Raw genomic sequence first — 55,649 nt, 5'->3', positions numbered from 1 at the left:
GCCCGGTTCATCCACCCGGACGCCACCGAGGAGCCCGTCTACCGCAAGTTCGGCATCGCCAACGTCGTCGAGCAGATCGGCATCGTGCGGCGCGCCGCCGCGTACGACCCGGACGCCCTGGTCATCGAGTGCATGGCGGTCATGCCGGCGCTCCAGGAGATCAACCAGTCCAAGCTGATCCGCTCCACCATCGGCGTGCTCTGCAACGTCCGTGAGGACCACCTCGCCGAGATGGGCCCCACCCTCGACGACGTGGCGCGCTCGCTCTCCCGCTCCATGCCGGAGGGCGGCATCTGCGTCACCGCGGAGAAGGACCGCTTCGACATCCTCAAGGAGGAGGCCGACGCGCGGAACTGCGAGCTCATCTACGCCGACCCGGAGACGGTCACCGACGACGAGCTGCGCGGCTTCAGCTGGTTCACCTTCAAGGAGAACGTGTCGATCGCCCTGAAGGTCGCCGAGCTCCTCGGCGTCGGCCGCGAGGTCGCCCTCCAGGGCATGTACGACGCCCCGCCGGACCCGGGTGTCCTCTCCGTCGAGCGGTACGCCACCGAGGACGGCAAGAAGCTCCGGTTCGCCAACGTCTTCGCGGCCAACGACCCCGAGTCGACGCTGATGAACATCAACCAGCTGCTCGACCTCGGCGCCATCCACCGCCCGCTCAACGTCGTCATCAACTGCCGCCCCGACCGCGTCGAGCGCAACGGCCAGATGGGCGAGATCATCCCGGACCTCCAGCCGGACAAGGTCTTCGTCATCGGCCACCCCGCGAAGTCCGCCATCGACGCCATCCCCGCCGAGTGGCGCTCGCGCGCCGTCGACCTCGGCGGCGACCGGCGCGACCCCGAGGAGTTCATGCGAGAGATGCTCGGGCAGCTCGGCGCCGACTCCTCGCTCGTCGCGATCGGCAACATCCACGGCCAGGGCGAGCTGCTCCTCGAACACCTCGCGGAGCTCCCGCCCGACGAGAGCGAGGAGCAGGCCCCCGAGGAGCCCGCGCCGTTCTACGAGCCGCACGTCGACCCGTACCAGCACTACCCGGAGGCGTACGAGACGAGGTACGCGGTCCAGCACGCCCCGGTCCAGCACGCCCCGGTCCAGCACGCCCCGGTCCAGCAGTACGAGGCGTACGTGCCCCACCAGGAGTACGCACCCCAGGAGACGTACGGGTCGTACGCGCCGCAGGAAACCTACGCGCCGCAAGAGAGCTATGCGCCGCAGCAGCCGTACATCCCCCAGCAGCCCCACGTCCCCACGCAGCCCCCCGCCCCCCGCGGCCTGTTCGAGCCGCGGGTGCCGCCCGCACCGCCCGCCGCAGACGACACCCAGCAGTGGCACAGCCCAGGAGAGCACCGTTGATTCCCTCCGTCCTCACCCCCGAGATCGCCGCGGTCGGCATCGCACTCGGGCTGCTCTTCTCCCTGGTCTGCTATCTGACGACCAACCTCTCGCCCGGCGGCATGATCACGCCGGGCTGGCTGGCCCTGACACTCGTCGAGGACCTCCAGCGCGCCGCCATGGTGGTCGGCGTGACCGTGCTGACGTACGCAGGCACGCTGCTGATGCAGAAGTTCGTGATCCTCTACGGCAAGCGTCTCTTCGCCGCGGTCGTGCTGCTCGGCGTGACGCTCCAGGCGACCGTGATGATCATCCTGTCGATCGAGTTCCCGCTCATGTACGCGAACCAGACCCTCGGCTTCATCGTGCCGGGCCTGATCGCCTACCAGCTGGTGCGCCAGCCCAAGGGCCCCACCCTCCTCGCCACGGGCTCGGTGACGCTCATGGCCTACGTCGTCCTCACCGCCGGGATCCTCCTCGGCTTCATGCCGTCCGCCTGATTCCAGGAGCCATTCATGCCGCCCAAGAAGAAGCGCCCCGTCCTGCACGCGGCGACCGTGCTCGCCCTCCTCGCGGGCAGCGCGTACCTGACCGTCGAGCTGCGCAAGGACGAAGAGGCCAAGGCGCCCAAGGTGCAGGCCGTCACCGACACCCCGGGCGGGCTGCACAGCAGCACCGGCCAGGAGTCGAGCGGCAAGCAGAAGTGGGAGCGCCTGAAGAACCCCGAGCGCTCCGTGCTTCGCACCGACGGCGGCAAGGTCCTCGCCACCTTCACGGACGGCGCCCGCACCGCGACCCTCACCGGCCCGAGCCGCACCTTCACCGAGCCCGCCAACACCAAGTCGCGGGTCGTGACCAACGACTGGGTGCGGCTGATGCCGGAGATCTGGCGGGAGGGCGCGGAGAAGGAGAAGTGGTTCAAGGACTGGTACAAGGAGTTCTCCGGCAGCGAGGAGGACGACATCTTCGCGATGGCCTTCCAGTACGTGGAGGGCGCGCCGGTCAAGAAGGACGACGAGGGCATCGCCTACGCCGGTGACGCCAACTTCGGACCGCTCAACCCGGACGGCAGCGCGGGCAACGACCTGCGCCTCGAACAGTCCGACTTCTTCGACTACCTCGGCATCCCGTACACGTTCCGCAACGGCACCACCCTCCAGCCGGAGAAGGTGCGCGCCCGCTCCATGGACTGCTCCGGCTTCATCCGCACGGTCTTCGGCTACCGCGCCCGCTACCCCCTGATGGCCACCGACGGCGCCGGCGACGGCCTGCCCCGCACCGCCAACGGCATGGCGCGCGGCAAGGTCGGCACGGACGTCATCGAGCTCAAGGGCGTCGGCGCGGCCGACCGGCCCAAGTCCATCGACGTCGTCCAGCCGGGCGACCTGGTCTTCTTCAAGCTGGACGCCCGCACCAAGCAGCGCCTGGACCACGTCGGCATCTTCCTCGGCCACGACGCCGACGGCCACAAGATCTTCGTCTCGAGCCGTGAAGAGGTCAACGGCCCGACCATCGGCGACAAGGGCGGCACGTCCCGCCTCGACGGCAACGGCTACTACGCCTCCACGCTGCGCAGCGCGAAGCGGCTCTAGCTTCGCTGGGTTGGCTATTCAACCTGCGGGTCGCTGGGGGCTGGTCGCGCAGTTCCCCGCGCCCCTTGGGGGGCGGCCCGTACCGTCCTCGGGCCCGCGCACTCTGCGCCCACCTCGCCCACCCTGCGGCGCAGCTCGCGGTCGGCCGTGACCACCAGGCACGGCCGGCCCGCCGCCCCGGCGGCCACCTCCACGATGTGGTCGTCGCCGCTGCCCGGCGCGCTCTCCACGCGCACACCCGGCACGGACTCCACACCCCGGGCCGCCCCCTCGACGACGAGGACGACCTCCACCGGCCCCGGATGCCCCGCGACGCCTTCTTCCGCGTACGCGACGAGCGCGTCCCGCAACCGCTCCGCGGCCCCGCGACGGTCCTTCCACCACCCGTCGGGCACGGATCCGACGACGTTCGCGGCATCGACGACGACCAGAGTTCTCATGCGGCAAACGTAAACTAATCGGCAAAACGCAGTGCGTCCCGTGAACGTGGAAGGGTTGGCGCCGAGCATGCCGTCGAGGTCCACCAGCACCGGTGCCCCGGAGACCGCCCGCTGGCTGCTGCGCGGCCACGACGGCCGCCTCACCGCCTATGCCCGCGCCGAGGGCGGCCTCCTGCGCTGGACGGAGGCCAGGCCCGGCGGGCCCGAGTGGAGCGGTCCCGACTTCTTCGAGGTGCCCGACCTGACATACCTCACGCTCGCGCAGGGCGTCGACGGGTACGTGCACTTCGTGGGCCGCAGGGAGCGACCCGGGGACGACGGCAAGGCCGTCGTCGACATCGTGCACTCCATCCAGTACCAGTCGGGCCGCCCGCTCATGGACTGGCGCTCGCTCGGCAACCCGCACACCAAGCTCGTCGAGCGCGCCCCGCACCTCGGGGCGCCCGCCGCCGCCGTGGACGCCGCGGGCACCGTCCACGTCTTCGTGCGGGACGCGGTGGGCAGCGTGCGGATGCGCCGCGAGGGCAAGGGCGGCAAGTGGGAGGGGTGGAAGGACTTCAAGGTCCGCGACACCCTGGACGGCATGGCCGCGGCCGCCACGTCGACGGGCCGCATCGAGGTCCACGCGCCCGCGGGCAAGGCCACGCTGCGCTGGGCGCAGGAGAAGCAGGGCGGCGAGCTGGAGCGGGCCGACGACGTACCGCTCGCCCCCGCCCCCGGCTCCGGCACGGCCCTGGAGACCGCCCCCGACCGCCTCACGTACTACGCGGCCGACGCGCTCGGCGGCGGCGTCCTCGCCCACCGCCCGGCGGACGGCGGCCCGGCACTGCCCCTCGGCGGCTCCCCGGGCCCCGGCCCCACCGCGGCCGTCCGGGCGACCATAGACGGACACGACTGCACGGTCCTCGCGCACCGCACGGCCGCCGGCCGCCCCGCAGTCGCCGCGTTCCCGACGGAGGACGAGGCCGCGGGCCTGTGGTGGGCCGAGACCGGTGAACCGTGCCTGGGCGCCCCGTCGTTGGCGCTCGACGCGCGCGGCCGCGTGGTGATGGCGGCCATCGGCCTGGACGGCACGCTGCGGCTCGCCCGCCAGAAGGCGGAGCCGGGCCTCGCGCTGGAGGCGTGGAGCAGGGTGTGAGCGGGGTGTGAGACGGGAGCGGGCGGACGACAGCGGGCCGTACGGGAAAACTCCCGTACGGCCCGCTGTCGTTGCCTTGCGTGTTACGCCGGGACGCTCGCCACGCCCTGCGCCAGGAACCGCTTCCCGGTCACGCGCTCGCTGACGCCCTCACGGTCCAGGTACGGCGTGATGCCGCCCAGGTGGAAGGGCCAGCCCGCGCCGGTGATCAGGCAGAGGTCGATGTCCTGCGCCTCGGCGACGACGCCCTCGTCGAGCATGAGCCCGATCTCCTGCGCCACCGCGTCGAGCACGCGGTCCCGCACCTGCTCCTCGGTCAGGACCTTGTCGCCCTGCTTGAGGAGAGCGGCGACCTCCGGGTCGAGCTCCGGCTTCCCGCTGTCGTACACGTAGAACCCGCGCTTGCCCGCCTTCACGACGGCCGCGAGGTTCGGCGAGACGGTGAAGCGCTCCGGGAAGGCGCGGTTCAGGGTCTCGGAGACGTGCAGACCGATGGCCGGGCCGACCAGTTCGAGCAGCACCAGCGGCGACATCGGCAGACCGAGCGGCTCGACGGCCTTCTCGGCGACGGCGACCGGGGTGCCCTCGTCGATGACGTTCTGGATCTCGCCCATGAAGCGGGTGAGGATGCGGTTCACGACGAACGCCGGGGCGTCCTTCACGAGCACCGCGGTCTTCTTCAGCTTCTTGGCGACACCGAAGGCCGTGGCCAGCGACGCGTCGTCGGTCCGCTCGCCGCGCACGATCTCCAGGAGCGGCAGGATCGCGACCGGGTTGAAGAAGTGGAAGCCGACGACCCGCTCGGGGTGCTTCAGCTTCGACGCCATCTCGGTGACCGACAGCGAGGAGGTGTTCGTGGCGAGGATCGCGTGCGCCGGGGCGACCGCCTCGACCTCGGCGAACACCTGCTGCTTGACGCCGATCTCCTCGAAGACGGCCTCGATGATGAAGTCGGCGTCGGAGAAGCCCTCGGCCTTGTCCAGGACACCGGAGACGAGCGCCTTCAGGCGGTTCGCCTTGTCCTGGTTGACGCGGCCCTTGAGAAGGAGCTTGTCGATCTCCTCCTTGACGTACGAGACGCCCTTGTCGACCCGCTCCTGGTCGATGTCGGTCAGCACGACCGGCACCTCCAGGCGGCGCAGGAAGAGCAGCGCGAGCTGCGAGGCCATCAGACCGGCGCCGACGACGCCGACCTTGGTGACCGGGCGCGCCAGGTTCTTGTCCGGGGCGCCCGCCGGGCGCTTGCCGCGCTTCTGCACGAGGTTGAACGAGTAGATGCCCGCGCGCAGTTCACCGCCCATGATGAGGTCGGCGAGCGCGACGTCCTCGGCGTCGAAGCCCTGCTGCAGGTCGCCGTCCTTGGCGGCCGCGATGATCTCCAGGGCGCGGTAGGCGGCCGGAGCGGCGCCGTGCACCTTGGAGTCGGCGATGGCACGGCCACGGGCGACGGCGGCATCCCAGCCCTCGCCGCGGTCGATCTCGGGCCGCACGACCTCGACCGAACCGTTGAGGACGGAGGCCGTCCAGATCAGCGACTGCTCCAGGAAGTCCGCGCCCTCGAAGATGGCGTCGGCGATGCCGAGCTCGAAGACCTGCTTGCCCTTGAGCTGGCGGTTCTGGTTCAGCGAGTTCTCGATGATGACCGAGACGGCCTTGTCGGCGCCGATCAGGTTCGGGAGCAGCGCGCAGCCGCCCCAGCCCGGGACCAGGCCGAGGAAGACCTCGGGCAGCGAGAAGGCGGGCAGCGCCTTGGAGACGGTGCGGTAGGAGCAGTGCAGACCGACCTCGACGCCACCGCCCATCGCGGCGCCGTTGTAGTACGCGAAGGTCGGCACGGCGAGCCCGGAGAGCCGCTTGAAGACCTCGTGGCCGCCCTTGCCGATGGCCAGCGCGTCCTCGTGGTGCTTCAGCAGCTCGACGCCCTTGAGGTCGGCGCCGACGGCGAAGATGAACGGCTTGCCGGTGATGCCGACGCCGACGATGCCGCCCTCGGACGCCTCCTTCTCGACCTGGTCGATCGCGGCGTTCAGGTTCGCCAGCGAGGCCGGGCCGAAGGTGGTCGGCTTGGTGTGGTCGAAGCCGTTGTCCAGCGTGATGAGGGCGAAGCGGCCCGCACCCTGGGGGAGGTCGAGGTGGCGTACGTGCGCCTGCGTGACGACCTCGTCGGGGAACAGCTCGGCCGCACCCTTCAGAAGCTCAGCGGTCGTGGTGCTCACTTGTCGCCTCCGGCGTCCTTGTGGTTCGGGTTCTCCCAGATGACCGTCGCGCCCATGCCGAAGCCGACGCACATGGTCGTGAGGCCGTAGCGCACCTCGGGCTGCTCCTCGAACTGCCGCGCCAGCTGCGTCATCAGGCGTACGCCGGAGGAGGCGAGCGGGTGGCCGAACGCGATGGCGCCGCCGTACTGGTTGACGCGCGCGTCGTCGTCCGCGATGCCGTAGTGCTCCAGGAAGGCGAGCACCTGCACGGCGAAGGCCTCGTTGATCTCGAAGAGACCGATGTCGGAGATGGACAGGCCCGCCTTGGCGAGGGCCTTCTCCGTGGCCGGGATCGGGCCGTAGCCCATGACCTCGGGCTCGACACCCGCGAAGGAGTACGAGACGAGCCGCATCTTGACCGGCAGGCCGTTCTCCCGCGCGAACTCCTCGGAGGCGATGAGGGAGGCGGTGGCGCCGTCGTTGAGCCCCGCGGCGTTGCCGGCCGTGACGCGGCCGTGCGTACGGAACGGCGTCTTCAGCCCGGCGAGGTTCTCCAGGGTCGTCCCCGGGCGCATCGGCTCGTCGGCGGTGGCGAGGCCCCAGCCGGTCTCACCGGCCTCGGCGTTGGTGCGGCGCACCGAGATCGGCACCAGGTCGGCCTGGATCTTGCCGTCGGCGTACGCCTTGGCGGCCTTCTCCTGCGAGCGCACCGCGTACTCGTCGGCACGCTGCTTGGTGATGCTCGGGTAGCGGTCGTGCAGGTTCTCGGCGGTCATGCCCATGAACAGGGCGGACTCGTCGACGAGCTTCTCGCTCACGAACCGCGGGTTCGGGTCGACGCCCTCGCCCATGGGGTGGCGGCCCATGTGCTCGACACCACCGGCGACGGCGATGTCGTACGCGCCGAAGGCGACGCTGCCCGCGACCGAGGTCACGGCGGTCAGGGCGCCCGCGCACATGCGGTCGATGGAGTAGCCGGGCACGGACTGCGGCAGCCCGGCGAGGATGCCGGCGGTGCGGCCGATCGTCAGGCCCTGGTCGCCGATCTGCGTGGTCGCGGCGATGGCGACCTCGTCGATCTTGGCGGGGTCGAGGTCCGGGTTGCGGCGCAGCAGCTCCCGGATGGCCTTCACGACGAGGTCATCGGCACGGGTCTCGTGGTAGATGCCCTTCGGACCCGCCTTGCCGAACGGGGTGCGGACGCCGTCCACGAAGACGACGTCCCTGACGGTACGAGGCACGATGGCTCTCCTCCAGGGTGCGGTTGCGCCACGCCTGCGGCGCGCTTCCTGAGGCCATGCTACTTGTCGGTAACTATGTGGCCAAGGGCTGTCCGGTGCCGCCGGGGCGAGGCGAAGGTCACACTGGGCCGACGCCGCCCGCGGGCGGTTCGGGCAGCCAGTCGCGGGCCGGGTCGTACTCCAGCCACCGGCTCCGCCCCGCCTCCTCCGCGCACGCGGCGGCGAGGGCCGTCAGACCCGGGTGCCCGTCCCCGGAACGCCACAGCAGCGACCACGCGTACAGCGGCGTGGGGTCGACCAGGGGGACCGACCGCAGCCCCGGGACCTCCGGCAGCGGCGCGTCGGCGGGCACCAGCGAGAAGCGGTCCGGCTCCCGTGCCACCTCGGCGAGGAAGTGGGCGAGCCCCAGATTGACGCCGGCCACCGTGTGCCGGACGCCGAACCGTTCCGCGAACCGGTGGAGGAAGTCGAGCCGGTCAAGGGCGGCGGGCGCCCACAGCATGCTGCCGCCCAACTGGTCCGGACGCAGGGCCGGTTCATCGGCAAGGGGGTGGTCCGCGCCGAGCACGGCGTCCACCGGTTCGAGGCGGACGAGGCGGTGTGCGAGACCGGCGGGCAGCGGGGGGTGGGCCCGCCCGAACGCCGCGTCGATGTCGCCGTTGAGGAGCGCGGCCGTCACCGACGGCAGATCCCGCCCGTGCCCCGGCACCAGCTCCCCGGCCCGCCCCGCGACCCGCGCCAGCGTCCGCATCGGCGCGTAGAGGTGCCCCCAGACGTCCACGCGCAGCGGCCGGGCTCTCCCCGTGACCGCCGCGACCTCCGCGACAGCGGCGTCGGCGGCCACCACGGTCCGCCGGGCCGGCGCGAGGAAACGCCGCCCGGCCTCGGTGAGACGCACTCCGCTGCCGCCACGCAGGAACAGGTCGGCGCCGAGCAGGGACTCGAGCCGCGCGATCCTCTTGGACAGCGCCTGCTGGGAGATGCCGAGCGTCCCCGCCGCCCGCCCGAAGTGCAGTTCCTCGGCGGTGCGCACGAAGGCACGTACCTGCGCGACGTCGAGATCCATGGCCCTCACCATAGGCGACAACCAACAGTTGTCGGCTGTGCTCGTCCGTTGTTGGATCTCCGGGCGGCCGCGAGGGTTGCATCCCCACCATGCAGAGACTGATTCCCACGGGGGAGGCGGCGCGCCCGGTCGCCTTCGCCGAGGCCCCACAGCCCGTACCGAAGCCCGGCGAGGCGCTGATCAAGGTCGAGGCGTTCGCGCCGAACCGGGGCGAGACCTTCCTCCTCGAAGACCCGCGGCCGGGACTGCTGCCCGGCAAGGACGTCGCCGGGCTCGTCGTACAGGCGGCGGCCGACGGCTCCGGCCCCGGCATCGGCACCCGCGTGGTCGGACACCCGGCGCAGGGCGGCTGGGCCGAGTACGCCGCCGTTCCCACGCACTCCCTCGCGGTGCTCCCGGACAGCGTCGACAGCGCACGGGCCGCGGCCCTGCCGCTCGCCGGGATCACCGCCCTGCGACTGCTGCGCACGGCCGGTTCCCCGGCGGGCCTGCGGGTGCTGCTGACCGGCGCCTCCGGCGGCGTCGGCCACTACGTCACCGAGCTGGCCGTCGCCGCCGGAGCCGACCTGACCGCGGTGACCGCCACGGCACAGCGCGGCGAGCGGCTCGCCGCGCTGGGGGCGCGGGTGGTGCACGAGGTCGAGGCGGCGCGGGGGCCGTTCGACGTCGTGCTGGAGTCCACGGGCGGGCCGGATCTGCCGGTCGCCCTGTCGAAGGTGCGGCCGGGCGGCCTGCTCGTCTGGTTCGGCCAGGCCAGTCGCGTTCCGGCGACTCTCGACTTCTTCCGGCTCCGGGAGGGCCCCGAGCGCGTCACCATCCAGCACTTCCACTACGCGGGCGCCCCGTACGGCCCCGACCTCTCGGCTCTGGTGCGCCTGGTGGAACAGGGCCGCCTGCACCCGGAGATCGGCCGCACCGCCCATTGGACGGAGACCGCCACCACCCTGGTCGACCTGCGCGAACGCCGAATACGCGGCAAGGCCGTCCTGCTGACCGGAGGAGCACCCACCGGAGGAACACGCATGACCGGAGGAACACGCATGACCGGAGAAACACGATGAGCGCCGCCGACTTCGCCGCTGCCCAGTGGACACGTGCCACCGGCGCGGGCGTCGACCCCCACGAGTACCGGCGCGTCACCGACGGCCTGGCCTCCGTCGCCGGCTGGGGGCCGTCCCTCGTCCGCACCGGACGCGGCCACCTGCGACGCGCGCAGGACGCGGCATCACCCCGCTCCGCGGGCGAGCACCTGCTGACGGCGGCCCGATGGTTCCACCTGGCCACCCTGGCGCCGTACGCGGAGGCGCACCACGCCGCCGCCGAGGCCGACCGCGCCCTGGGCCGGGCGCTCACACTGTTGGAGCCGGACGCCCGGCGGGTGAGCGGCGAGGGCTTCGACGGCTGGCTGCGCGGACCCCGTGACGCACCCGGGACCGTGGTGGTCGTCCCCGGCCTGGACTCGGCCAAGGCGGAGTTCCTCGATCTGGTGTCGGCGCTGCTGGCGAGGGGCCTGGCGGTGTTCGCGATGGACGGCCCCGGACAGGGCGCGCTCGCGGCCACCTCGGCCCTCGTGCCGGACTACGAGCGCGTCGTGGGCCGGGTCGTCGACGCCCTTGACGTGCCCCGGATCGGGCTCGTCGGCCTGAGTCTCGGCGGGTACTTCGCGGCGCGGGCCGCGGCGCTGGAACCGCGTGTGGCGGCCGTCGCCACCGTCAGCGGACCCTTCCGCCTCGACTGGGAGGAACTGCCCACGCCCGTACGGGACATCATGGCCCGGCGCACCGGAGGGGCCGACGCCGCCCGCGCGTTCGCCCACCATGTGGACCTCGCCGCCCTGGCGCCCCGCATCGCGGCCCCGCTGCTGGTCGTGGACGGCGGCCGGGACGTCATCCCCGGCGTGACGAACGGCGAGCCCCTGGCCCGCCTGGCACCCCACGGCACGTACCTGTCCGTCCCCCACGGCGACCACCTCCTCGGCAACGCCCGCCCCGACTGGCTGCCCCGCCTCGGCGACCACCTCACGCACACCTTGACGGGAGCACCGGCATGAGCCGCCCCACGAACCACCCCGCGAACCACCCCATGAACCGCTTCACAGGGAAGACCGTCCTCATCACCGGCGGCACCAGCGGCATGGGTCTGGCGACCGCGCACCGCCTCGTCGCCGAAGGCGCCCACGCCGTCGTCACCGGCCGCACCCGGGCGCGGGTGGACGCCGCCGTCCGCCGGCTCGGGCCCGACGCGACCGGGATCGTCGCCGACACCGGTGACCTGGGCGCGGTGGACGCGCTGATGGAGACCGTCCGGGACCGGCACGGCCGCCTCGACGCCCTCTTCGCGAACGCGGGCACCGGCATGTTCCTGCCGTTCGAGAACATCACCGAGCAGGACTTCGACCACGGGGTCGACGTCAACTTCAAGGGCGTGTTCTTCACCGTCCAGAAGGCGCTGCCCCTGCTGGCGGACGGAGGCGCGATCGTCATCAACGCCTCCTGGACCCTCCACCGGGGCAACAGCGTCCTGACCCTCTACTCGGCGACCAAGGCCGCCGCGCACAACCTGGCCAGGACCCTCGCCGCCGCGCTCGCCCCGCGCGGCATCCGCGTCAACTCCGTCAGCCCCGGCTACATCGACACCCCGATGTACCCCGCCGACGCGCTGACCGAGGCGGAGGCGGCGGCCGTCACAGGCCGGATCGTCGCCGGACGCTTCGGACGCCCGGAAGAGGTCGCGGCGGCGGTGGCGTTCCTCGCCTCGCCCGACGCGTCCTACGTCAACGGCCAGGACCTCGTCGTCGACGGCGGCCTCGTCGGAGCCGTCCCCGCCTGACAGCCGCAGCCGTCAGGAGAGTGCCGTGACGAGTGCCGGGGTGACCTGGGAGATCTGCCACTGGCGCGCCCCGTGCCCGGCCAGCGCCTCCGCCACGCTCTCCTGGTCGACCCGGGCCGGCGGCTCCCAGCAGACGCGCCGGACCGTGTCCGGAGTGATCAGGTTCTCCTGCGGCATGTTCAGCCGCTCGGCGATCGCCGAGACGGCCGCCCGCGCCGCGGAGAGCCGCGCCGCGGCGGCGGGGTCCCGGTCCGCCCAGGACCGCGGCGGCGGAGGCCCGCTCACCGTCTGTCCGGGCTGCGGGAGCTCGGCGTCGGGCAGCGCCTTGGCGCGGTCGACCGCGGCCTGCCACTGCTCCAGCTGACGCCGTCCCATGCGGTGTCCGAAGCCGCTCAGACCGGCGAGCGCGTGCACGTTGGGCGGCAGCCCGAGCGCAGCCTCGACGATCGCTCCGTCGCTGAGCACCTTGCCCGGGGACACGTCACGCCGCTGCGCGATCCGGTCGCGGGCGGTCCACAGCTCCCGTACGACCGCCATCTGCCGGCGGCGGCGCACCTTGTGCATGCCGGACGTGCGGCGCCAGGGGTCCTTGCGGGGCGGCGCGGGCGGCGCGGAGGCGATGGCGTCGAACTCCTCGCGGGCCCACTCCAGCTTGCCCTGCCGGTCGAGCTCCTTCTCCAGCGCGTCGCGCAGGTCGACGAGGAGCTCGACGTCCAGCGCGGCGTACCGCAGCCAGGGCTCGGGGAGCGGGCGCGTCGACCAGTCGACGGCGGAGTGGCCCTTCTCCAAGACGTAGCCGAGCACGCTCTCGACCATCGCGCCGAGCCCCACGCGCGGGAACCCGGCGAGGCGGCCCGCGAGCTCCGTGTCGAAGAGGCTCGACGGGATCATGCCTATTTCGCGCAGGCACGGCAGGTCCTGGGTGGCGGCGTGCAGGACCCACTCGGTGCCGCCGATGGCCTCGTCGAGGCCGGAGAGGTCGGGACAGGCGACGGGATCGACGAGAGCGGTGCCCGCTCCCTCGCGGCGGAGCTGGACGAGATAGGCCCGCTGGCCGTACCGGTAGCCGGACGCGCGCTCGGCGTCGACGGCGACGGGTCCTGACCCCGCGGCGAAGGCGGCGACGGTCTCGGCGAGGGACTCCTCGTCGGCGATCACCGGCGGAATGCCGTCACGCGGCTCGAGCAGGGGGATCGGCAGCCCTTCGGGTGCGAGGCCGTCGTCGTCCGGAGGGCCGCCTCCGGTGGTTCGCAGTGAGCTGTCTGCTGCGGTCTCTTGGGCGTCGGTCACCTGTCAAGGGTATCTGTGTATGGACAGCGCCCGTCGACGGAACGTTCCGTCGACGGGCGCGCGAGGGGTGTAAATCAGTCAGTGGATGATGCCGGTGCGCAGGGCGACCGCCACCATCCCGGCCCGGTCACCCGTGCCGAGCTTGCGTGCGATCCGGGCGAGGTGGCTCTTCACGGTCAGGGCGGACAGGCCCATCGAGACTCCGATGGCCTTGTTGGACTGGCCCTCCGCGACCAGACGAAGCACCTCGACCTCACGGCCCGACAGCTCTCGGTAGCCGCCGGGGTGGCTCGGGGTGCCCGGAGGGCGACGGTGCATGCGGGCGGCGGCCGAGCCGATGGGGGCCGCGCCGGGACGGGTGGGGAGTCCGACGTTCGTACGGGTGCCGGTGACGACGTAGCCCTTGACGCCGCCCGCGAGGGCGTTGCGTACGGCGCCGATGTCGTCGGCGGCGGAGAGGGCGAGGCCGTTGGGCCAGCCCGCGGCACGGGTTTCGGAGAGGAGCGTCAGGCCGGAGCCGTCGGGGAGGTGGACGTCTGCGACGCAGATGTCACGGGGGTTGCCGATGCGGGGACGAGCCTCCGCGATGGACGAGGCCTCGATGACGTCGCGTACACCGAGCGCCCACAGGTGGCGGGTGACGGTGGAACGGACGCGGGGGTCGGCCACGACGACCATGGCGGTCGGCTTGTTCGGGCGGTAGGCGACCAGGCTTGCGGGCTGCTCGAGGAGAACGGACACCAGGCCTCCTGGGTGGGGGGACGGGACCGGCTCGGGGATGAAGCCGGGACGAACCGTGCTTTCAAGGTCACAAACCTCTTCGGCACCAATCCCTGCCGCCTTTAGGGAATGATCACGATTTGGTGAGCAATAATTCGGGCAATTCGGACATGCGCTCGATCATCCGAAGATCAAACCGAACGTGCCCTCTTCCGGGTGACCCCACTCAGCACAAACCCCGCGGCACGGAGCCGCGGGGGAAGAAGTGTCCGCACGTATGGGTGTCCGCACGTACGGGTGTCCGGATGTGCGGGTGTCCGGTCGTTCAAGGGGAGAGCGGGCCCCGTCGCTGTGGCAGCGAGACCACGGACCCGTCCCCGTGCCCGGCGGGCGGCAGCCCCGCGACCTGGCAGAGCAGATCGCACCAGGCCGCCAGATGCGCCCCCGTGTCCGGCACCCCGCCGGAGCCCTCCCGTGGAGTCCACGACGCCCGGATCTCGATCTGTGAGGCAGGGGGGCGCTCGGAGAGGCCCCCGAAGTAGTGCGAGCCCGCGCGCGTCACCGTGCCGCTCGCCTCACCCGCCGCGAGCCCCCGCGCGCTCAGCGCTCCGGTCAGCCACGACCAGCACACCTCCGGCAGCAGCGGATCCGCCGCCATCTCCGGTTCGAGCTCCGCCCGTACGAGCGTGACGAGCCGGAAGGTGCCCTGCCACGCGTCGTGTCCCGACGGATCGTGGAGCAGCACGAGGCGCCCGTCGGCGAGATCCTCCTCGCCGTCCACGACCGCCGCCTCCAACGCGTACGCGTACGGCGCCAGGCGCTGCGGCGGCCGCGTCGGATCGATCTCGATCTCCGGCCGCAGCCGTTCCTCCCGCAGCGCGTCGACCGCCGTGCGGAAGGGCAACGGAGCCGAATCCGCCACCTTCCCCTCCGAACTCTCCATCTCGCCAGCGCCGTCCGACCGTTGTCCCTGAGCCGCAGCCATGCGGGGAAGGTTAAGGGGAACGGCGCCTTCGCGCAGGGAGAGACACCCGTCAGGGGGTTCCCGGTCAACGTGCGAGACTTTCCGCGTGAGTGCCAATGACAGCCGTCGCCCCGAGGGCCGGCAGAACACAGCGACGTACGACTCCCCGTTCATGAAGGCGTGCAGGCGCGAGGCCGTGCCGCACACGCCGGTCTGGTTCATGCGGCAGGCGGGGCGCTCACTTCCCGAGTACCGCAAGGTGCGCGAGGGCACGGCCATGCTGGAGTCCTGCATGCGGCCCGACCTCGTCACCGAGATCACGCTGCAGCCCGTGCGCCGCCACAACGTCGACGCGGCGATCTACTTCAGCGACATCGTCGTCCCCCTCAAGGCCATCGGCGTCGACCTCGACATCAAGCCGGGCGTCGGGCCCGTCGTGGAGAACCCCATCCGCTCGCGCGCCGACCTCGCGCAGCTGCGGGACCTCACGCCGGAGGACGTCCACTACGTCACCGAGGCGATGGGGATGCTGACGGCCGAGCTCGGCTCGACGCCGCTCATCGGCTTCGCCGGCGCGCCTTTCACCCTCGCGAGTTACCTCGTCGAGGGCGGCCCGAGCCGCAACCACGAGCACACCAAGGCGCTGATGTACGGCGACCCGCAGCTCTGGGCCGACCTGCTCGACCGCCTCGCGGAGATCACCGCCGCCTTCCTGAAGGTGCAGATCGAGGCGGGCGCCAGCGCCGTGCAGCTCTTCGACTCGTGGGTGGGCGCGCTGTCGCCCGCCGACTACCGCCGCTCGGTGATGCCCGCCTCGGCCAAGGTCTTCGACGCCGTCTCCTCGTACGGCGTGCCCCGCATCCACTTCGGCGTCGGCACCGGCGAGCTGCTCGGCCTGATGGGCGAGGCCGGGGCCGATGTCGTGGGCGCCGACTGGCGGGTGCCGCTGGACGAGGCCGCGCGCCGCGTGGGCCCCGGCAAGGCGATCCAGGGCAACCTCGACCCGGCCGTCCTCTTCTCCACGCGCGAGGCCGTCGAGACGAAGACCGACGAGGTGCTCGCCGCCGCGAAGGGCCTGGAGGGGCACATCTTCAACCTCGGGCACGGCGTCCTGCCGAGCACGGACCCCGAGGCGCTGACCCGCCTCGTGGAGTACGTGCACACGCGCACGGCTGTCTGAAAAAGTCCGAAAATGGTCCCTGCCCGCTCGGGCGGGGACCATTTTCAGCGGGGGCAGGGTTCGCGCCACTCGTCGAGGTTCAGCTTCTTGCGCATCGAGGACAGGCCGAGGCGGCGGGCCTGCCCACAGAACTTCTCGCCGGGCACGGCGTACTCGACGTGCAGCACCGCCTTCCCCGCCCGCACGAACGGTGTCAGCGAGGCGCACTCCCCGTACTGCGCGCACTCCTCGTTGACGGCGAAGTCGAAGACGTCGACGAGCTGCGGAATCTGCGGCAGGTCGTTCTTCAGGCCGACGGACAGGCCGCGCTCGTGCGCGAGGCGGGCGATCAGCCGGTTGAAGGCCAGCTGGTGGCGTGCGGTCAGCGGGAATCCGGTGCGGTTGAGATAGCCGTCGAGGAGATCCGGTTCGACGGCGTCGAACCCCTTGCGGCGGCACATGTCGAAACGCGCCGCGAGCAGCGGCCCGAGCACATCGAGACGCCGGATGTCGAGCCACCGTTCGCCTTTCCAGCCGTTGGGGCGGCCGAGCACGGACGCCGGGAAGTCCCCGCTGTCCGGGCGGAACGACTCCCAGGCACCGGCGTTGACGTAACAGATCACGCGGCGCCCCTCGCGGTGCAGCCGCGCCACGTCGGACCGGCGGTTCTCGAACCCGTCGATGTCATAGACCGGCACGTCCACACGCGGGTCGACGCGGCCGTCCAGCTGCCACTGCCAGGCGGTGCCCGGCCGCGGCCGCCAGCGCTCCGCAGGGCCGCCGCCGTCCTGCCGGGCGGCCGACGAGCAGGCGGCGAGCAGCAGGACCACGGCGGACAGCGGCAGCAGGAACCGGCGGCGCGACGTCACGGCGCGCCCTCGATCCCGCCCGGCGGCACCGGCGGCACCATCCATGGGTTGGGACCCGCGCCCGGCGCCGCGCAGTGCACCCCCGCGCCGCGTTGCACGGCGGTGCGTCCGGCCAGCCGGGCCAGCGCGGGCGGCACGCCGTAGACGAGGTGGCAGAAGTGCTCGGGGGAGTACCGGGCCGTCCAGGGCGGGGCGTCGAACGACTGCAGATACGTCGACCAGTGCCCCTCGAACGTGACGAGCAGGTCGGCGGCGCGGGCGTACCCGGGCGCCGGATGCACGCCCGGATTGAGCACCACCGTCCGCGCGCCCCTGCCCCGCGCCGAGCGAACCAGCCGCCGGCACTGCCGCAGCTCGCGCCGGCCGGGAGCCACCCGGTCGAAGAAGCAGCCGTCCACCTCGTACCAGGCGCGGTGCCGCTCCAGGTCCTCGGTGACGTCGGCCGTCGGCCGCTTCCCGTACGCCGTGTCGACGTACCCGAGGACCCGCACCCCCGCCGCGCGCAGCATCCGCGCCGCGTCGGCGAAGGCCGGGTCGGGGGCCGCGCCCGGACCGTCGGCGGCGTTCAGGACGACGCCGTACAGCCGGGGCGCCGCCGCCACGAGCGCCCGCCACGCCGCGGGGTCCGCGGCCGGGTGGACGTACAGCGGGACGAGCAGGGTCATCGCGGCTCCCCGGCGGTCCGCACCGGGTGCGGGGCGCCGTCCGACTCCCAGAGCGCGGCCAGCGACTCCCGCAGGGTGAACCGCGGCCGCCAGCCCAGCTCCCATTCCGCGGCGCCGATGTCGGCGCACTGCCAGGGCACCGCCGTGGAGCGGCCCACCTTGCCGAGGGCCTCCTCGACGCGCCCGGTGAAGCCCGCCGCGCCGGCCAGACCGTGCGCCAGGTCGCGCGCGGGCACCGCCCGGCCGCTGCCGATGTTGACCAGGCGCGGCAGCCGCCCCGGCAGGGCGAGCGCCTGCGCCACGGCCTGTGCCACATCGCGGGTGTCGACGAAGTCCCGGTGCGCGGACAGGTCGCCGACCCGCACCGTGCCGTGCGGGGTCCGGGCCACCGCGCGGCTCAGCTCGGCGGTGAGGCGGCCCGGCAGACCGGCGGGGGACGCCCCCGGCCCCACCGGGTTCGTGACCCGCAGCACGATCGCGTCGAGCCCGGAGCCGACGACGGCCAGCGTGCCGGCCAGCTTCGTCGCTCCGTACGGCGCGACCGGGCGGGCGGGGGAGTCCTCCGGGGTCCGCTCGCCGACGGCGGTCGGCCCGTACTCGGCCGCCGAGCCGAGGTGCACCAGGCGCGCGGTCGGCACCGCCGCGTGCAACGCCTCGCAGAGGACCGCGGGGCCACGGGCGTTGACCTCGGCGAGGGCCGTCGCGCTGCCGCCGACCGCGCCCGCGCAGTTGACCACCGCGTCTGGCGCGGTCCGCGCGAGCTGCTCGGCGAGTACATCGGGCGCGACGGTGGCGAGGTCGATCCGGAGGTCGTCCACGGGGGCGCGGCCGCCGCGGAGCAGCCGCGCGCCCGGCAGGGCGCGCAGCCGCTCCGTGATGTGCCCGCCCAGGTATCCGGTGGAGCCCAGGACGAGAATGCGCACGGCCCCTTCACGCTCCCTTGAGGAGGAGCGAGCGGTGCGTGGTGAACTCCGCGTTGGCGCGGTCGTAGTCGTCGGGGCGGCCGATGTCGAGCCAGTAGCCGTCGAAGTCGTAGGCGTGCGGCGGGGTCTGGGACTCGAGGAGGTCGAGGACGACCTCGTCGAAGCCGAGCGGCAGGCCCGGCGTGTAGGAGCTGAGCGTGTCGCGCGACACCCCGTACACGCCCATCGAGACGCGGTAGTCGATGCTCGGCTTCTCCGTGAAGGCGACCACGCGCTCCGAGTCGGTGGTGAGCACGCCGAAGTCGATGCGCACCTGACGCGCGTACGTGGCTATGGTCAGCGGCGCCCCGGAGCCGCTGTGGGTGGTGAGGACGTCGGCGTAGTCGAGGTCGGTGAGGATGTCGCCGTTCATCACGAGGAAGTGCTCGGGCAGCCGGTCCATCATCGTCAGGAGCGGGCCCATGGTGCCGAGCGGGCTGTCCTCCGTGGAGTAGCCGACGCGCAAACCCCAGCGGGAGCCGTTGCCGACGTAGGCGCGGATGATGTGGCCGAGGTGACCGATGGCGATGGTGCAGCTGGTGAAGCCGGCGCTCGCCAGCTGGCGCAGCACGATCTCCAGGATGGCGTGCTGGTCGCCGATCGGGACGAGCGGCTTGGGCAGCGCGGTGGTGTACGGCCGGAGCCGGACGCCCTTGCCGCCGGCGAGGATGACTGCGTGCATGGCAGAACTCCCTTGTGTGGAACGGAGGACGACGAGGTGGCGGGGCGTCAGATGTTGTAGATGTCGGTCTTGTAGCGGGCCAGGTTGGCCGGGTCGCGGAAGAAGTCGACGGTGCGGGCCAGGCCCTGTTCCAGGTCGTGTCCCGGCGTCCAGCCGGTGGCGGCGCGCAGCCGGGACGCGTCGGCGACCAGGCGCATCACCTCGGAGGCGGCGGGCCGGATGCGCCGCTCGTCCTCGCGCACGTCGAGGTCGCTCTCCATCACCTTGCCGATCAGACGCACCAGGTCGCCCACCGAGATCTCGCCGCCGGTGCCCGCGTTGAAGGTGCGGCCGACGACGGCGTCGGCGGAGGCGGTGCCGACGGCGAGGAAGGCCTGCGCGGTGTCCTTGACGAAGGTGAAGTCGCGGGTCGGCCGCAGGTCGCCGAGGGTGATCTCCCGTGAACCCGCCGCCACTTGGGCGATCACCGTCGGGATGACGGCGCGCATGGACTGGCGGGGGCCGAAGGTGTTGAACGGGCGAAGGGTGACCACGGGCGTCCCGAAGCTCGCGTGGTAGCTGTCGGCGAGCCGGTCGCCGCCCGCCTTCGAAGCGGCGTACGGGGACTGGGTGTTGATCGGGTGGTCCTCGGTGATCGGCACGGTCTGCGCGGTGCCGTACGTCTCACTGGTGGAGGTGTGCACCAGGCGCGGGGTCTGCAAGTGGCGTACGGCTTCGAGGACGTTGAGCGTGCCGGTCACGTTCGTGTCCACGTAGCTGTGCGGGGCCTGGTAGGAGTACGGGATCGCGATGAGGGCCGCCAGGTGGTACACGGTCTCGGCACCTTCGACCAGGCCGCGCACCGAGCCGGGGTCGCGGACGTCGCCGAGGACGACGTCGACCTCGGAGAGCACGTCGGGGGAGAGCGTCTCCAGCCAGCCGTACGAGGAGAAGGAGTTGTACTGCGCCATCGCGCGGACCCGGTGGCCCGCCGCGACCAGGGCCTCGGTGAGGTGCGAGCCGATGAAGCCCTCTGCTCCGGTGACGGCGACGAGTGGTGCGGATGTCATGGTTCCTCCTGGTGACGGGGACGGCGTGGAGCGGTGACGCGGGTGGGGCGGGGCGCGCGGGCGGGGGCAGGGCCCGGCGCGGGCGGCGCCTGACGGCGCGTGGGCAGGCGGCTCAGAGGTGTGCCGTCGGCCTGCCCAAGTGGTGGACGGCGACGGCCGCGAGCGCGAGGGCGGCGGCCGTACAGCCGATGAGCTGCGCGGCGGACGCGGACACGAGGCCGGTCGCGGGGAGTGCCGTGGCGGCGGCCGCGGCTGCCAGACAGGGCACGGCGGACGCCCAGCCCACCCCGAACGCCTGCAGAAGCAGCGCGGTCCACAACACTGCTCCCAGTAGCAGGAGTTGGAGCACGCCGGCGTCGACGAGGACGGCGCCCGGGGCGAGCATGGCCAGATAGGCGGCGCCGCACACGGCCAGCGCGCGGGAAGCACGCAGCCGGAAACCCCGTGGCGTGGTCGACGCGTGCAGAGCGGTCACGGCGAGTCCCCGGAAGCGGTACAGCAGCCACTCGGCGGGGCCCATGCTCAGCGTCAGTACGACCACGGCGTACGGCTCCTGCCGCCCCGACGCCAGCGTCAGCAGCCCGGCCGCGAGCCCGAACAGGCCGTACGGCAACGAACCCGCAGGGCCCGGCAGGGGACCCGGCGCCGGATCGGTGCGCAGCGCCGAGCGCAGCGCGTGCCCCGCGGCGGCCGCCGCGAGCAGGACGGTCAGCAGCGGCAGACCGGTGCGCAGGAGACCCGGGGGCTCCCACCACGGCAGCGCCGCGGCGCCCGCCGCCACGGGGAGCAGCGCGGCCGCGAGCACCTTCTCGCGGCCGAGCACCAGCAGCACCCCGGCCGCCGCCAGATAGCAGGACTGGCCCACGGCGAACAGCGCGGCGGCACCGGGCCCCGCGGCCAGCAGCCCCGCCCCGGAAGCGGCCACGACGCCCGCGGGCGCCCCGAGCAGCAGTGTCCGCCCCGCCTCGTGCCGCCCGACGGCGAGCCGCACGTACGCGCGGTGGCTCAGCGCCTGGGACCAGGCCCAGGACACCAGGGCTGCGGCGACCAGGCCGCGCAGCCCGGCGCCCGACTGCCACGCGCCCGCCACCAGCAGATACGCCGCGCCGGGCAGCGCGAAGAGCAGGCCCCGCAGCGCACAGCGCAGATGGTCGGGCCGCCACGCGTCGGGCGGCACAGGCGGCTTCGGGTGGCTGCGCGGCACCCGTTGGAAGACGGCGTCGGCCAGCGAGAACAGATCGGGGTGCCCATACGTCTCCTGTATCCGGTCGCCGGTCGTGCCCTGGGACTCCAGGAGCGCCGCGACCTCGTAGGGGTGCACGGCGGCCCCGGCGTCCTCGGCGAGCTCGGCGGCGAGCCGGTCGACGGGGTCGTCCGCTCGGGCGGGACGCAGCGAGACGCGCGGGCGCACCCGTGACCGGGCGTCGCCGGCGGCGGGGCGCGGCGGGCGGGCCAGGCGCAGGGCGAGGGTGTCGTCGGTGCTCCGGGGCTCGTGCGTGCGGGGTCCGGGTCTCAGGGGGAGGGGGCCGCTCATCCCGCCACCTCGTCCCCGGCGCCGCCGTGCGCCGCCGACCAGCCGGTGTCCTGGGCGAGTTGGGCCCTGGCGCCGCCGAGCTCCTCGTATATCGAGCGGAACGCCTCCACCGTCTGGCGGAGCGTGAACTGCTCGATCACGCGGAGCCGCGCCGCCTCGCCCATCGCCGCGCGGCGCGCCGGGTCGCGGAGCAGTTCGAGCGCGGCCCGCGCCATCGCGTCCGGCGCGCGCGGCGGCACCACGAGCCCGGTCGGCCCTACGGCCTCCCGCACCCCGCCGACGTCCGTGGACACCGTGGCCCGGCCGCAGGACATCGCCTCGATCAGCGTGAAGGGGAAGCCCTCGCTGATGCTGGACAGCATGACGACGCTGCCCGCCGCGTACGCGTCCTTGATGTGCTCGACGCGGCCCTCGAAGACCACCGCGTCGCCGTGTCCGAGCTCGGCGGCCAGCGCCTCGCAGCGTTCGCGGTAGGCCTCGCCGCCGCGCGGTGTGCCGCCGAACAGCCGCAGCCCGGCCTCCGGCAACTCCTGTCTGACCTGGGCGAAGCTGCGTATCAGCGTCTCCAGGTCCTTGATCGGGTCGACCCTGCCCGCCCAGCTCAGGGTGGGCTTGTCCGGCTCGGGTCCCGCGGGCGGGAACGCGGCGGGGTCCACGCCGTTGTAGACGGTGCGGATGAGGGCGGGGTCGGCGCCGCCGCGCTCCTCCCAGAGGCGGTTGTAGCGGTTGCCGGGGGTGATCAGGGCGGCGCTGCGGTACGTCTCCTCGGCGAGCAGCCGGAAGAAGCCGAGCAGCAGGGCCTTCACCGGCCAGCTGTACGGGCCGGTGCGGTAGCCGAGGTAGCGCTCGCGCAAGTAGACGCCGTGCTCCGTCAGGAGGAGGGGTACGCCGTGCAGTTGACGGGCTATCAGGCCAGGCAGGGCCGCGATGCCGCCACTGACGGCGTGGCAGACGCCGTGCTCGGGCGGCCGGGCGGCGAGCGGGCGCAGCGCGTGTTCGAGCAGGCCGGTCGCGGTGACGGCGTCGTGCATCGTCGGCCGCGCCCCGGCGGTGGCGAGGCCGGGCGTGTTCCACACGGACGACAGGACCCGCACCGCGCGGTCGGTGCGCAGGGCCGGGCTCAGGGCGCCGTCGCGGGCGTGCCGGGCGAGGTCGTGGAGGGCGGGCGCGAAGCCGTCCTCGGCGGCCGGGTCGAGCAGGGCGGTGAGGAACCGCTCGTAGGAGGTGAGGAGTTGGCGTACGCGGCGGCCGCGTGGGACGTTGCCGGGCGGGGCCGGACCCCACATGGGCAGGCAGACGGGCTCGTCCACGTGCGGCGGCAGGTCCCAGGCGAGGCTCTCGCCGCCGGTGCCGGTGACGGCGAGCACGCCGAAGTCCACGTCGGGCATCCCGCGGACGAGCTGGTCGCACCAGACGCTGACGCCGCCGTGGCTGTGCGGGTAGGTGCCTTCGGTCAGCAGGGTGACGCGGGGGCGTGCCGCGGCCTTGGCGGGTGGGTGTGCCGGGAGCGGCACGGGTGTGGGCAAGTGGGGCATCTTGGGGCTCCGCGGGTGGGATGCGAGCGGCGCGATGGCGCGGGGTGCGGGGGCGGGTGCGGGGGCGTGGGGCCCTGGGGCCCGGGTGCGCGGTGAGGGATGTGGGGCGGGGCATAGGCGTGTTGGTGGGCGGGGCCGCGGCGGTATGTGCGTACTCGCTGTCCCTGCGTCGTGCCTCAAGTCCAAAGGCGCCAGAGTGTGCTCGGCGCTGCGTGCGCACATACCCCCACGTCCCCTCCGGTCTCGATGGCCTCTGGCCGCCGGTGGGGCCCGTGGGGAGGGGCGGTGCGGGGGAGCGTCAGTCGTGTGTCGGCAGGGAGGGTGGGGTGATGCCGGCCGTGCCCGGTTTTACGTGGCGGGTCGTGCCGGGCGGTACCGGTGGGGTCTTTTCCGCGGGTGTGGTGCGGGTGGGGGTGACGTCCTGTGTGGCCGCTGCTGGAGCGGCTGGCAGGGTGAGTGTCACCCGGTCCTGGAGCAGGCCCGGGGTGGCCCAGCCGGAGGTGCGGCCCGCGTAGGGCGTGCCGAAGGTGGTGGTGCCGAGCAGTTGTTGTTGTTTCGTGCCGGGGGGCATGGTTGCGCGGGCTGCGGTTCCGGAGGGGGCCTGGATCGTCACGGTGTCGCCGATGCGGTACGCCGTCACGCGGCCCGACTGGACGGCCGCTTCCCAGGTCGCGCGGGAGCGCAGCTCGGCGCCGATGTCGGACATCCGCAGATTGACCACCGGTGTGTTGTCCGCGTACAGCGCGTCGTACGTGTCGAGGACGCGGTTCAGCACCGGGTACGCGATGCGGTCCTCGGCGAGGTTCGACTGGTGGATGAAGTGCGGCCGGGGATCGTTCGACAGGGCGTGGCCCAGCGCGATCGTCGACTCCACCGGCACGATGTGGTCCTGGTAACCGGTGGTGGGGTCGAGCGGGGCGGGCAGGCAGGTGGCGACGGAGGAGTTCTCGCAGGCGCCGCTGCCGCCGTCGGCCTCGCGGGTGTAGATCCAGTTGTACTCGTCGACCTGCTCGGTGGTGCGGCCCGCGTTGTAGAAGACGTTCATCGGGAAACGCGGCACGGTCAGGGCGCTGCCGACCTGGCGCTGGCCCCTGTCCCGTGAGTTGTCCGAGCCGAGCCAGCCGACGCCGTTGTCCCGCAGGGCGGGGCCGAGGTTCGGGTTGTCGTCGGGCTGCTGGGGCAGCACCTTCAGGCCCGAGTGCTCGCCGGTGACCAACTCCCCGTTCACCAGCGGGAGCCCGGCCCGCTGCCCCCAGCCGCGATTGTCGGAGATCTGCTGGGAGATGTCGGCGCGGGAGACGTACCGCGTGCTGCCGTCGGTGTTCTTCGCGCATGTCCACGGCACGGTGGCGACGTCCTGGACACAACCGAGGAAGGGGTGGTTGTACGTGTGGTTGATCCAGCGGTGCACGGACCGGTCGGCGACGAGCCGGTCGGCGAGGGGGTCCGCGCCCCCGGACTCCTCCCGGTACAGCTCGCTGCCGCCGCCGTTGAAGGCCATGTCGAGCGGAAAGTCGCGGTCCTTGGACCACTGGGCCGCGTACGCGGCGTCGTCCGCCGTCATCCGGATCGGGTCGGGCGTGCCCTGGCCGGGCGCGCAGTCCACGTCGCCCGGCGTGCAGTTCAGCTCGCTGTCCCAGCGGTCGTCGGCGCCGAAGACGTCGTCGACGTGGGCAGCGAAGTAGTTGCGGGACGAGCCGAGTTGGACGCCCTGGGTCAGCCAGTCGACGATGCCGCGGGCGAGCAGCCGGAACTGCTGCTGGTGCTCGTTGTAGACGAAGGTGACCACGAGCTCGCGCCGCCCGTCGTGGCGGTACTCGCCGACGAGCGAGCCGCGCCCGGAGCCGCCGGGGACCGGCGCGTCCACGTAGCTGGTGAAGTCCGCGCCGGGCGCCGGATCGGCGAGGAACCCGTAACTCTCGCCGATGGTGGGTGAGTTGTCCTCGAAGGGCACCTGGTCCGCGAGGTAGCCGAACGGGCCTCCCCTGCCCGCCGCGGTAACCTGCGCCTTCACGCCGTCGAGCGACCCGCTGAACTTCGGTGCCTTCAGGCCCGCTTCGGGCCGGGCGTAGGTGTACGCGTCCACCTGCGGCACGGCGTACGTCTGCTCGTACGCGGCCAGAGCGGCCATCTCCGCCGAACCCGTCTCGAACGGGTTGTCGTTGGGCAGGACGACGGCCTGGAACTTGGCCCGTGCCCGGCCGTTCACGGTGTCCGCGAGGAACGCCTTGTCGATCGTGGGGCGCCCGCTCCTGCGCAGGTCGACGGTCGTGTACGGCGTGCCCTGGGCGGCCAGTTCGGCGGTGATCGCGGCGGTGGCGGGGCCTCCGTCGGCCACCACCAGGACGCGTAGGTCGACGCGGGGCGCCGCGGCGGCCGCGGCGGCCGGAGCGCCGGGCAGCGAGAGCGCGAGAAGCAGAGCGCCGGCGCCGAGAGCCGCCGCTCGTGCGGTGTGATTCATGCGGTGTGTGGTCCCCTCCACGGTCGGGCCGAGGGGGTGTGTTCACCCTGAAGGCCCGCCCACCAACGGCACGTTCACACGTCGCAGTGTGTATCCGTGCCGCTCTGACGCGTCACATAGTGCGGCCCACTTGTGGGGTCTGTGCTGGTTCTGTGAAAGCTGGCGGAAAAGAGATGGCACGCCGTTAGGGGTGCGGAATGAGGGGCAGGTGAGGCGTGGTCCGTTTCCGGAGGTGATCATTCCGGGAAGCTGTGGCCGCTCAGGGGGTTGGGGGCCTCGGTGCCGCGCTTGCGTGTTGGGTGCATATATCGATCGTGGGCGCGCTCCCGTGGGACGGGAAACGTGAACTGTTCGAACCGCCCGAATCGGCCAAGTCGAGCGGAGTGCGGTTCTCCTCCTCTTCCGTAGCAAGCGCGTTCTGACCTGCACGGCAAGCGGGATTTCGGGGTTTCGTGGGGGGCGCGAAACGGGGCGTGTTCGGGGCGCGTGGGGGGCGCTTCCTCGATTTCCCTGCGCGTCGCGAGTCGGCGGTGCGTGCCCCCGTACGGGCGTGCGATTTCGCCGACGCTCCCCTGCCCCCCCCGGGCCCCTCCCTGCCCCCCTGCCCCTCCTGTCCCGTCCTCAGGCCCGGTCCGCCCGCACCGCCGCCACCGCCTTGCGCGCCGCCACCAGGACCGGGTCCCACACCGGGGAGAACGGCGGCGCGTACCCCAGGTCGAGCGCCGTCATCTGTTCCACCGTCATCTGCGCCGTCAGCGCGACGGCCGCCACGTCGACCCGCTTGCCCGCGCCCTCACGGCCGACGATCTGGACGCCCAGGAGCCGCCCGGTGCGCCGCTCGGCGAGCATCTTCACCGTCATCGGGGCCGCCCCCGGGTAGTAACCGGCCCTGCTCGTCGACTCGATGGTCACCGTCACGAACCGGAAGCCGGCGGCCCGCGCGTCCCTCTCGCGCAGCCCGGTACGGGCGATCTCCAGGTCGCACACCTTGCTGACGGCCGTACCGACGACGCCCGGGAACGTCGCGTAACCCCCGCCCGCGTTCGAGCCGATGACCTGCCCGTGCTTGTTGGCGTGCGTGCCGAGCGGGATGTGCCGCTCGCGCCCCGACACAAGGTCCAGGACCTCCACGCAGTCCCCGCCCGCCCAGACGTTCTCGTGTCCGCGCACCCGCATCGCCAGGTCGGTCAGGAGCCCGCCGTGCTCGCCGAGCGGCAGCCCGGCCTCGCGGGCGAGCGTCGTCTCGGGACGTACGCCGAGACCGAGCACCACCACGTCCGCCGGGTACTCGGCGTCCTCCGTCGCCACCGCCCTCACCCGCCCGTCGTCACCCGTCAGGACCTTGGTGACCTCGGCGTCGTTCACCATCCCGATGCCCATGCCGGTCATCGCGTCGTGCACAAGGCAGCCCATGTCCGGGTCGAGCGTCGACATCGGCTCCTTGCCGCGGTTGACGACCGTGACCTCGTAGCCGCGGTCGACCAGCGCCTCGGCCATCTCCACGCCGATGTAGCCCGCCCCGATGACGACGGCACGGCGGCCCGGCGTCCGCGTCAGCGTGTCGAGCAGGGCCTGGCCGTCGTCGAGGGTCTGCACGCCGTGCACACCGGGGGCGTCGATGCCGGGCAGCGGCGGGCGGACGGGCCGGGCCCCGGTGGCGATGACGAGCTTGTCGTACGACGTCCAGTACTCCTCACCTGCCTCCAGGTCGCGGGCCAGGACGCGGCGGCCCGGGACGTCGAGCCGCACCGCCTCCGTGCGCATCCGCAGGTCGATCGCGCGCTCCCGGTGCTGCTCGGGCGTCCGCGCGATCAGCTCGTCCCGCTCCCCGACGGCGCCGCCCACCCAGTAGGGGATGCCGCAGGCGGAGTACGAGGTGAAGTGGCCGCGCTCGAACGCGACGATCTCCAGCTCGTCGGGGCCCTTCAGCCTGCGTGCCTGCGACGCCGCCGACATGCCGGCCGCGTCGCCCCCGATGACCACAAGTCGCTCTCGCGTGCTGCTCACTCGTGTGCTGCTCATACGGGACACGCTACGGCGCGGGGTCCCTCGAACGCCCGCTAGTCGTCGCCCCCCTCACGTGCTGGGACGTCCGGGGCCGCGGGAGCCGTGGCCGGGCGGCGCGTCAGGCGCGGGCGGACCACCCGCAGCCACAGGGCGAGCAGCAGCGCGGCCACCGCCGCGAACGGCAGCACCGCGGCGAGAACGACCCCGACCCAGCGCAGCGCCGTCACGAAGGCGTCCCAGCCGCCCGCGAGCGCGTCCGTGAACGACGGGTCGTCGTCGTCCTTCGCCTCCGCCGCCGCCCGGCTCTCGGTGAGTGAGACCGTGATCGTCGCCATGCTCGTACGGTCCTTCAGCGAGGCCCGCTGGGCGAGCAGCGCCTCCAGGTCGGACTGACGGGTGCTCAACTCCCCTTCCAGGGTGACCACATCGCTCAGCTTCGTCGCCTTGTCCATCAGCTCCCGCACGCGCGCCACGCTCGCCCGCTGCGACTTGACGCGGCTCTCCACGTCGACGACCTGATCGGTGACGTCCCGCGCCTTCGCGTCCCGGCCGATGAGCTTGCCGGTGCCTTCGAGGGAGGTGAGGACGTCCGCGTACGCGTCCTGCGGCACGCGCAGCACCAGGCGGGAGCGCTCGCGTCCCTCGCCGTCGCGGGAGGTGTTCTCGTCGCCCACGATGCCGCCGGCGTCCTCAGCGATCCGCCGGACCTCGTCGAGCGCGTCGGGCACGTCCTTGACGCGGACGGTGAGCTTCGCGGTGCGGATGACGTGGGTGTCGGCCGGCCCGGGCGGCTTGCGTTTGCCGGCGTCGCCCGCGCCGGAGTTCCCGGACTGGTCCGCCCGGCCGCCGCCGACGCCCTTCTCGTTCTCCCCGGGCTTCTCGTTCCCTTCGGGGGCGAGGCCCGCGGCCTTGCCGTCGCCGCCGCTGTCACTGTCACCGGCGCCGTTGTCGGCGGTGCATCCCGTGAGCGCGAGCGCGACGGCCAGCAGGACGCCCGAGAGAGCCCTGAACGTGCGGTGAGCGGATGTGCTGGACGCGTGCATCGGCGTACCCCCGGAGACGGTGGACTGATGCTCCTTCGACGGAGGAGAGGGGCACAACGGTGGTTGCCGACCGGTTCCGATGCGGTCACGGTCGGGACTCGCCCGTCTGAGAGAGTGGAGGCATGCGCGAAACGGACACACGTACGGGGAACGGCCACGCCGTCGTCATCGGGGGCGGGATCGCCGGACTGGCCGCCGCGCACCGCCTGCTCACCGCCCACCCCGGCCGCCGGGTAACCGTCATCGAGGCGTCCGGGCGGCTCGGCGGCAAGCTGCACGCCGCCGAGATCGCCGGGGTCCGCGTCGACCTCGGCGCCGAGTCGATGCTCGCCCGCCGCCCCGAGGCCGTCGCCCTGGCCCGCGAGGTGGGCCTCGCCGACCGGCTCCAGCCGCCCGCCACCGCCACCGCCGCCATCTGGACCCGAGGCGCCCTGCGCCCCATGCCCAAGGGGCACGTGATGGGCGTGCCCGGCGACGCCTCCGCCCTGGCGGGAGTCCTCTCCGAAGAGGGCCTGCGCCGCATCGAGCGGGACCGCGAGCTGCCGCCCACCGAGGTCGGCGACGACGTCGCGGTCGGTGAGTACGTCGCCGCGCGCCTGGGCCGTGAGGTCGTCGACCGGCTCGTGGAACCGCTGCTCGGCGGGGTGTACGCGGGCGACGCGTACCGCATCTCCATGCGCTCGGCCGTCCCGCAGCTCTTCGAGGCGGCGCGCGCCCACACCTCCCTCACCGAGGGCGTCCGCGACATCCAGGCGCGCGCCGCGAAGAAGCAGCAGACCGGGCCCGTCTTCATGGGCATCGACGGAGGTGTCGGCCTGCTGCCGCTCGCCGTCGCCGATTCGGTGCGCGCGCGGGGCGCCGAGATCCTCACGGACACGCCGGTCACCGAGCTGCGGCGCACGGCAGACGGCTGGCACGTGGTCACCGGGAGCGAGGTCCACGAAGCCGACGCCGTCGTCCTCGCGCTCCCCGCGCCCGCCGCCGCGAAGCTCCTGGACGCCGCGTCGCCCGCCGCCGCCGCCGAGCTGCGCACCGTCGAGTACGCCTCCATGGCCCTCACGACCCTCGTGTACCGCCGCAGCGAGATCGACCTCCCCGAAGGCAGCGGTTTCCTCGTGCCGCCCGTCGACGGGCACACGATCAAGGCGTCCACCTTCGCCAGCCGCAAGTGGGGCTGGATCGACCGGCAGGACCCCGGCCTGCTGGTGCTCCGCACCTCGGTCGGGCGGTACGGCGAGACGGCAGTCCTGGAGCGGGACGACGCCGAGCTCGTCGACGTGTCACGGCACGACCTGCGCGAGGCCACCGGCCTCACCGCCGCCCCCGTCGCGACCCGCGTCACCCGCTGGGACGACGGCCTCCCGCAGTACCCGGTGGGCCACCACGCGCGAGTGGCCCGCGTCCGCGCCCACGTCGCCGATCTGCCGGGTCTCGTGGTCTGCGGGGCGGCGTACGACGGCGTGGGCATCCCGGCCTGCGTCGCGAGCGCCAACGCCGCCGTCGACCAGCTGGCCGGCGACCTCGCGGGTGTGCAGGAGCTCACCCGCGCCCCGGTGCAGAGCCTGCACGGCGGCGGAGGAGAATAGCCGCATGAGTGACGCTCCCGCCGAAGTCATCGGCAAGACCCCGAACGCCGGCAAGAAGGCGAAGGACCTCAACGAGGTCATCCGCTACACCCTGTGGTCCGTCTTCAAGCTGCGCGACGTGCTCCCCGAGAACCGCGCGGGCTACGCCGAAGAGGTCCAGGACCTGTTCGACCAGCTCGCCGCCAAGGACATCACCGTCCGCGGCACCTACGACGTCTCGGGTCTGCGCGCCGACGCCGACGTCATGATCTGGTGGCACGCCGAGACCGCCGACGAGCTGCAGGAGGCCTACAACCTCTTCCGCCGCACCAAGCTGGGCCGCGGCCTTGAGCCGGTCTGGTCGAACATGGCGCTGCACCGCCCCGCCGAGTTCAACAAGTCGCACATCCCGGCGTTCCTCGCCGACGAGACGCCCCGCAACTACGTCTCGGTCTACCCCTTCGTGCGCTCCTACGACTGGTACCTGCTGCCCGACGAGGACCGCCGCCGCATGCTCGCCGACCACGGCAAGATGGCCCGCGGCTACCCCGACGTGCGCGCCAACACGGTCGCCTCGTTCTCCCTCGGGGACTACGAGTGGCTCCTCGCCTTCGAGGCCGACGAGCTGTACCGCATCGTCGACCTCATGCGTCACCTGCGCGCCTCCGAGGCCCGTATGCACGTACGCGAAGAGGTGCCGTTCTTCACCGGCCGCCGCAAGTCCGTGGCGGAGCTCGTGGCGGGCCTCGCCTAGTAAATGGGTTGTGGCGCCCACCGGGTGCGGGTTTTCATCGAGAGGCCGGGCCGACGTGGCCCGGCCTCTCGTGCGTGAACCCACGCCGTGCGTGGACCCCTTACGTGGACCCCTTACGTGGACAGAAAGCCGGTGTTGTATGCCCAGGGCCCTGCGGAACAGCTCGACGTCAGTCTCTTCCGCATCGCTCCTCAGGAGTCACTCCAGCCATGTCCCGCAACAACTCAAGGCGGGCGCGCACTGAAGCACGCGCCCAGTCCTTCCGCTGCCTGCACTGCGGCCTCGACGTTCCGATGGCCGCCCCCGGCACCGACCACCGCAATCACTGTCCGAACTGCCTGTGGAGCCGTCACCTCGACGACACCCCCGGCGACCGGGCCGCGGAGTGCGGCGCCCGGATGGAACCACTCGCCATCTCCGTACGAGGAGATGGCGAGTGGGTTCTGGTCCATCGCTGTACGCACTGCGGTGTCCTGCACGCCAACCGCACCGCCGCCGACGACAACGTGCTGCCGCTGACCCGGCTCGCCGTGCGTCCGCTCGCCCAGCCGCCGTTCCCGCTGGAGCGGCTCGGCGCGCTGTGAGCGAGTAGTTTCTAGCGCTCTCTGGGAAGATCCGCCGCCCGTACCGCGGACGACGGCTCGGGCTCCTTGCGCGGTGCGCACGCCGCGTGCGGTGCGGGGAGCCTGCCCTCCAGGAGATACGCGTTCAGGTGCCCGTTGACGCACTTGTTGGGGCCACCGGCGATGCCGTGCGTGCCCGCGCCCTCCTCGGTCACCAGGACCGACCCGGCCAGCCTGCGGTTCAGCTCCCGCGCGCCCTCGTACGGCGTCGCCGCGTCCCGCTCGGCGGCCAGGATCAGCGTCGGGGGCAGCGCGCCCTCGGCCGTGCCCACGTCGACGGGCTGCTGCCGGGGCGCCTGCCAGTAGGCGCACGGCAGATTCATCCACGCGTTGTCCCAGGTCTCGAAGGGCGCCACGCGTGCGAGCTCCGAATTGTCGCGGTCCCAGGTCGCGAAGTCGGTGGGCCAGGGCGCGTCGTTGCACTCGACGGCCGTGTAGACGGCGTTGCCGTTCTCGTTCTCGGCGGCCGCCCTCGGTTCGGGTGCTGCCTGCTCGACGAGCGGCTTCGGGTTGCCCTTCAGATACGCGGAGAGCGCCGACGCGCGCGACGGCCAGTAGTCGTCGTAGTAGCCGGCCTGGAGGAACGCGCTCTGCAACTGCCCCGGGCCGACCTTGCCGCCGGCGGGTTTGCGGGCCAGTTCGGCACTGACCTTCTCGTAGCTGCGCAGGACCGCTCCGGGCGTCCTGCCGAGGTGGTACGTCCTGTCGTGCTTGGCCACCCAGGTGCGGAAGTCCGTCCACCGCCGCTCGAAGGCCAGCGACTGTTCGAGGTTGTTGCCGTACCAGATCTGCGTCGGGTCGGGATTGACCGCGGAGTCGAAGACCATGCGGCGTACGTGCGACGGGAACAGCGTCGCGTAGACGGCCCCGAAGTACGTGCCGTACGAGGCGCCCATGAACGTCAGCTTCTCCTCGCCGAGCGCCGCCCGCAGCACCTCCAGGTCACGCGCGTTGTTCAACGACGTGTAGTGGCGCAGCCCCGGGTTGCGTTCCGCGCACCCTCGCGCGTACGCCTTCGCCCGCGCGACGCGCTCCCGTTTGTACGCGGCGTCGGGGTGGACCGGCGCCGGTGAGGGCGCCTTGCCGAACCGCTTCGGGTCCACGCAGGACAGCGGCGCCGAGCGGCCGACGCCGCGCGGGGCGTAGCCGACCAGGTCGTACGCCGCCGCGATGCGTTTCCACTCGGGCATCACGCCCACCATCGGGAAGTACGTGCCGGACGCGCCGGGCCCGCCCGGGTTGTAGACCAGCGCGCCCTGCCGGCCGACCGCCTTCTTCGCCGCCTTCTTGGTGGCCTTGGTGCGGCTGACGGTCAGTTTGATGCGCTTGCCGTCCGGGCGCGCGTAGTCGAGCGGCACGGAGACCGTGCCGCACCGGACGGACGGGGGAAGCCCCTCGGCCCTGGGGCAGGTGCCCCAGCGGATTCCGGCGGCCTCGGCGCGCTGGGCCGCGACGGTGGTGCCGGCCGCCTCGGGGGAGGGCGGGGTGCCGCTCGCGCTTCCTGCGGGGGCGGCGACGAGGGCGGTCAGGACCAGGGATCCGGCGGTTCCGTAGCGGGCGGCTGCTGCTCTCATCGCGCTTGTTACCTCTTTTGTTCGGCCGTACGTTCCGGGGTGCTGCTCGAACAAAAGTGATGATTGGTCCGGTATTTAGCGAAGTAAAGCACCGGCCCGCCGGTGTCGTCTCAATGACCCCGATGCGTCGTTTCCCGGTGCGGCCGGTGGGAGAAGGCGGCCCGCAGCCCCGGGTCGCCCGCGGCGCGCACCCCGCGCACGGCGACGGCGGTGAGCTCCTCGCCCCGCCAAGCGAGCGCGCCGAGGAGCCGCTGTCCCGCGGGGGACGCCCACCGCGTGTACGGATGGACCTCGACGCGGGCGATGAGCAGACAGGCCACGCACAGCAGCAGCGGCAGCCCGAACCAGACGGCGACAGGCACCTGCCCCACGGCCGCCCGCCCCTGGGCCGGCATCAGCACCGCGACGGCGCCCAGAGCGAGGACCACCGCGGTCGCGGCCCGCACCTGGCGCACGGCGGCCGCGACGCCCGAACCGATGCCGTCCGGGACGGCGAGCCCCGCCGTGACGAGCCGGTCCGCGAGCGCCCGCACGGGGTCGGCGGCGGCCGCTCCTCGGCGTACCGGCGCTATCGGCGACTGCCCGCCGGGGCCTATCGCGCCGAGCACCGAACGCTCCATGTCGTCGCGGCCCACCGGGTCGACGACCGTCGCCCAGCCGGTGTGCGCGATCAGCAGCCGCCGCGCCCTGGCCATCGCGACGAGCGTCACGTCGGCGACGCGCGAGGGGCCGCCGGACAGGAACGCCGCTTCGTAGAGGGTGAGTTCGTGCCCGCGGGCCGCGGACTTCTCCTGTACGGCGGCGCGGCTCGCGGCGAGGCAGAGCCGGCCGCAGGAGAGCCCGGCCGCGGCCCAGGCGAGGAGGAGCAGAGGGACCCAGAACATGGCGGTTTTCTATGCGACGGCGCCGCATGGCGCTACGCCCTATTCACTATGTGGACAATGGGTGACGGGTGGATAACGTTCCGTTTGTGTCTCGGGTCACCTCTCGCGGGGAGGCGGGCGGGACGCCGCCGGCGGCAGCGGGAACGTGGGCGACGGCGTGACCGGCGCGGCCGATCCGGGGGAGTCCGTGGGTCCCGGCGGGGCCGGTGATCCGGTCACAGGACCCGCCGGTCCGGTCGTCGCCGCGTCCCGGGCGAGGCCGTCGAAGTCGACGAGGCCGGTGCCCTCCAGGACCTTGATGTGGTCGAGGACGGTCGTGTTCGCGTCGTCGGCCAGGGTCCGCACCAGGGAGTTGCGGGTGTTCGCGCGCACCTCGGCCACCACGGAGAAGACCTTGCCGTGGGCCCGGCGCAGGACGTTCGCGAACTTCTGGTTGTACGTCTCACCGCGCGCGCCGCTCAACTCCGCGAGCCACTCGCGCTGTTGGCCGCTCGGCTGGCTCGGCAGTTCGAGCCCGAGCCGGGTCGCGACCTCGCGTACGCGCGCGTCCAGGAAGGTGTGGCCCTCGACGAGGTGTTCACCCGCGGTCCGGACGGCCTTGGTGGTGCCGCGCTCCTCGGCCTGCTGTCCGGCGGGCAGTTCCCACAGGCCCGCGAGGCGCACCTTGATGATGAAGTCCCGGTCCAGGGCGGAGAGCGGCCCGAAGTCGGTGGACACGGTGTCGGCGTCGAGCCGGTCGAGGGCGGTGCCCGAGCGGTCCTCGTAGGACCAGAGGGGGAAGATCAGCGCGGCCAGGGTCGCGACGAGGCCCGCGACGATGAGGCCGGTGCCGTTGACGGTTCGTAAGCGCATGGTGCCTCCAGTAGCGGCACCGCACGTTAGTGCGCCCCGGGCGGGGCACGGCCCGATACGGCGGGGAGTACGTCTCCTGCCGTACCGGGCCCATGAGGTGATGGGCGCGGCGCGCGCCCTCAGAAGGAGGAGGGCAGGCTGCTCAACATGACCCGCCGCCTCCGCCGCCTCCGCAGGACGAGCCGCCGCCTCCGCCTCCGCAGGACGAGCCTCCGCCGCCTCCGCCGGAACAGGAGGACCCGCCGCCACCACCGCCGCCCGAGCAGCAGAAGCCGCCACCCCCGCCTCCGCTGCCCGACCCGCACCACACGGGCGTGCCGCTCCCCGCGTTCCACGAGGTCGAGTTCGCGTACGGGGCGGGGTACGGGACGGCGGGAGGTGTCGCCGGAACCCGGACGCGGGCGGCGGCGATCAGCTGGGCCCGCAGATCCGGATGGGCCGCCGCGAGGCCGCGCGTCGCCACCAGATGGGCCGCGCCCGTGAGGTGCCGCGACGAGGCGACGTACTCGCGCAGCGCGTACCGTCCGGCGACGGTGAGCTGCTTCGAGGTGACCGTGAGGCAGATGATGCCGCTCACCGTGCCGAAGGCGGCGGCGGGCAGCAGGGCCAGGATGTCGACGAGCGGCGAGTCGGGTTCTCCCGCTTCCGTGTGGTTGGCGGCTTCCGTGTAGCTGTCGGCGAACAGCAACAGGGTCACGACGGCGCACGCCATGAACCCGAAGAAGGTCAGGAAGATCTGCGCCCCGGCCCAGATCCGCCACTTGTGCTGCCGCCCCGGCCGCACGAGGAGACCCCGCCGGGCGAGCGCTTCGCCCGTCTCCTGCACCGGCGGGCTGCGCATCACGGCCACCCGGAGCCAGTGCAGCGCGCCGCTGGGCGCCGCGGTGTGGGCGTCGATGACCGCCCGCTCGCCGGCGCTCCTGGCGACGGGGCGGGTGACACCGACGACGCCGGGCCCCGTGACGACCAGCCTGCCGTCCTCGTGCAGGCCCGCGATCAGCGAGTCCGCGGCGCGGGCGGGGCCGCCGGAGAGGAACGCGGCCTCCAGCGTCCCGCGGACGAAGACGCCGTGCTCGGCGTCGAGCGGCACCCTCGCCGCGTGCGGGGACCTGGTGCGGCGGGCCGCCACCACGCCCCGGATCAGCTCGGCGGCGGCGAGCGAGACGACGACCGTGTACACCATGGCCACGGTGCTCATGGCGTCACCGCCTCAGCAGGACCCGGCGGGTGGCGTGCAGCAGTCTCGCGGCGGGCCGCCGCGACAGCGGCGCCGGGCCCGAGCGCTCCAGCCACCAGTCGCTCAACCGCCGCCGGGCTTCCGGGCTTTCGGGGCGCCCGGCGAGCATCAGGTGCTCGGCGAAGTTCAGCGCGTCGTGCCGGTAGCCGCCGGTCATGGGCCGGGACCGGGCGTACGTGAGGAACTCCGCGCGGTACGCCGGGCCGAGGATCTCCGGCAGCTCGGGCGCGACCTTCGCGACCACGTCGGCCCGCTTGGCGGCCAGCGCGTGGCTCTGCACCTTCAGACGTCCGCGGTCGAAGCCCTCCGGCGCGGGAGTGCCCGCGACGAGCGCGGAGAGCAGTGCGGCCTGGGCGACGGCGGTGCGCTGCCGGGCGGCCGCGGAGGCGGGCGGCACCTCGCGGCGCCCGGCCGTGGAGTCGCCGACCGGCCCGCCGGACGTCTTCACGGTGGCCCGGATGGCATCCAACTCCCGTTCCAGCTCGGCCGGTTCGGGGAAGTTCTCGTCCCGCTCCAGGAGGACCCCGGGCGGGGACACGCGCGAGGCGAGGTCGGCGAGGATCGCGAGCACGGGCTCCGGCACCGGGTGCGCGTGGCTGTCGTGCCAGACGCCGTCCCGCTCGAAGCCGCCCGCCACGTGGACGTACGCGATGGCCTCGACCGGCAGTTCGTCCAGGGCCTTCGCCGGGTCCTCACCGCGGTTGACGTGGTTCGTGTGGAGGTTGGCCACGTCGATGAGGAGACGTACGCCCGTCCGCTCGACCAGCTCGTACAGGAACTGCCCCTCCGTCATCTCCTCGCCGGGCCAGGAGACGAGCGCCGCGATGTTCTCCACGGCGAGCGGCACGGGCAGCGCGTCCTGCGCGACACGGACGTTCTCGCAGAGGACGTCGAGCGCGTCGCGGGTGCGGGGCACCGGCAGCAGGTGCCCGGCCTCCAGAGGCTGCGTCGCGGTGAGGGCGCCGCCCGCCCGCACGTACGCGATGTGCTCGGTGACCAGGGGCGAGCCGAGGGCCTGCGCCCGCTCGGCGAGCGCGGTGAGGCGGCCCTCGTCGGGGCGGTCCGCGCCGCCGAGGCCCAGCGACACTCCGTGCGGCACGACGGTCACGCCGCGCTCGAGCAGCCGCACCAGGGAATCGGGCAGATGCCCCGGGCAGACGTTCTCCGCGACGGCCTCCACCCAGTCGATGCCGGGCATCGCCTCCACGGCGTCCGCGATCTCGGGCCGCCAGCCGATCCCTGTCCCCAGTCGCCGCTCCTGCGGACGCGCCATGCCGCTCCCCCTTCTTCCCCCGGAACCCCGGTCCCCCCGTGGCCCCCCGATCCCACCATGGCCCGGAAGGGAGCGGGTGAACCCCGGGGTGAAGACGTTCAGAGCTACATTTGAGGTTCCGGCCGGTCGGTGTTGACCTCGCCGGGCGGCGCGGGCGAGGGCCGGGACGTGGTCGAGACGTCGCCGCTCGGTCCCGCGGGCGCGGGCTCCGGCGGGACGGCCCCGGAGGGCGGGGGAGGCCCGGCGGGGCTGGCGGTCGCGGTCGACGCGGCACCGTTCGCGATCCCGTCGAAGTCGACGAGCCCGGTGGCCTCCAGCATCGTGATGTGGTCGAGGACGGTCTGGTTGGAGTCGGTGGCGAGCTGCCGGATCAGCGAGTTGCGCGTGCTGTCGCGCACCTGCGCGATGACGCTGAAGACCTTCCCGTGCGAGACGCGCAGCAGGTTCGCGAACTTCCGCTGGTACGTCTCGCCGCTCGCCGCGGTCAACTCCGCGAGCCAGCCCTGCTGCTCCTCGGTCGGCTGGTTGGGCAGCTCCACGTTGAGCTGCGCGGCGGCGGTCCGCACCCGCTGGTCGAGGTCGGTGTGCCCGACGATGAGGTGGTCGCCCGCCTCCTTGACGGCCTTCGTCGGCGCCCGCTCGACGGCCTGCTGCCCCGCGGGTATCTCCCACAGGCCCGCGAGGCGCACCTTCACGAGCAGGTCCCGGTCGGCCGCGGAGAGCGGTCCCCACTGGGTCGGCACGGAACCGGCGGCCAGATTGGCGGGGCCGGTACCGGAACGATCGGCGTACGACCACACGGGGAACGCGATCGCCCCCAGCGTGGCGACGAGTGCCGCGATGATCAGAGCCGTGCCGTTGACGCGCCGCAAGGTGCCTCCCGAGGTGCTCCCGTGTCGCCGGTGATACCGGGGAGTACGGAAGATACGGGCGGGGTGTTCAACCGCGCGAGAGGTCGTACGGGACGGAGTGTGAGATGGAAGCGCTTCCGGTCACGGGCGGAAGCGCCTCCGGTCACGGACGGGTGGTGGGGCGCAGGGCCGGGTGGTCGGCGACCACCGTGCAGGAGCCCGGAGCGATCTCGGTGAAGCCCGCGTCCCGGACCACCGGGAGGCCGCTCGTGGTGAGGGTCCGCCAGTGGGCGGCGTCGGGCGTGCGCACGGAGAGCGGGAAGCCCGCGTCGCGCCAGGCCGCGCGGTCCCCGGCCGTGAGTTCCCACCAGGCGAGGTGGGCGCCGTGGCCCGCCTGCGCCATCGCCTTGCCCGCCGACATGCCGACCTCGGGGCTCATCCACAGGACGGCGTGCGTCGGGTCGGCGTCCGCCGGGGGCTCCGGGTCGTCCAGGTCCGTGCCCGAGACCTGCAGACGGGCCAGGTCCTTGGGCCAGCCGTCCAGCGGGACCGGCGGGAAGACGCGGACCTCCGCCGACTTGCCGGTGACCGTGATGCCGGGCAGCGCCTCCGCCCTGCGCCACTCGGCGCCGCGCGCCCGCCGCACCACCTTGCGGATGCGGGCGTCCTGCCAGTCGCGCACGGCCTGCGCCCACGGCCCTTCCCCGTGGGACCGCTCGTCGCTCAGCATCACCAGGACGGCGCGGGCCGCGGTCTCCAGGGCGTCCGTGCGTGCCGGGGGAGCGGCGCGTTCGATGCGGGCGACGAGGGGCAGCACGAACTGCGGGGCCTCGTCCCGCGAGATGATCTCGTGGCGGAACGGGCTGTCCTGCGCGTCCTGTGCGTGCGTCGGGGCCGGGGTTTCGGGGTTGGTCGTGTCGTCGCTGCTCACGCCCGTCAGTCTGCCAGCCCGCCGGCGAGGGCGTGCGCGAGGATGTCCCGCATGGAACGTGATCTTGCGGTGCGGCTCCACGGGGTGGGCCGCCGCTACGGCATGGGCGGCGCGTGGGTGCTGCGCGACGTCGACCTGGCGATACGGGCGGGCGCCCTGATACGGATCGAGGGCGCCAACGGCACCGGTAAATCAACCCTGTTGAGACTCCTCGCCGGAATCGACGCGCCCTCCGAGGGGCGGATGAGCGGGCGTCCGCGCACGGCCTTCGTGCCCGAACGGTTCCCCGCCGCCCTGCCGTTCACGGCGATCGGCTACCTCACACACATGGGCCGCGTCCACGGGCTCGCGCGCGGTACGGCGCGGCAGAGCGCGACGGAGTGGCTGGAGCGCTTCGGTGCCGCCGGATACGCGCGGACACCGCTGTCGGAGCTGTCGAAGGGCAGCAGCCAGAAGGTCGCCGTGGCGCAGGCGCTGCTGGCCGGGCCCGACCTGCTGGTCCTCGACGAGGCGTGGACCGGCCTGGACGCCCCGGCCCGCGCCGCACTCGACCGCGCGGTGGCCGACCGCACGGCGGCGGGCGGCTCCGTGGTCTTCGTCGACCACGATCCGCGCCGCCTCCTGGGAGTGGCCGACGAGACGTACGCGGTGGTCGGGACGGCGCTGAACCGCCGTACGGAGAAGGGGAGTGCGGTCGGGTGGCAGGGGCCCACGGTCGTCATCGAGGTGCAGGGGCCGCAGGGCGCGGAGCTTCCGGCGGCGGTCGCGGAGTCGGTTGTCGCAGCGGGCCCCGGGGCCCCCGACGGCATCACGCGCCTCACGGTCCCGCAGCCCCACTCGGACCGGGTCCTGCGCGAACTCCTGACGGCACGGCCACCGTGGCACGTGGTGGCGGTGGCAAGCGGGGAGACGACGACGCGGGACGGGCAGGAGCTGTGATGTCACCCAAGTCCGTGCTGCCCCCACTGCCTCCACTGCCTCCACTGCGCGCACTGTCCGCGCTCCCCGCCCTGCTCCGCTATCAGACCTCCCTGCTGGTGCGGTCCCAGCGGTGGCTGCCGCCCGTCATCCTGTACGCCGTGTTCCTTTGCGTCGGCGTCCAGGGCGGGCAGCCCGTCCTGGACTCGCTCGCCTACGCCGCCGGGGCCCTGCTGCCCGTGGCCGCCTGGCTGGTGCGGATCTGTGTGACCAACGAGCCGCCCGCGGCCCGGAGTGTCGCCGCCGCGGCCACGGGGCCGGGGCGGGCCCACCTCGCCGCGCTGCTCGCCGCGTTCCTCGCTTCGGCGGCGCTCGGCGGTGCGGCGGCCCTCGTCGTGACCGCCATCAGCGACGCGGCGAGCACCAACTCCCGGCTGCCGGTGCCACGGCTCGCCGCGGGCGCCGCGGGCCTGCTCGCGATGGTGGTCAGCGCGCTGCTCGGCACCGCGCTCGGGGCGCTCGCCAACTGGCCGCTGCTGCGCTCCGCGGGGCGGGCCGTCCCCACGATGCTGGTCGGCGCGCTGCTCCTGCTCGTCACCACGGGCTCCCCGGCGAAGTCGGTCCTCACCGACCTGACCACGGGCTCGCGGGAGGGCGCCGTACCGCTGTCGCTGGGAGCACTGGCGGGTGCGCTCGCCGCGGCTTCGGCCGCGGTGTGGGCGGCGTGCGCGCTCTGCTCCCGGCGGGGCTGACGCCTCAGCCGGAGCGGGCCGACCCGATCTGCTCCGACACCCGGACGAACCGGAACCCGCGCTCCCGCAGCTTCGGGACGATCGTGCGCAGGGCGCGTTCCGTCGTGGGCGCCGCGCTGCGCGTGCAGTGCATGACGACCACCGAGCCGGGGCGTACCCCGTCGAGCACCTGCCGGGCCACCGCGTCGGCGTCCGTCGCGAAGGCGTCGCCGCTGACCACGTCCCACTGGACCGCGGTGACGCCGCCGGGCGCGAGCGCGCGCAGGGCCCGCCGGTCATAGCAGCCGCCCGGGAAGCGGAAGTACGGCACCGGGCGCTCGACGCCCGCCGTGCGGAAGGCGGTGAAGGCGCGCTCCATGTCGGCGCGCATACGGGCCGCGGGCACGGCGGGCAGGCCGTAGCAGCTGCCGGTGAAGGCGTCGTGGCTGTACGAGTGGTTGGCGACCTCGAAGAGCGGATCGCGGCCGATGTCCCTGGCCTGGGCCGGGTACTCCTCGGCCCACCGCCCGGTCATGAAGAACGTCGCGGGCACCTTCAGCCGCCGCAGCGTGGCGACCAGCGCCGGGTTGTCGAACCGCTCACCGGCCGCCGCGCGTGCCCCCTGGTGCGCGGTCATGTCGGCGTCGAAGGTGAGGGCGACGGTGCGGCCGCGCGTCCGGGAGCCGTTCTTGAACACGGGGGTGAGGCCGGACGGCCCCGGCGCGAGGGTGGGCGGTGCGGACGCCGAGGGGGCGGCGGCGGTCGCCGGGGGCCGGGCGGGGTGGCCCGGCGCGGCGGTGTCGCCGGCGCATCCGGCGAGGACGGTGGTCAGGGTGCCGAGGGCGCAGAGCGCGGCGCATCTCCGTACGAGAGTGATCACCCGATGAAGATATCTACGTAAATAGTATGAATGCGTTAAATCGGGCAAAGGGCCCGTCGGGTCCGCCGCGCCGCCACCCGTCCGGGCCCGCGGTCCTCAGATCCAGCCGTCCAGCGACGCCATGAACGCGTCGAAGTCGTCGCGGTGAATGGTGTGCCCGGCGCCCCGCACCGTACGCACCTCGAAACCGCGCCGCGCCAGCTCCTCCTTGAGCGCGTCCCCGATCACGGGGCTCGGGTCCGCGACCTGCACCAGTGAGGGCACGACAGGAGCTGTCGGGGTCCGGTCGGCCGCGCCCGTGCCGGACAGCGACAGTGCGGTGTCCGGGTCCCAGAGGGCCAGCGTGGCGACTTCGATGTCCACGTCGGCCGCCTCCCAGCGCGGGTTGAACTTCGCTATGACCCCGCGTGAGATCCACTGGAACTCCACGAACGCCGCGGGGTCGATCGTGCCCTCGGTGCCGAGCGCCCACGCCGGGTCGGAGTAGACGGCCCGCGCGGGAGCGAGCCGCTCGGCCGCGAGGGCCAGGGCGAGACCGCCGAGCGAGTGCCCGAGCGCGAGCTCCGCGCCGGCCGGCAGGGTGTCGACGAGGTCGTCCGCGAAGATCTCCGCGCCGTAGTCGCCGCGCCCGCTCGCACCGTGTCCGCGCAGGTCGACGCCGATCACGCGGTAGCCCCTCGCGGCGAGCGCGGGGCCCACGCGGCGCCAGGTCCGGTGGTCCGACATGATCCCGTGGACGAGGAGGGCGACACGGTCGCCGGTGCCCCACTCGTGGGTGTGCAGCTTCATCGTGGTGGAGCCTTTCTGGTACGCGGGTCGGGCGGCACACCCAGATCATGTACGGGGGCGCTTCCGCTCCCGGCGGCGGGTTCCGCGCAGGTCCGGCCCGCTTGCCGCGGACGCGGGGGGTGTGGCAGATTTCCGGACGTGACTAGGGGAATGGTCCTCGGCTGACTCCGCTCGCGCGTAGCGACGCGGGGGTCGCGCATGCCCCCATCTCCGGAACGGCCCCGTAGCCCTGAGGTCTTCCGTGTCGCAGCGCTCTTCGTGCCCCCCCCACAGCGCCCCGCGACCATGAGGAGTCCTTGATGTCCCGCATCGAGTGGACCGAGAACGACCACGCCACGACCGGTACGGCCACCGGTGCCGACCGCCACGCCGAAGCCTCCGTCCAGCACGCCCGCTGGCACTCCGAGAGCGGTGCCGCGCCGCCCCGCCGCGTGGCCGTCGTCGACGACCGGACGAAGGCCGCCATCGCTTACCGGCTCGCCTGCGAGGGCACCGCGCTGCTGTGGAGCGGCGACTTCCACGGCGCCCGGCAGCTGCTTGCCGCCCTGGCCCGCCGCATCGACCGCAAGGCCCCCGCCCCGCGCAAGGCCCCCGCACCGGGCAGCCCACCCGCACCCGGCGCCACGGTCGCCGACTCCTTCCACCTGCACCGCCGCGCCCGCGGCCACCGGGCCCGCGTGCTCGGCATGCTGCTCGTGCGCCTGGACGACGACTACGCCCTGACGCTGCGCCGGGCGCCCGACGTCCGCGCGGCCTGCCACGAGGCGTACGGGCCGCCGGACGGACCGATGGTGGTCTCCCTGCGCGAACTCCTCGGCGTGATCGGCGCCCACGAGTGGCGGTCCAAGGGGGTGCCCGTGCCCGCTCTCGACGGTGACCGGATTCACCCGCACTACGGCGTGTTCTCCCCGGTCAGGGGCGAGTATGTCGACCTGGTGGCGCGGGCGCCGCTGCCGGACGCCGCTGTCAGGGACGCGCCCCGGCCGCGTACAGCGTTCGACATCGGCACCGGAACCGGCGTACTCGCGGCGGTCCTCGCCCGCCGGGGCGTCGACCGCGTGGTGGCCACCGACATCAATCCCCGCGCCCTCGCCTGCGCACGGGGCAACGTCGAACGGCTCGGTCTCGCCGGGCGGGTGGAGGTCGTCGACACGGGCCTCTTCCCGCCGGGCCGCGCCGCACTCGCGGTGTGCAACCCGCCGTGGCTGCCCGCCCGGCCGACCTCCGCCGTCGAACAGGGCGTGTACGACCAGGGCGGCGCGATGCTGCACGGCTTCCTGGACGGTCTCGCCGACCACCTGGAACCCGCGGGGGAGGGCTGGCTCATCCTCTCCGACCTGGCCGAACACCTCGAACTCCGCTCGCGGGAACAGCTGTTGGCCGCCTTCGACGCGGCGGGCCTGCGGGTGGTGGACCGGCTCGACATCGCACCACGCCATCCGCGCGCCACGGACGCGACCGACCCGCTGCACGCCGCCCGCGCGGCCGAAGTGACGTCGCTGTGGCGGCTGACGCCGGGGTAGCTCCCCCTGCTGGAGTGGCCGTTCCTGTTTTGAAGTGACTGTTTCAGAATGTGCTAGCGTCGTCACTCGTCAGTTCTGAAGCGGTCGCTCCAAAAGCGGGCCGACCGCACACGACTCGGGAGGGCCGCTTCACATGCCGCTTGCGGTGTACATCGTCGGGCTCGGCATCTTCACCCAGGGGACCTCGGAGTTCATGCTGTCCGGGCTGCTGCCGGGCATGGCCGACGACCTGGGGGTGTCCGTCCCCGACGCCGGACTGCTCATATCGGCCTTCGCCATCGGCATGGTCGTCGGCGCGCCGCTGCTCGCCGTCGCCACCCTCCGATGGCCGCGACGCACGGCGCTCGTGTCACTCCAGGCGGCCTTCGTCGTGGCCCACGTGGCAGGCGCCCTCGCGCCCGGCTACGCCGCCCTGTTCGTGACGCGCGTGGTCAGCGCCCTCGCGTACGCCGGGTACTGGGGCGTCGCCGTGGCCGCCGCCGTGGCGCTCGTGCCGGCGGACGCCAAGGCGCGGGCCGTCGCCGTGGTGGCCGGCGGGCTGACGCTCGCCACCGTCGTCGGCGTCCCCGCGGGCACGCTGCTGAGCCAGTTCTCCGGCTGGCGCGCCGCGTTCTGGGCGGTGGCCGCGGCCACCGCGGTGAGCCTCGTCTGCACCCTGCTCGTCGTCCCCGGCGGCCGCGGCGAGGGCGAGCACCCCTCGGTCAGGGCCGAACTGCGGGCCATGGCGCGCCCGCAACTGTGGCTCTCGTACGCCCTCACCGCCTTCGCCTTCGGGGCGGTCATCGTCACCTTCAGCTACCTCGGGGCGCTGCTCACCGAGGTCAGCGGGGTTCCCGAAGCGTGGGTGCCCGCCGTCCTCGCGCTGTTCGGCGTCGGCGGCATGGCGGGCATCGTGATCGGCGGCCGCACCGGCCAGGCGCGTCCCCTCGGCACGCTCGGCCTCGGACTCGGCGCCCTCGCCGCCTTCTCCGCGCTGCTCGCACTGACGGCGCACGTGACGGCCGTGGTGATCGTCCTGGTCTTCCTGCTCGGCCTCGCCGGATACGTCACCAACCCCGCTCTCCAGTCACGGGTGTTCGGCCTCGCGCCGGGCGCCCCGACGCTGGTCGGCGCGGTCAACACGGCCGCGTTCAACATCGGCAACACTATCGCCCCGCTGCTTGGCGGCCTGGCCATCGGCGCCGGGTACGGCTACGCCTCGGTGGCCTGGGTCGGGGCGGCGCTGGCCGCCGCGGGATCGGTGGGCGTGCTGTGGGCGGCGCGGCTGCGGCGGAAGGAGAGGGTGGCGGTGAGTGAACGGCCGCCACTGTCCGAGCCGCGTACGGGCGTGACGGCTCGCGACGCCGTGCGGGTCGAGCTGTGAGCGCGGACGGGCAGCCGTCCTCACCCGTGCGAGCAGGACTCGTTTTGTATATGCATTCCAAAACGTCTACCGTGGGCGCATGGCCAGACCACGAGAGTTCAACGAGGACCGCGTCGTCACCGCGGCCATGGAGACGTTCTGGCGCCACGGGTACGAAGGCACCTCGACGCGCGACCTGTGCGACAGCACGGGCCTCGGCCCCTCGAGCCTCTACAACACCTTCGGCGGCAAGCGGCAGCTCTACCTCCGCGCCCTCCAGCGCTACTACGACACCGCCACCGCCGAGCAGGTGGAGATCCTGCGCGGCGAAGGACCGGCGAAGGAGCGGCTGCGCGCCATGATGATCCACGCCGTCGACGCCGACCTCGACGAGGAGGGCGCGCGCGGCTGCTTCGCCATCAACGCCGCCATCGAGATCGCCGGGCTCGACCCCGAGGTCAAAGCGGCCGTGCGGCGCAGCTTCGACCGGGTCGAGGACGAGCTGCGCACGGTCGTGGAGGAGGGGCGGCGCGCGGGTGAGATCCGCTCCACCGGCGACGCGAGGACCGTGGCGCGCCGGGTGCAGAGCACGTACTACGGCCTGCGTGTCCTCAGCCGCGTACAGGACGACCGCGAGGTCCTGCTCGCGACGGTCGACGGGGCGCTCGCCGATCTGTGAGCCGCGGGGGCACGCGTCGCGCTCACGTACCGCTGACGCGCACCGCGCGGCCGTTTATCGGACGTTGATCGAAGGCGGCGACGCTTCTTCTCAGGTCCATGTCCGGCATGGACCGACGGAAACGACCGGAGGTATGCACATGAAGGTTGTCCGCTCCCTCAAGAAGAAGATCACCGGCGAGAAGAGCCTCAAGGCGTACGCCTGGTACCACTGGTACTAGGCCGACCCTGCCGCCAACCGTAGGGACGTAACGCGCCGTTGAGGCCCGGGCCCGGCGTGCCGTGAACCGGCCGCCGGGCTCGGCCCTCCCGCTCTGGGAGATCCCCGATGTCCACACCCGGCACCGACCGGCTCGCGCGGACCACTGTCTTCGCGCCGCGACTCCACGCCCTGCTGCGCGACCACCTCGGCCAGGACGTGTTCCGCCTGGACGACGACACCGTCGGCGTCGCCGGGCCCGCCCTCACCGACCGGATCCTCGCCGCCCGGCCCGCCACCGAGCTCGAACGCCCCACCTTCAAGCCGCTGCACGGACGTTCCATCCCCCGCACCGAGGCGTCCACCGTCATGCGGGCCATCGGCCGTGACGTGCGGGCGGCGCTGAAGAAGCCCGTGCCCGGCCGGCTCGACCTCTCCGGGGAGTGGCCGCACGTCGGCCACGTGTACCTGCGCGACCTGATCCTCGGCGCCGACCCGTACCGGCTGCGCATCCTCATGGACCGCACCCTGGAGCTGACGCCCAAGCTGACCTGGACCGTCATCGCGACCGGCGCCGCCCTGCCCGGCAGGCTCCGCCCCGGCGCACCCGTCACCAGCATCGCCGGCCTGACCGCCGACGCCACGACCTACAGCGACCGCCGCTACGCGATGGGCCTGTACCGGCGGGCCGCCGCACCCGTCTGCTTCACCGTCTCCACACTCGTCGCCAACGCGTACTGGCTCGGGGCGCCCTTCGACGAGGGGACACCCAACGAGCACATCCTGTACGAGTCCATGCGGCTGCTGCCGCCGTCCTGGAACATCCTGCGGCACGCGTCCCCCGAGTACACCGCCCTCGACGACCGCATCGGCACCGGCGACGACGTACTGCTCCTGCCGCTGCTCAGCCACCGCGACCCGGAGCTCTGGGACGACCCCGACGCGTTCCGCCCCGAGCGCTGGGCCGCCCTGGACCCCGACGACCACCCCGGCTACCTTCCCTTCGGCCACGTCTCCGAACGCTGCTGGGGACGGCACATGGTGATGCCGCTGGCCGGCATGCTGCTCGACATCCTGCGCGCCGAGGGAGCGACGGTCGACGCCCGGCAGACCACCGCGAAGGTGCCGCTCGCGGGGTTGCTCGGGGTCGACAAGGTGCGGCTCGTCCGACGCGGCGCCTAAGGCATGGGGCCGGCCGCGGTGTCGCGGCGGAACAGGGCCGTCCAGAGGAAGGGCTCGCCGAAGAGCTCCGACCCGGGCGGCTCGTCGCGCATCCGGCGCAGCTCGACCTCCGTCAGGCCGGCGAAGATCCGGCGGAGCGAGTCCGGCGTGTACGCGAGACCGCCGAGCAGCCCGGCCAGGCGGTAGAAGTCCGCGTCGGGCAGCTCGGAGCCCATGCCCGCCTCACCGGCCGCGAAGCAGGCCAGGGCGTAGTGCCCGCCGGGCGCCAGGGCGCGGTCGAGGAGGGCGAGATAGCTGACGCGGCGGTGCGGCGGCAGGTGGTGGAAGCACCCCGAGTCGTAGATCAGGTCGTACGGACCGGCCAGCTCGCTCTCCACGAGCGCGAAGGCGTCGCCCTGATGGAACCGGATGTCGGCCCCGGCCTCGCGGGCGCGGTCCGTGGCCCAGTCGATGGCGGCCGCCGACAGGTCGACGGCGTCGACCTCGTAACCGAGGGCGGCCAGGTGGAGGGCGTTGCGACCGGGGCCGCAGCCCAGGTCGAGGGCCCGGCCCGGCGCGGGGGCTCGGTCCGGCACGGGGGACCGGGCCGGCGCGAGGAGACCCCGCTCCGCGTACGAGACGAGGTTCTCGTCCGGCTTGGCAACGAAGAACGGCACCGGCTTGGTGCGGTCCTCGTAGAAGCCGTCCCACCACGGGGCTCCGTCGGCCGTCCAGCGGTCGGCGCCCGGCTCGAACAGGCTGTCCAGGAGTTTCATCACGTCGTTTACCGTGCGAATGTCGCGGTCCATCAAGTCCCCTTTCCCTGAAGGGCAATTGTAGGATCGCGGGGAGGGAAAGCCCAGCTCAGAGGCGGTGCGCGGGGTGCTGAGGGAGGGCGTCGGGGAGCGCCTGCGGGGCCGGCGGCGAGGCGGTGGTCCCGGCACCCCGGCCCCGGGCCCAAAAGACGTCCGCGCACCCACGGGAGGCCGTCACAGGGGCTTTCCGCGCCTCGGCGGCGCGGCTTTCGGCGTCACTGGCCGACGCGGCCGTCGACGCACTCGCGCAGCAGGTCGGCGTGCCCGCAGTGCCGGGCGTACTCCTCGATCCTGTGCACCATCAGCTCGCGGACCGACGTCCCGTCCTTGCCCAGCCGCTCGCCCAGGTCCGGGTTCCGGGCGAGCGCGGCGTCGGTGGCCGCCTGCTCGCGTTCCAGGTCGGTGAACGCGGCGTCGACCATGGCCTGTTCGGCGACGGCTCCGTCGAAGTCCGCGTCCCGCCCGCCGTACAGCTTCGGCACCGGGTCGCCGTCGCTGATCCAGTTGCGCCAGTCGCGCTCGACCTCGACGAGGTGCCGGACCAGGCCGAGCAGCGACATCGTCGACGGCGGGACGGAGCGGCGGGCCAGCTGCTCCGGGTCCAGGCCCTCGCACTTCATCCGCAGGGTCATGCGGTAGCTCGTCAGGAAGTCGAGGAGCGTCGGAAGCTCACCGTCAGGACTGGTGCCCTCGCTGTTGCGGGGGTCTTCGCCAGGGTCGGCCCACATGTCGGGATAGATGGTCGCCCGGGTCCACCGCGCTGCTTGCCCGCTCCGGTCGCTGTCGCCGCTCTCGCCGCTCTCGCCGCTTTCACCGCTCTGGTCGCTCATGCGGGCCATGTTCGTCCGTGCGGAGCCCGGCCCGCCAGTGATTTGTCACCGTGGGCCGGGCCGGGCCGGGTCGGGCCGGGCCGGACGGGGCCGGGGGCCGCTACTTGTGCCAGGGCCCCGTCACCGCGAACGTCGTGCCGGGCGTATAGCAGTTCACGTACATCGTGTCGTGGTCCGGGGAGAAGGTGACGCCCGCGAACTCCCCCCACTCGGGCTTCTCGGGGCTGCCGATGTTCTGCCGGTTGCGGGCCATCGCGTAGACCTCCCCCTTCCGGGTGACGCCGTACACGTGCTGCGCGCCGTCGCCGTCCTCGCACACCATCAGGCCGCCGCTCGGCGCCAGACAGATGTTGTCGGGGGACTCGCCCGGCAGCTGGATGTCGGTGCTCGGGCCGAACACGATGACGAGGGTGAGGCGGCGCCTCGACGGCTCGTACCGCCAGATCTGGCCGAAGTGGTCGCCCGCCGAGCCCTGCGCGCTGTGTGCGAAGGACGACACGAAGTAGACGGACGAGCCGCCCCAGTAGCAGCCCTCCAGCTTCTGCGCGTGGGTGATGCCCTTCTTGCCGAAGTCCTGGTGGCGGATGGGGGTCTGGGCCGCCAGCGGGTCCGGGACGTCGACCCACTCGATGCCCTCGAAGCACGCGCCCGTCTCCTGGACGGAGGACAGGTCGGGCACCCCGGGCACCCGCATGGCCTGCAGCCTGCCGCCCGCGCGCAGCGAGCCGCGGCCGCCCCCGGGCTTCTCGGGCAGGAAGCGGTAGAAGAGGCCGAAGGGCTTCTCGAAGGCGTCCTCGGTCTCGTAGACGACGCCGCGCTTCGGGTCGACGGCGACGGCCTCGTGCTGGAAGCGGCCCATCGCGGTCAGCGGCACCGCGCCGGTGCGGCGCGGGTCCACCGGGTCGACCTCGAAGATGAAGCCGTGGTCCTTGGTGTAGCCGTTCGTGCCGGCCTTGTCCTCGGTCTCCTCGCAGGTGAGCCAGGTGCCCCAAGGGGTGGGCCCGCCCGCGCAGTTGACGGCGGTCCCGGCGATCGCGACGCGCTCGCCCATGACGTCGTCTCTCCGGTCGAGCGCGAGCGCCGTACAGCCGCCCTTGGCCATCGGGTCGTACGTGAGGCCCTTGACGGTCGGCACGCCGATCTTGCCGGTGACGCGGTTCTCGTGGTTGCGGACGAGGTGGACGCCGCCGTTGCGGCCTCGGAAGGCGGCCATGCCGTCGTGGTTGCTGGGCACTTTGCCCTCACCGGACCGCAGGGGTTCGCCCTCGCGTGAGAGGACCTTGTAGCGGAACCCCTTGGGCAGGTCGAGCAGGCCCTTGGGGTCGGGGACGAGCGGACCGTAGCCGGCCTTCCCGTGCGCGGCGGCGGTGCCCGCGAAGAGTTCCGAGAGAGCGCCCGTGAAGGCGATTCCGGCGCCCACGGCACCGGAACGGGCGAGAACCTGACGTCGAGTGGCAGACATGTTGGGCAACCTCCTGCTGGCGGACAGGAATGTGACCGGATGTGTGTACCACGCGCCCTGGTGCACGGGAACCACGCGCGTAGCTTCCGTTTCGTGAGCCGTCCCATGTCACCGCCGCGGCACGGCTACTCGCCCACGAGTCCCTTCGCGTCCCGCGCGAGCGCCGTGAGCCGCGATATGGCACGGAAGTACTTCTTCCGGTACCCGCCGTTGAGCATGTCCTCACTGAAGAGCCGGTCGAAGGGCACACCGGAGGCGAGCACCGGTACCTCTCGGTCGTACAGCCGGTCGGCGAGCACCACAAGGCGCAGAGCGGTCGACTGGTCCGGCACCGGCGTCACGTCGGTGAGGCAGACGGCGCCGAGCCCGTCGGTCAACGCGCCGTACCGGCTCGGGTGGACCTTGGCCAGGTGTTCGAGCAGATGCGGGAAGTCGTCGAGCGAGGCGTGGTCGGTCGCGTACGCCGCCTTGGTGACCTGCTCCTCCGAGTACGGGGCGGGCGCCTCAGGGAGGCCCCGGTGGCGATAGTCCTCGCCGTCGATCCGCAACGCCTTGAAGTGGGCGGACAGGCCCTGGATCTCCCGCATGAAGTCCGTGGCCGCGAACCGGCCCTCGCCGAGCTTGCCCGGCAGCGTGTTCGAGGTCGCGGCGAGCGCCACGCCCTCCCCGACGAGCTTGGAGAGCAGCGAGGACACCAGGACCGTGTCGCCCGGGTCGTCGAGCTCGAACTCGTCGATGCAGAGCAGCCGGTGCCCGCCGAGGGTGCGCACGGTCTGCTGGAAGCCGAGCGCGCCGACCAGGTTGGTGAGCTCGACGAAGGTGCCGAACGCCTTCTGCTCGGGCGCGGCGGGCGTCGCGTGCCAGAGGGAGGCGAGGAGGTGGGTCTTGCCGACGCCGTAGCCACCGTCCAGATAGATGCCGCGCGGGCCCGAGGGGGCCGCGGCCTTCTTCTGGAACCACCGCTTCCGGCCGGAACCGGAGGCGTGCGCCCCGCCGAGGCCCGCCGCGAAGCCGCTGAGGGCGCGGACCGCCTCGGTCTGGCTCGGCTGGTTCGGGTCCGGAATGTACGTATCGAAGCGGACCGAGTCGAAGCGCGGCGGCGGCACCATCTCGGCGACCAGCCGGTCGGCCGGAACGCGGGGCTCGCGGGCGCACAGGGACAGCGGAGCCACTTCGGCTATGGGGTGGCGCCCGGAGGCGGCGGAGGAGGACGACACGGTTCCCCAGCTTAAGGGGCGTGCAAGACTGCGGATATGCGACGCCTGTTCCCTGTGACCGACCAGACAGCCGACCGGACCGTCGACCGTACCGACCGGACAGTCGACTGCGCCGACCGGACAGTCGACCGGACGGCTGACCAGACGGCCGACCGGGAGTGGACCCTCGACGAGCTGGCCGACGCCTACGCCTACCCCCCGGGGGAGACGGCCTGGCTGCGCGCCAACATGGTGTCCACGCTCGACGGCGCGGCCCACCACGACGGCCGCTCCCACCCGATCTCCGGCGACACCGACATGCGGATCTTCGGCACCCTGCGCGGCCTGGCCGACGCCGTGGTCGTCGGCGCCGAGACCGTCCGCAAGGAGGGTTACCGCCCGGCGAAGGCGCGTTCGGCCTTCGAACGGCACCGGGCGACGGCCGGGCAGACGACCGCGCCCGCCATCGCGGTCGTCAGTGCCGGCCTCGACCTGGACTTCTCGCTTCCGCTCTTCACCGCGCCCGTGACGCCCACGCTCCTGGTGACGGGGGCCTCCGCGCCCGCCGACCGGATCGACGCGGCGGAGAAGGCGGGCGCCGTCGTGGTGATCGCCGGCGAGGGTGCGACCGTGGAGCCGGAGCGGGTGGCGCCCGCCCTGGCCGAACGGGGGCTGACCAGGCTGCTCACGGAGGGCGGCCCCCGCCTCCTCGGCCAGTTCGTGGCCGCCGGGGCGCTGGACGAGCTCTGCCTGACGGTGTCCCCGATGCTCACCGCGGGGGACGCGCAGCGGATCGCGGGCGGGTCCGCCCTGGCGGTGCCGGAACGATTCGTACTGACGTCCGTACTGGAGGAGGCCGGGTTCCTCTTCACCCGATACCGTCGTACCTGACATTCAGCGGAATCAGCCGTTCCGTTTGGCTTCGGCCGGGCACACTAGATTGCGCAGACCCCGTGCGGCTACGGGGCAGGATGGTTTCCGCAAGGGCCTCAGCACGGCCCACGGATGAGAAGGGCGCCTGGCGTGTTCACAAGCGTATTGATGATCGAGAAGGCCCTGACGTCCGCCGACGTGGAATTCGTCACCACTTTGCACGGGGACGAGCCGGTGGCCTTCCACGTACTGCTCCAGCCCAGGGGCGACCAGGCGGACCGTCTGCTGCGGGCCATCGACGACGTCGCCCTCGGCGAACTGGACGAGGCGGCGCGCGAGGGCGATACCCCGGAGGGACAGGAGGCGACAGGCCCCGGCGAACAGGCGCTGCGGGTCTCGCTGACCGCGCTGCGCGCGGCGGGCTGCGCGGCGCAGGGGCGCCTCATCGAGGACCATCCGCTGGACGCGCTCAAGAACCTGGTCGAGGACGCCGACGCCGACGAGGTGATCGTCCTGACCGACCCGCACTACGTGGAGGAGTTCTTCCACCGCGACTGGGCCTCGCGGGCACGGCACAAGGTGGGCGTCCCGGTCCTGAAGCTCTTCTCGCACAGCCTGGCCGAAGAGGCGTAGCCCAGGGGGCCGGGGTGCCTCGGGCGTCGTGCCCCACGGCAGGCAATAGGCTGGGCCCTGCTCAGTCGACGTCACACTTGGGGAGACACACGCATGGCACCCGGCCTGCCTCAGTCCATGGCCGACATGGACCGACCGCACTTCATCGGCATCGGCGGCGCCGGAATGTCGGGCATCGCGAAGATCCTGGCCCAGCGCGGCGCCAAGGTCGCGGGCAGCGACTCCCGCGAGTCCGCGACCGCCGAGGCGCTGCGCGCGCTGGGCGTCACGGTCCACATCGGGCACGACGCAGCCCACCTCGCGTCCGACGCGACGTGCGTCGTCGTCTCCTCCGCCATCCGCGCGGACAACCCCGAGCTGGCCCGCGCCGCCGAGCTGGACATCCCCGTCGTGCACCGCTCGGACGCCCTGGCGTCGCTGATGAACGGCCGGCGCCCGATCGCGGTGGCGGGTACGCACGGCAAGACGACCACGACGTCGATGCTGGCCGTCACCCTCGCCACCCTCGGCCTCGCCCCGTCGTACGCGATCGGCGGCGACCTGGACGTGCCGGGGTCGAACGCGCTGCACGGCGAGGGCGACATCTTCGTCGCCGAGGCCGATGAAAGCGACCGCAGCTTCCACAAGTACGCGCCCGAGGTCGCCATCGTCCTCAACGTGGAGCTCGACCACCACGCCAACTACGCGTCGATGGACGAGATCTACGAATCCTTCGAGATCTTCGCGGGCAAGGTCGTCCCCGGCGGCACCCTGGTCATCTCGGCGGACCAGCCGGGCGCGGTCGAGCTGACCAAGCGCGTCCGGGACCTCGGAGAGCTCAAGGTCGTCACGTACGGCGAGTCCGAAGGCGCCGACCTGCGCATCCACAAGATCACGGCACGCGGTCTGACCAGCGAGGTCACCGTCCTCCTGGACGGCAAGCTGCTGACCTTCACGGTCTCGGTGCCCGGCCGCCACTACGCGAACAACGCCGTCGCCGCCCTCGCCGCGGGCATCGCGCTCGGCATCCCGTCCCGGAACCTGGCCGGCGCCCTGAAGTCGTACACCGGCGTCAAGCGCCGCCTCCAGCTCAAGGGCGAGGCCGCGGGCGCCCAGGTCATCGACTCCTACGCCCACCACCCCACCGAGATGACGGCCGACCTGGAGGCGATGCGCTCCGCCGCGGGCGACGCGGGTGACTCCCGCATCCTCGTCCTCTTCCAGCCCCACCTCTTCTCGCGCACCCAGGAACTGGGCACCGAGATGGGCCAGGCCCTCGCCCTCGCCGACTCCTCCGTGGTCCTCGACATCTACCCGGCCCGCGAGGACCCGATCCCCGGCATCACCAGCGCCCTGATCATCGACGCCGCCCGCGAGGCCGGCGCCGAGGTCGTCGCCGCGCACGACAAGGCGGAGGCCGTGCGGACGATCGCGGGAATGGTCCGGCCCGGCGATCTCGTTCTCACCATGGGAGCGGGCGACGTCACGGACCTCGGCCCGCAGATCCTGACCGAGCTGACCGAGCAGGCCTAGCCGTCGAGCTGTCGAGTTGGCGAGTTGCCGAAGTAAGGGGTTCACAGTCATGTCGTACGACGTCGAGAAGCCGGACGAGCAGTGGCGAGCGGAGCTGACCCCGTCGGAGTACGCCGTGCTGCGCCAGGCCGGCACGGAGCCCGCCTTCGTCGGTGAGTACACGGACACCAAGACGAAGGGTGTGTACTCCTGTCGCGCGTGCGGCGCGGAGCTGTTCACCTCGTCGGAGAAGTTCGAGTCGCACTGCGGCTGGCCGAGCTTCTTCGACCCCAAGGACACGGACGCGGTCGAGCTGCTCCAGGACACCTCGCACGGCATGGTCCGCACGGAGGTGCGGTGCGCCCGCTGCGGGTCGCATCTCGGGCACGTGTTCGAGGGGGAGGGGTACGCGACCCCGACCGACCAGCGGTACTGCATCAACTCGATCTCGCTGCGGTTGACGCCGGACGAGGGCTGAGTTCTTCCGTGGGGCACGGCGGCGGGGTTGCCGCCGCCGTGCCGGATCGCCGTCAGGCGCGGGGGGCTCCCTGGTGGGGAGTCGCGGTCTGGGCGGGGTTCCGCGGTGGCGTCTTCCCTGTATCGGAGTCAGCCAGTGAAGGCATGCAAATCAATATGCCTACGGCAGCGGCTGTTCGAATGACAGTGGAGAACGACGGGACTCGTTTTACAGGCCCCATTGCTTTCTTGCTCGGCATTTGTGCTGTGTCTCCAGAACGCCAGAAGTGCGGACGGACGGAGCGGTTTCTCCGCCCGTCGGGATCTTGGCGTACCGCTAAAGCGC

52 protein-coding genes (1 of these 52 only partly in view) are annotated in these 55,649 nt (G+C 72.9%); 22 read left to right on the top strand and 30 right to left on the bottom strand.

Annotation, left to right across the window (positions count from 1 at the left end; genetic code table 11):
• The 3 genes in view from pgsB to AB0N81_RS01110 are tightly spaced (at most 15 nt apart) and all read left to right on the top strand, a layout consistent with a single transcriptional unit that may run on beyond the window.
• A protein-coding gene (gene pgsB, locus AB0N81_RS01120) for a poly-gamma-glutamate synthase PgsB (protein WP_365354509.1) crosses the window boundary here: on the top strand, positions 1-1,359 show its 3' portion. It extends 213 nt beyond the left edge of the window; the window shows 1,359 of its 1,572 coding nt (coding positions 214-1,572); the start codon falls outside the window, past its left edge; it ends in the stop codon at positions 1,357-1,359.
• Complete coding sequence (locus AB0N81_RS01115; RefSeq protein ID WP_362991745.1) at positions 1,356-1,838, top strand: poly-gamma-glutamate biosynthesis protein PgsC/CapC; 483 nt, start codon at positions 1,356-1,358, stop codon at positions 1,836-1,838. The genes pgsB and AB0N81_RS01115 overlap by 4 nt, the downstream gene beginning before the upstream one ends.
• A gap of 15 nt (positions 1,839-1,853) precedes the next feature.
• Entirely contained in the window at positions 1,854-2,930 is a 1,077-nt protein-coding gene (locus tag AB0N81_RS01110) for an NlpC/P60 family protein (protein WP_365354508.1), read from the top strand.
• A 14-nt stretch (positions 2,931-2,944) separates the two neighbouring features.
• Here the strand turns inward: AB0N81_RS01110 and AB0N81_RS01105 are convergent, their stop codons facing one another.
• Positions 2,945-3,370, bottom strand: a complete 426-nt coding sequence (locus AB0N81_RS01105) for an NTP pyrophosphohydrolase (protein ID WP_365354506.1) — start codon at positions 3,368-3,370, stop codon at positions 2,945-2,947.
• A 67-nt stretch (positions 3,371-3,437) separates the two neighbouring features.
• Here AB0N81_RS01105 and AB0N81_RS01100 point away from each other — a divergent pair, with 67 nt between their 5' ends.
• On the top strand, positions 3,438-4,508 hold the full coding sequence (locus tag AB0N81_RS01100) for a hypothetical protein (RefSeq protein ID WP_365354505.1): 1,071 nt from the start codon (positions 3,438-3,440) through the stop codon (positions 4,506-4,508).
• Positions 4,509-4,591: 83 nt separating this feature from the next.
• Here the strand turns inward: AB0N81_RS01100 and AB0N81_RS01095 are convergent, their stop codons facing one another.
• From AB0N81_RS01095 to AB0N81_RS01085, 3 genes are all read right to left on the bottom strand, one after another.
• Positions 4,592-6,724 (bottom strand): 3-hydroxyacyl-CoA dehydrogenase NAD-binding domain-containing protein, encoded by a 2,133-nt coding sequence (locus AB0N81_RS01095; protein ID WP_365354504.1) that lies wholly within the window; start codon positions 6,722-6,724, stop codon positions 4,592-4,594.
• Positions 6,721-7,947, bottom strand: coding sequence for an acetyl-CoA C-acyltransferase (locus AB0N81_RS01090; protein WP_365354502.1), 1,227 nt, complete (start codon positions 7,945-7,947; stop codon positions 6,721-6,723). The genes AB0N81_RS01095 and AB0N81_RS01090 overlap by 4 nt, the downstream gene beginning before the upstream one ends.
• A gap of 118 nt (positions 7,948-8,065) precedes the next feature.
• Positions 8,066-9,013 (bottom strand): LysR family transcriptional regulator, encoded by a 948-nt coding sequence (locus AB0N81_RS01085; RefSeq protein WP_365354500.1) that lies wholly within the window; start codon positions 9,011-9,013, stop codon positions 8,066-8,068.
• An 89-nt stretch (positions 9,014-9,102) separates the two neighbouring features.
• On the opposite strand from AB0N81_RS01085, the gene AB0N81_RS01080 reads away from it, so the two are divergent.
• From AB0N81_RS01080 to AB0N81_RS01070, 3 genes are read left to right on the top strand one after another with little or no spacing between them, the layout of a single operon-like run.
• Positions 9,103-10,074 carry a zinc-binding dehydrogenase gene (locus tag AB0N81_RS01080; protein WP_365354499.1) on the top strand — a complete coding sequence of 324 codons (972 nt, stop codon included), beginning with the start codon at positions 9,103-9,105 and terminating at the stop codon, positions 10,072-10,074.
• Positions 10,071-11,063: an alpha/beta fold hydrolase gene (locus AB0N81_RS01075; protein ID WP_365354498.1), complete on the top strand. Its 993-nt coding sequence runs from the start codon at positions 10,071-10,073 to the stop codon at positions 11,061-11,063. Before AB0N81_RS01080 ends, AB0N81_RS01075 begins: the two co-directional genes overlap by 4 nt.
• Positions 11,064-11,095: 32 nt before the next feature.
• Positions 11,096-11,842: an SDR family oxidoreductase gene (locus AB0N81_RS01070; protein ID WP_365354831.1), complete on the top strand. Its 747-nt coding sequence runs from the start codon at positions 11,096-11,098 to the stop codon at positions 11,840-11,842.
• 12 nt (positions 11,843-11,854) lie between these two features.
• Here AB0N81_RS01070 and AB0N81_RS01065 read toward each other — a convergent pair whose 3' ends face one another.
• The 3 genes from AB0N81_RS01065 to AB0N81_RS01055 form a co-directional block, all read right to left on the bottom strand.
• A complete protein-coding gene (locus tag AB0N81_RS01065) occupies positions 11,855-13,132 on the bottom strand; it encodes a ribonuclease D (RefSeq protein ID WP_365354497.1) in 1,278 nt (425 codons plus the stop codon).
• A 78-nt stretch (positions 13,133-13,210) separates the two neighbouring features.
• Complete coding sequence (locus AB0N81_RS01060) at positions 13,211-13,873, bottom strand: response regulator transcription factor (protein WP_016643199.1); 663 nt, start codon at positions 13,871-13,873, stop codon at positions 13,211-13,213.
• 304 nt (positions 13,874-14,177) lie between these two features.
• A complete protein-coding gene (locus tag AB0N81_RS01055) occupies positions 14,178-14,837 on the bottom strand; it encodes a DUF3000 domain-containing protein (RefSeq protein ID WP_365354495.1) in 660 nt (219 codons plus the stop codon).
• 85 nt (positions 14,838-14,922) lie between these two features.
• Between AB0N81_RS01055 and hemE the strand changes: the two genes are divergently transcribed.
• Positions 14,923-15,996, top strand: a complete 1,074-nt coding sequence (hemE, locus tag AB0N81_RS01050) for a uroporphyrinogen decarboxylase (protein ID WP_365354493.1) — start codon at positions 14,923-14,925, stop codon at positions 15,994-15,996.
• A 44-nt stretch (positions 15,997-16,040) separates the two neighbouring features.
• Here the strand turns inward: hemE and AB0N81_RS01045 are convergent, their stop codons facing one another.
• The 10 genes from AB0N81_RS01045 to AB0N81_RS01000 form a co-directional block, all read right to left on the bottom strand.
• Positions 16,041-16,844, bottom strand: coding sequence for an endo alpha-1,4 polygalactosaminidase (locus AB0N81_RS01045; protein ID WP_365354491.1), 804 nt, complete (start codon positions 16,842-16,844; stop codon positions 16,041-16,043).
• Positions 16,841-17,509 carry a spherulation-specific family 4 protein gene (locus tag AB0N81_RS01040; protein WP_365354489.1) on the bottom strand — a complete coding sequence of 223 codons (669 nt, stop codon included), beginning with the start codon at positions 17,507-17,509 and terminating at the stop codon, positions 16,841-16,843. The genes AB0N81_RS01045 and AB0N81_RS01040 overlap by 4 nt, the downstream gene beginning before the upstream one ends.
• On the bottom strand, positions 17,506-18,432 hold the full coding sequence (locus AB0N81_RS01035; RefSeq protein WP_365354488.1) for an NAD(P)-dependent oxidoreductase: 927 nt from the start codon (positions 18,430-18,432) through the stop codon (positions 17,506-17,508). Before AB0N81_RS01035 ends, AB0N81_RS01040 begins: the two co-directional genes overlap by 4 nt.
• Positions 18,433-18,439: 7 nt before the next feature.
• Positions 18,440-19,153 carry a nucleotidyltransferase family protein gene (locus tag AB0N81_RS01030; protein WP_365354487.1) on the bottom strand — a complete coding sequence of 238 codons (714 nt, stop codon included), beginning with the start codon at positions 19,151-19,153 and terminating at the stop codon, positions 18,440-18,442.
• Between the two features lie 47 nt (positions 19,154-19,200).
• Positions 19,201-20,202 carry an SDR family NAD(P)-dependent oxidoreductase gene (locus AB0N81_RS01025; protein ID WP_365354486.1) on the bottom strand — a complete coding sequence of 334 codons (1,002 nt, stop codon included), beginning with the start codon at positions 20,200-20,202 and terminating at the stop codon, positions 19,201-19,203.
• A gap of 112 nt (positions 20,203-20,314) precedes the next feature.
• Positions 20,315-21,736: a hypothetical protein gene (locus tag AB0N81_RS01020; RefSeq protein WP_365354484.1), complete on the bottom strand. Its 1,422-nt coding sequence runs from the start codon at positions 21,734-21,736 to the stop codon at positions 20,315-20,317.
• Positions 21,733-23,271, bottom strand: coding sequence for a GT4 family glycosyltransferase PelF (pelF, locus tag AB0N81_RS01015; RefSeq protein ID WP_365354482.1), 1,539 nt, complete (start codon positions 23,269-23,271; stop codon positions 21,733-21,735). Before pelF ends, AB0N81_RS01020 begins: the two co-directional genes overlap by 4 nt.
• Positions 23,272-23,569: 298 nt before the next feature.
• On the bottom strand, positions 23,570-25,732 hold the full coding sequence (locus AB0N81_RS01010) for a hypothetical protein (RefSeq protein ID WP_365354480.1): 2,163 nt from the start codon (positions 25,730-25,732) through the stop codon (positions 23,570-23,572).
• 621 nt (positions 25,733-26,353) lie between these two features.
• Positions 26,354-27,754 carry an FAD-dependent oxidoreductase gene (locus AB0N81_RS01005; protein WP_365354479.1) on the bottom strand — a complete coding sequence of 467 codons (1,401 nt, stop codon included), beginning with the start codon at positions 27,752-27,754 and terminating at the stop codon, positions 26,354-26,356.
• Positions 27,755-27,792: 38 nt separating this feature from the next.
• Positions 27,793-28,782, bottom strand: coding sequence for a DUF4349 domain-containing protein (locus AB0N81_RS01000; protein WP_365354477.1), 990 nt, complete (start codon positions 28,780-28,782; stop codon positions 27,793-27,795).
• Between the two features lie 122 nt (positions 28,783-28,904).
• Here AB0N81_RS01000 and hemG point away from each other — a divergent pair, with 122 nt between their 5' ends.
• The 3 genes from hemG (at position 28,905) to AB0N81_RS00985 (ending at position 31,685) form a co-directional block, all read left to right on the top strand.
• Positions 28,905-30,368, top strand: coding sequence for a protoporphyrinogen oxidase (gene hemG / locus AB0N81_RS00995; RefSeq protein ID WP_365354475.1), 1,464 nt, complete (start codon positions 28,905-28,907; stop codon positions 30,366-30,368).
• Between the two features lie 4 nt (positions 30,369-30,372).
• Positions 30,373-31,101 (top strand): hydrogen peroxide-dependent heme synthase, encoded by a 729-nt coding sequence (hemQ, locus tag AB0N81_RS00990; RefSeq protein WP_365354473.1) that lies wholly within the window; start codon positions 30,373-30,375, stop codon positions 31,099-31,101.
• Between the two features lie 209 nt (positions 31,102-31,310).
• On the top strand, positions 31,311-31,685 hold the full coding sequence (locus AB0N81_RS00985; protein WP_365354472.1) for an RNHCP domain-containing protein: 375 nt from the start codon (positions 31,311-31,313) through the stop codon (positions 31,683-31,685).
• An 11-nt stretch (positions 31,686-31,696) separates the two neighbouring features.
• Here AB0N81_RS00985 and AB0N81_RS00980 read toward each other — a convergent pair whose 3' ends face one another.
• The 7 genes from AB0N81_RS00980 to AB0N81_RS00950 form a co-directional block, all read right to left on the bottom strand.
• Positions 31,697-33,298, bottom strand: coding sequence for an alpha/beta hydrolase (locus AB0N81_RS00980; RefSeq protein WP_365354470.1), 1,602 nt, complete (start codon positions 33,296-33,298; stop codon positions 31,697-31,699).
• A gap of 110 nt (positions 33,299-33,408) precedes the next feature.
• Positions 33,409-34,182: a TIGR04222 domain-containing membrane protein gene (locus AB0N81_RS00975; RefSeq protein ID WP_365354468.1), complete on the bottom strand. Its 774-nt coding sequence runs from the start codon at positions 34,180-34,182 to the stop codon at positions 33,409-33,411.
• Positions 34,183-34,278: 96 nt separating this feature from the next.
• Complete coding sequence (locus tag AB0N81_RS00970) at positions 34,279-35,034, bottom strand: DUF4142 domain-containing protein (protein WP_365354466.1); 756 nt, start codon at positions 35,032-35,034, stop codon at positions 34,279-34,281.
• 142 nt (positions 35,035-35,176) lie between these two features.
• Positions 35,177-36,232, bottom strand: coding sequence for a TIGR04222 domain-containing membrane protein (locus tag AB0N81_RS00965; RefSeq protein ID WP_365354465.1), 1,056 nt, complete (start codon positions 36,230-36,232; stop codon positions 35,177-35,179).
• Positions 36,233-36,236: 4 nt separating this feature from the next.
• Entirely contained in the window at positions 36,237-37,544 is a 1,308-nt protein-coding gene (locus AB0N81_RS00960; RefSeq protein WP_365354463.1) for a DUF692 domain-containing protein, read from the bottom strand.
• Between the two features lie 104 nt (positions 37,545-37,648).
• The gene (locus tag AB0N81_RS00955) at positions 37,649-38,416 is read right to left on the bottom strand and encodes a DUF4142 domain-containing protein (RefSeq protein ID WP_365354461.1); all 768 of its coding nucleotides are present in this window, start codon (positions 38,414-38,416) and stop codon (positions 37,649-37,651) included.
• 142 nt (positions 38,417-38,558) lie between these two features.
• Positions 38,559-39,326 carry an aminoacyl-tRNA hydrolase gene (locus AB0N81_RS00950; RefSeq protein WP_365354459.1) on the bottom strand — a complete coding sequence of 256 codons (768 nt, stop codon included), beginning with the start codon at positions 39,324-39,326 and terminating at the stop codon, positions 38,559-38,561.
• A gap of 51 nt (positions 39,327-39,377) precedes the next feature.
• Between AB0N81_RS00950 and AB0N81_RS00945 the strand changes: the two genes are divergently transcribed.
• Both AB0N81_RS00945 and AB0N81_RS00940 read left to right on the top strand, forming a co-directional pair.
• Positions 39,378-40,265: an ATP-binding cassette domain-containing protein gene (locus tag AB0N81_RS00945; RefSeq protein WP_365354458.1), complete on the top strand. Its 888-nt coding sequence runs from the start codon at positions 39,378-39,380 to the stop codon at positions 40,263-40,265.
• On the top strand, positions 40,265-40,996 hold the full coding sequence (locus AB0N81_RS00940) for an ABC transporter (protein WP_365354456.1): 732 nt from the start codon (positions 40,265-40,267) through the stop codon (positions 40,994-40,996). Before AB0N81_RS00945 ends, AB0N81_RS00940 begins: the two co-directional genes overlap by 1 nt.
• 4 nt (positions 40,997-41,000) lie before the next feature.
• Here AB0N81_RS00940 and AB0N81_RS00935 read toward each other — a convergent pair whose 3' ends face one another.
• Positions 41,001-41,855, bottom strand: a complete 855-nt coding sequence (locus tag AB0N81_RS00935) for a polysaccharide deacetylase family protein (RefSeq protein ID WP_365354455.1) — start codon at positions 41,853-41,855, stop codon at positions 41,001-41,003.
• A gap of 96 nt (positions 41,856-41,951) precedes the next feature.
• Positions 41,952-42,644 carry an alpha/beta hydrolase gene (locus tag AB0N81_RS00930; protein WP_365354454.1) on the bottom strand — a complete coding sequence of 231 codons (693 nt, stop codon included), beginning with the start codon at positions 42,642-42,644 and terminating at the stop codon, positions 41,952-41,954.
• Between the two features lie 299 nt (positions 42,645-42,943).
• On the opposite strand from AB0N81_RS00930, the gene AB0N81_RS00925 reads away from it, so the two are divergent.
• The 5 genes from AB0N81_RS00925 to AB0N81_RS00905 all read left to right on the top strand — a co-directional run bounded on the left by AB0N81_RS00925 (position 42,944) and on the right by AB0N81_RS00905 (position 47,568).
• A complete protein-coding gene (locus tag AB0N81_RS00925) occupies positions 42,944-44,167 on the top strand; it encodes a class I SAM-dependent methyltransferase (protein WP_365354452.1) in 1,224 nt (407 codons plus the stop codon).
• 133 nt (positions 44,168-44,300) lie between these two features.
• Positions 44,301-45,530: a Cmx/CmrA family chloramphenicol efflux MFS transporter gene (locus AB0N81_RS00920; protein WP_365354450.1), complete on the top strand. Its 1,230-nt coding sequence runs from the start codon at positions 44,301-44,303 to the stop codon at positions 45,528-45,530.
• Positions 45,531-45,609: 79 nt separating this feature from the next.
• Positions 45,610-46,188, top strand: a complete 579-nt coding sequence (locus AB0N81_RS00915; RefSeq protein WP_365354448.1) for a TetR/AcrR family transcriptional regulator — start codon at positions 45,610-45,612, stop codon at positions 46,186-46,188.
• 133 nt (positions 46,189-46,321) lie between these two features.
• Entirely contained in the window at positions 46,322-46,408 is an 87-nt protein-coding gene (locus AB0N81_RS00910; protein ID WP_365354830.1) for a tryptorubin family RiPP precursor, read from the top strand.
• A 107-nt stretch (positions 46,409-46,515) separates the two neighbouring features.
• The gene (locus tag AB0N81_RS00905) at positions 46,516-47,568 is read left to right on the top strand and encodes a cytochrome P450 (RefSeq protein WP_365354446.1); all 1,053 of its coding nucleotides are present in this window, start codon (positions 46,516-46,518) and stop codon (positions 47,566-47,568) included.
• On the opposite strand, the gene AB0N81_RS00900 is transcribed toward AB0N81_RS00905, so the two are convergent.
• The 4 genes from AB0N81_RS00900 to zapE form a co-directional block, all read right to left on the bottom strand.
• Positions 47,565-48,356, bottom strand: a complete 792-nt coding sequence (locus AB0N81_RS00900) for a class I SAM-dependent methyltransferase (protein WP_365354444.1) — start codon at positions 48,354-48,356, stop codon at positions 47,565-47,567. The two genes, AB0N81_RS00905 and AB0N81_RS00900, sit on opposite strands and share 4 nt — an antisense overlap.
• Positions 48,357-48,577: 221 nt before the next feature.
• The gene (locus AB0N81_RS00895) at positions 48,578-49,090 is read right to left on the bottom strand and encodes a DinB family protein (RefSeq protein ID WP_365354828.1); all 513 of its coding nucleotides are present in this window, start codon (positions 49,088-49,090) and stop codon (positions 48,578-48,580) included.
• Positions 49,091-49,292: 202 nt separating this feature from the next.
• Positions 49,293-50,654 carry a PhoX family protein gene (locus AB0N81_RS00890; protein WP_365354443.1) on the bottom strand — a complete coding sequence of 454 codons (1,362 nt, stop codon included), beginning with the start codon at positions 50,652-50,654 and terminating at the stop codon, positions 49,293-49,295.
• Positions 50,655-50,779: 125 nt separating this feature from the next.
• On the bottom strand, positions 50,780-51,871 hold the full coding sequence (zapE, locus tag AB0N81_RS00885; protein WP_365354441.1) for a cell division protein ZapE: 1,092 nt from the start codon (positions 51,869-51,871) through the stop codon (positions 50,780-50,782).
• Between the two features lie 36 nt (positions 51,872-51,907).
• Here zapE and AB0N81_RS00880 point away from each other — a divergent pair, with 36 nt between their 5' ends.
• From AB0N81_RS00880 to msrB, 4 genes are all read left to right on the top strand, one after another.
• Complete coding sequence (locus AB0N81_RS00880; RefSeq protein ID WP_365354439.1) at positions 51,908-52,741, top strand: pyrimidine reductase family protein; 834 nt, start codon at positions 51,908-51,910, stop codon at positions 52,739-52,741.
• A gap of 150 nt (positions 52,742-52,891) precedes the next feature.
• Positions 52,892-53,356, top strand: coding sequence for an indole-3-glycerol phosphate synthase (locus AB0N81_RS00875; RefSeq protein ID WP_365354826.1), 465 nt, complete (start codon positions 52,892-52,894; stop codon positions 53,354-53,356).
• A gap of 93 nt (positions 53,357-53,449) precedes the next feature.
• On the top strand, positions 53,450-54,868 hold the full coding sequence (gene murC / locus AB0N81_RS00870) for a UDP-N-acetylmuramate--L-alanine ligase (protein ID WP_365354437.1): 1,419 nt from the start codon (positions 53,450-53,452) through the stop codon (positions 54,866-54,868).
• Between the two features lie 49 nt (positions 54,869-54,917).
• A complete protein-coding gene (msrB, locus tag AB0N81_RS00865; RefSeq protein ID WP_365354435.1) occupies positions 54,918-55,325 on the top strand; it encodes a peptide-methionine (R)-S-oxide reductase MsrB in 408 nt (135 codons plus the stop codon).
• Positions 55,326-55,649: the final 324 nt, after the last annotated feature.

This window comes from Streptomyces sp. NPDC093510 (assembly GCF_040683555.1).
Classification (GTDB): Bacteria; Actinomycetota; Actinomycetes; order Streptomycetales; family Streptomycetaceae; genus Streptomyces.
The sequence above is the reverse complement of the archived record's forward strand: the minus strand, read 5'-3'. Positions and strand labels throughout refer to the sequence as shown.

What these genes read in the sequence shown, in the direction of transcription:
- AB0N81_RS01110 (WP_365354508.1), top strand. Translation starts at nt 1,854, where the DNA reads ATGCCGCCCAAGAAGAAGCGCCCCGTCCTGCACGCGGCGACCGTGCTC.
- AB0N81_RS01105 (WP_365354506.1), bottom strand. Translation starts at nt 3,370, where the DNA reads ATGAGAACTCTGGTCGTCGTCGATGCCGCGAACGTCGTCGGATCCGTG.
- AB0N81_RS01100 (WP_365354505.1), top strand. Translation starts at nt 3,438, where the DNA reads ATGCCGTCGAGGTCCACCAGCACCGGTGCCCCGGAGACCGCCCGCTGG.
- AB0N81_RS01085 (WP_365354500.1), bottom strand. Translation starts at nt 9,013, where the DNA reads ATGGATCTCGACGTCGCGCAGGTACGTGCCTTCGTGCGCACCGCCGAG.
- AB0N81_RS01080 (WP_365354499.1), top strand. Translation starts at nt 9,103, where the DNA reads ATGCAGAGACTGATTCCCACGGGGGAGGCGGCGCGCCCGGTCGCCTTC.
- AB0N81_RS01075 (WP_365354498.1), top strand. Translation starts at nt 10,071, where the DNA reads ATGAGCGCCGCCGACTTCGCCGCTGCCCAGTGGACACGTGCCACCGGC.
- AB0N81_RS01070 (WP_365354831.1), top strand. Translation starts at nt 11,096, where the DNA reads ATGAACCGCTTCACAGGGAAGACCGTCCTCATCACCGGCGGCACCAGC.
- AB0N81_RS01055 (WP_365354495.1), bottom strand. Translation starts at nt 14,837, where the DNA reads ATGGCTGCGGCTCAGGGACAACGGTCGGACGGCGCTGGCGAGATGGAG.
- AB0N81_RS01040 (WP_365354489.1), bottom strand. Translation starts at nt 17,509, where the DNA reads ATGACCCTGCTCGTCCCGCTGTACGTCCACCCGGCCGCGGACCCCGCG.
- AB0N81_RS01030 (WP_365354487.1), bottom strand. Translation starts at nt 19,153, where the DNA reads ATGCACGCAGTCATCCTCGCCGGCGGCAAGGGCGTCCGGCTCCGGCCG.
- AB0N81_RS01025 (WP_365354486.1), bottom strand. Translation starts at nt 20,202, where the DNA reads ATGACATCCGCACCACTCGTCGCCGTCACCGGAGCAGAGGGCTTCATC.
- AB0N81_RS01020 (WP_365354484.1), bottom strand. Translation starts at nt 21,736, where the DNA reads ATGAGCGGCCCCCTCCCCCTGAGACCCGGACCCCGCACGCACGAGCCC.
- pelF (WP_365354482.1), bottom strand. Translation starts at nt 23,271, where the DNA reads ATGCCCCACTTGCCCACACCCGTGCCGCTCCCGGCACACCCACCCGCC.
- AB0N81_RS01010 (WP_365354480.1), bottom strand. Translation starts at nt 25,732, where the DNA reads ATGAATCACACCGCACGAGCGGCGGCTCTCGGCGCCGGCGCTCTGCTT.
- AB0N81_RS01005 (WP_365354479.1), bottom strand. Translation starts at nt 27,754, where the DNA reads ATGAGCAGCACACGAGTGAGCAGCACGCGAGAGCGACTTGTGGTCATC.
- AB0N81_RS01000 (WP_365354477.1), bottom strand. Translation starts at nt 28,782, where the DNA reads ATGCACGCGTCCAGCACATCCGCTCACCGCACGTTCAGGGCTCTCTCG.
- hemG (WP_365354475.1), top strand. Translation starts at nt 28,905, where the DNA reads ATGCGCGAAACGGACACACGTACGGGGAACGGCCACGCCGTCGTCATC.
- hemQ (WP_365354473.1), top strand. Translation starts at nt 30,373, where the DNA reads ATGAGTGACGCTCCCGCCGAAGTCATCGGCAAGACCCCGAACGCCGGC.
- AB0N81_RS00985 (WP_365354472.1), top strand. Translation starts at nt 31,311, where the DNA reads ATGTCCCGCAACAACTCAAGGCGGGCGCGCACTGAAGCACGCGCCCAG.
- AB0N81_RS00980 (WP_365354470.1), bottom strand. Translation starts at nt 33,298, where the DNA reads ATGAGAGCAGCAGCCGCCCGCTACGGAACCGCCGGATCCCTGGTCCTG.
- AB0N81_RS00975 (WP_365354468.1), bottom strand. Translation starts at nt 34,182, where the DNA reads ATGTTCTGGGTCCCTCTGCTCCTCCTCGCCTGGGCCGCGGCCGGGCTC.
- AB0N81_RS00970 (WP_365354466.1), bottom strand. Translation starts at nt 35,034, where the DNA reads ATGCGCTTACGAACCGTCAACGGCACCGGCCTCATCGTCGCGGGCCTC.
- AB0N81_RS00965 (WP_365354465.1), bottom strand. Translation starts at nt 36,232, where the DNA reads ATGAGCACCGTGGCCATGGTGTACACGGTCGTCGTCTCGCTCGCCGCC.
- AB0N81_RS00960 (WP_365354463.1), bottom strand. Translation starts at nt 37,544, where the DNA reads ATGGCGCGTCCGCAGGAGCGGCGACTGGGGACAGGGATCGGCTGGCGG.
- AB0N81_RS00945 (WP_365354458.1), top strand. Translation starts at nt 39,378, where the DNA reads ATGGAACGTGATCTTGCGGTGCGGCTCCACGGGGTGGGCCGCCGCTAC.
- AB0N81_RS00940 (WP_365354456.1), top strand. Translation starts at nt 40,265, where the DNA reads ATGTCACCCAAGTCCGTGCTGCCCCCACTGCCTCCACTGCCTCCACTG.
- AB0N81_RS00930 (WP_365354454.1), bottom strand. Translation starts at nt 42,644, where the DNA reads ATGAAGCTGCACACCCACGAGTGGGGCACCGGCGACCGTGTCGCCCTC.
- AB0N81_RS00925 (WP_365354452.1), top strand. Translation starts at nt 42,944, where the DNA reads ATGTCCCGCATCGAGTGGACCGAGAACGACCACGCCACGACCGGTACG.
- AB0N81_RS00920 (WP_365354450.1), top strand. Translation starts at nt 44,301, where the DNA reads ATGCCGCTTGCGGTGTACATCGTCGGGCTCGGCATCTTCACCCAGGGG.
- AB0N81_RS00915 (WP_365354448.1), top strand. Translation starts at nt 45,610, where the DNA reads ATGGCCAGACCACGAGAGTTCAACGAGGACCGCGTCGTCACCGCGGCC.
- AB0N81_RS00910 (WP_365354830.1), top strand. Translation starts at nt 46,322, where the DNA reads ATGCACATGAAGGTTGTCCGCTCCCTCAAGAAGAAGATCACCGGCGAG.
- AB0N81_RS00905 (WP_365354446.1), top strand. Translation starts at nt 46,516, where the DNA reads ATGTCCACACCCGGCACCGACCGGCTCGCGCGGACCACTGTCTTCGCG.
- AB0N81_RS00900 (WP_365354444.1), bottom strand. Translation starts at nt 48,356, where the DNA reads ATGGACCGCGACATTCGCACGGTAAACGACGTGATGAAACTCCTGGAC.
- AB0N81_RS00895 (WP_365354828.1), bottom strand. Translation starts at nt 49,090, where the DNA reads ATGTGGGCCGACCCTGGCGAAGACCCCCGCAACAGCGAGGGCACCAGT.
- AB0N81_RS00890 (WP_365354443.1), bottom strand. Translation starts at nt 50,654, where the DNA reads ATGTCTGCCACTCGACGTCAGGTTCTCGCCCGTTCCGGTGCCGTGGGC.
- AB0N81_RS00880 (WP_365354439.1), top strand. Translation starts at nt 51,908, where the DNA reads ATGCGACGCCTGTTCCCTGTGACCGACCAGACAGCCGACCGGACCGTC.
- AB0N81_RS00875 (WP_365354826.1), top strand. Translation starts at nt 52,892, where the DNA reads ATGATCGAGAAGGCCCTGACGTCCGCCGACGTGGAATTCGTCACCACT.
- murC (WP_365354437.1), top strand. Translation starts at nt 53,450, where the DNA reads ATGGCACCCGGCCTGCCTCAGTCCATGGCCGACATGGACCGACCGCAC.
- msrB (WP_365354435.1), top strand. Translation starts at nt 54,918, where the DNA reads ATGTCGTACGACGTCGAGAAGCCGGACGAGCAGTGGCGAGCGGAGCTG.